This window comes from Rhizobium arsenicireducens (assembly GCF_964021225.1).
In genome coordinates, this window is the sequence record NZ_CAXHYK020000001.1 from 2,186,907 (window position 1) to 2,241,081 (window position 54,175).

A 54,175-nucleotide genomic window follows, 5' to 3' on the forward strand; every position below is an offset into this window, starting at 1 on the left:
GCAGCTACAGGATTGTCGGGCGCACGCCCGCCGCACGGCTCTGGACGCTCTATGCCGCCAACCGCAGCGGCCGGCCGCTTGTGGCGCGCGAGGGCCAGCCGTCGGCGCATCATTCGCAAGCCATCCTGCGCAACCGCGACGGTTCGTTCGAGATCACCGTTTCGCCGACCGCCAAGCCGATGAACTGGCTGGCGCTGCCCGATACCGGCGCGTTTTCGCTGGTGCTCACCCTGCTCGACACGCCGGCGGCCGGCAGCTCGGGGCTGGTCGGGCTGGAAATGCCGAAGGTGGAAAGCCTGGGGTGCGGCCAATGAACAGGCTGACCTATGCCGTCCTGATCGGCCTGATCGGGGCCGCCATCCTCCACATCGTCATCATTCTCGCCCTGCCGCAGTTTACCGGCAAGGACGCCTACACCCGGGTCAAGGCGACCGGGCAATCGCATCGGTTCCATATCCTGCCCGACTGGTCGAATGAGCGGGCCGATGCGGATGCCCTCACCAACGTCGATCCCTACCTGAAGGTGGCGGTCTGCCATTTCGACATTGCGCGCGCGCCGCTGAGGCTTCTCGCACCATCGGGCCCGAGTTTCTGGTCGATGGCGGTGTTTGATGCCAATTCCAATGAAGTGTTCTCGATGAACGACCGCACCTCGGTCGTCGGCGATCTCGATGCCCTGGTGGCAACGCCTGCCCAGGTGGCGCAGATCCGCAAGGCGCCAGGGGCGGCGCTGACCCAGTCGATCATCGTCGAATATCAGGGCACGACCGGCTATATCGTGCTGCGCACCCTGGTGCCGGCGCAAAGCTTTGGCCCTGAGGCCCGCGCCTTCCTCGACGAAGCGCTCTGCGCGCCACTGGCCGAGGACTGAGGCCGCGCGGCCGAAGTCCGGGCTGCGAGGCCCTGCGAAGGTCGTAATGCCCGTTCAACGGCGGCCGAGGCTGTCCTGTCCCTTGCCGCCCTTCGGACGCGGCAAAGCCGGCAGGCGGGCATCCGCCTTGGCCTGTGTTTCGCGCCGCTCGTAGCGTATGCCGGTGAACAGCAGCACCTCGGCCTTGCCGCCATCGCTGCGCACGGCACGCGCGCCCAGCGAAAGCCGATCCTTGATTCTGATAATTTCCGCCATGCTCGTCTCCTTTGAAAAGAAATCGAGACGGATGAAGATTGACCGATCTCACCCTACCCTTCCTTGAAGGGCCAGCGCAATCCCCGGCTGCCGGACCACATGACACACTGCGGCCGGCGCTGGCCGAAGCCATTCTGCGCCTTTCTCCTGCGCGATCAAAGAGGGTGGTTTTCGCCGGCCCTCCCGGGGCACGCATACGGTACATGCGAGGTGAAACGAATCATTTCCACACTTCCTCGCCAGCTGCCAATTGAGCCTGAGCTTAGTTAACAGGTTGCTAACAAATTGGCTCTAATGTGTGCCAAACGAGTATTGCGTAGGTGTGGGTCTTGTCGTGATCGATCAGTTTCGAGAGCTGGAAAAGCCGGTAAGCGTGAGGAAAAGGGACGTTGTGCTGATGGCGACGGTCACGAGTTTCGAGGCCTTGCACTATCCATCGAAGAACGAGCTGAGGCAATTCGCCGAACTCTTCACGCCGCTGTTCCACGCCTCGACCGAGGAGGCCCGCCGCCAGGCGGTCGCGGCGCTGTCGCAATGCCCGAATGTGCCAAGCGCGGTGGCCTTCTTCATCGCCTCGCAGCCGATCTCGATCGCCGCCCCCTTCCTCGTCTCCTCGCCCTGCCTGACCGACGACCTGCTGATCATGATCGCCCGTACCCAAGGCTCGGCGCACGCCCGCGCCATCGTCCGGCGCGAGCATCTCTCGCCGACCGTGATCGACGCGCTGGTCGGCTTGCGCCACAGCGAGCCGGCCAAGGCCGAGGCGACCGCTGGCGCCCCCGCGGCCGCAGGGCCGGTCGCCGCTGCTGCACCTGCCCCTACTTCTGCCATGCAGCCCCCGGCCGGGCCTGTTTCTCACCAGCCTGCCACGTCCGGCAAGACCGCCAGGACGGCAAAGACGGCAAAGGCCAGCGCACCCGCTGCTGCGCTGTCATCGGAACCGGCACAGACCGCAGATGCCCCGGACCTGAGCGCCGCCGAGCGCGAGGAGCAGCTGCGCGACCAGATCCGCCGGCTCGCCGCCCATATCACCCGCCCGACCGCCGACCGTCTCGGCCTTCGCACCATCACCCCGATCCAGTCGGCGCTTCTCGTGCGCTTTGCCCGCAACCGCGAGGGCGGCGCCTTTGCCACGACGCTCGCCGACATCCTGTCGTCCAGCCGCTGGCTTGCCGAGCGTATCCTGCTCGACCTCTCCGGCCGGCAGCTGGCCACCACGCTTATCGGCGTCGGCATGGAGCCGGCCGAAGCCATGTACGTGCTGGAAAGGCTCTATCCGCATCTCGCCAAGCCGGCGACCGGCGCCACCCGCGCCGAGCAATTGTGGAACGCGCTCGAACCGATCGAATGCGAGGAGCGGATCGAGACCTGGCGCCGCGCCGACGGCTATACCTATGGCCGCCTAAGGAGCGCGAACCCGGCCGAGGCGGCCGATATGTCCGCCGGTCCGGCCACCGCGCGCGCCGCTGCCGCCTTTGCCTCGGCTGCAGACGACCACGGCCGAAAGGTTCTGCGTCAACGCAAGCGCTAATCGGACCGCGTTTTCAAGCCGTCGCCATCGGCAGCAGATCGCCGATCGCGTCGATTTCCAGTTCGACCACCCAGAGATCCGGATCCCATTTGCGCTCGCGCGCCACGATCTCGTCGATCGCCGCGGCATCCGCCCGTTCCAGCCGGACCTCGAACATTCGGCTGTCGCGGTCCTCCTCGATCATCAGCGATTGCGGGGCAGGCCCGTAGAGCGTCTCCGTGCCGTCGCGAAAACGCTGGCGCACGAAGATTGCGCCTGCCTCCTCCACACCCTTTTTCGCCACGGCAGCGAAGCCGCCCGTGGAAAAGACACGACGGACAATGGCGGAGACGAAGAGATCGGAGCGAACACGCATGGGAAAGGGTTTAGGCGAAGCCGGGGGAGAAGGGAATGGGGAGGGGCTACCCGGATTGCTTTCGCGTTGCCGGCAGGGGCTTGGCGCCACCGCCCTTTGCTCACGCGTTCACGACGGCGGCGATGTCCTGAAGCTGGCGCAACAGAACCCTCACCGCTCGAACAATCCCACCAGCTCGGCCATGCCGAGGCTGTGTCGGCGGGCGGCGGCCTCCACGTCTTCGCAGCGTGAAGTGTCGGCAAGGACGAGACGGGGGGTATCGAGGGCATGGAGGCGGAAGTGGTAGTGGTGCAGCCCGTGGCCCTTCGGTGGGCACGGGCCGCCATAGCCTGGCCGGCCAAAACCATTTTCCGCCTGGCTGAGGCCGCCCGGCAGGGTGACGCTCTTCTCCAGGGCTTCCGGCAGGCTGCTGCGGTCGGCGGGTATGTCGTAGACCGCCCAGTGGAAGAAGGTGCCACGCGGCGCGTCCGGGTCGCTGCAAATGAGGGCAAAGCTTCGCGTGCCGTCCGGCGCGCCCTGCCAGTCGAGCGCCGGAGAGATATCCTCGCCGCTGCAGGTATAGCGCAAGGGCACGTCCGACCGATTGTCGAAGGCGGGACTGGTCAGGGTAAACTGCATGTCTTCATCCTCCTCACACGTTCCCCTTGCCTATCGGCCCGGAGTCGTCGAGCCGCACCTCCATTGAGAAAACCGTCCGGGCCCGGATTTGTTTCATGCACGATGGGGGGCTGACCTGTCGTGTCGGCCGCAGCCATCGTCGGACAAAGCCCTCCCTGACGTCACGCCCGCGGCGGGATTGCCAGGACATCGCGCTCGGACATGCGGAGCACTTCCTCGGCGACACTTCCCAGCAGCATCCTGGCCAATCCCTTGCGGGCCTTGGTGCCGACGACGATCAGATCGGCCTCCACTTCCGCCGCCACATCGGCGATGACTTCCGCGGTGGACGGGCCGCCGTTCCTGACCAGCGTCGAGGCCGGATCAAAACCGATCCGTAAAAGGAATTCGTTGAGGGCACGTGCCGCTTGCTTCTCCTGATCGAGCACATAGGCGTCAATGTCCTCGCCATCGACGTTTCCGTGACGCATCAGACCGGCCGCCGGTGCGTCGGGGACGTGCAGGACGGAAACGGCGCCGCTGGCATCCATGCCCAGCGCGCGGATCGCCTCCAGCGCTGCAGCCGATTCCTCCGACAGGTCGACCGCGACAAGGATGCGGCGATAGGGTCCGGCCGGCACGCCATTGGCCATGAGAACCGGCCGACTGCTGGCGCGGATCGTCCGCTCGGCAGTGGTGCCGACGAAAATGTCCTTCAAAGCCTGGCGGCGATGCGGGCCGACGATCACGAGATCGGCCCCGCGGGCCACGGCCGCATCGGCAAGGGCCTCGAAGGGCTCACCCTCGATCACCCCGCCCTCGCAAGCCACGCCATCAACGCTGCGCAGACCGCCGACGATCTCTCGGATCACATCCGCGGCCACCTCGCGTTCGGGCTTCAGTATTCGCTCCGGCTGATCATTGTCGATCACGTGGACCAGATCCACGGCCGCCCCGAACTCGCGGGCCAGCAGCACGGCACGTCGCACGGCCCGATCGGAACGGGATGAGAAGTCCGTGGCGACGAGAATCTTGCTGATGGTCATCGGGCGATTGCTCCTTGTTGTCTATTGCCGATCAAGGTCGGGCATATCTGGAATCAGTGTCTTTCATCCTTGATAAGGGCGCAATAAACTGACGCGGGAATGTTGCCCGGATCGGTCAGGACTCGCAAGAGGCATCGGCAACAGAGTGAGGAGCAGGTGAACGTGACGGAACTAATCGGACAGACGGCGTTCGGCGAGATCGCCATGCTCCTCGTCATCGCGGCCGGGATCGGCTTTGTCGGACTGATGTTGCGCCAGCCGTTGATCGTCAGTTTCATCAGCGTCGGCCTTCTGGTCGGCCCCTCGGCGCTCGATCTGGTGCAGGCCGACGAACAGATCAGCCTGTTGTCGGAACTCGGCATCGCCATCCTGCTCTTCCTCGTCGGCATCAAGCTCGATATCAAGCTCATTCGCTCGCTCGGTGCCGTCTCGCTGATGACCGGCCTCGGCCAGGTCGCCTTCACCTCGATCTTCGGCTACCTGATCGGCCTGGCTCTTGGGCTGGACGCAATCACCAGCCTCTATGTCGCTGTTGCTCTGACCTTCTCCAGCACCATCATCATCGTCAAGCTGCTGAGCGACAAGCGCGAGATCGACTCACTACACGGGCAGATCGCGCTCGGCTTCCTGATCGTGCAGGATGTCGTCGTCGTGATCGCCATGATCGTGCTTTCGGCGCTGGGCATCGGCACGGGCCACGGAGGCGAAGGCAGTTCAGGCAACATATTGACTGTCCTGTTGGCCGGAATAGCGCTCGTCGCTTTCGTCATCCTCTTCGTTCGCTTCGTCGCCGACCGGCTGACCGAGCGGCTGGCCCATGTTCCGGAACTGCTCGTCGTCTTTGCCATCGCCCAGGCCGCCATGTTCGCCGCAATCGGCGACATGGTCGGGCTGGGCAAGGAGGTCGGCGGGCTGCTCGCCGGCGTTTCACTCGCGTCCACCCCCTATCGCGAGACGATCGCCGCCCGGCTCGCACCGCTGCGCGATTTCCTGCTGCTGTTCTTCTTCATTGCGCTCGGCACCACGCTCGAACTCAACCTGCTCGGCGCCCACCTGACCAGCGCCATCGTCCTCTCGTTCTTCGTGCTGATCGGCAACCCGCTGATCGTGCTGGCGATCATGGGGGCCATGGGATACCGCAAGCGCACCGGTTTCCTGGCCGGCCTGACGGTGGCGCAGATCAGCGAATTCTCCCTGATCTTCATCGCCATGGGGGTATCGCTTGGCCATGTCGATGCCAGTGCGCTCGGGCTTGTCACATTGGTCGGGCTGGTGACGATTGCTGCCTCGACCTACATGATCACCTATTCTCACGCGCTTTACGCCGTGCTTGAGCCTCTGCTCGGCGTTTTCGAACGCACCGGCACGCCGCGCGAGCCGAGCGGCCAGCAAGCCGGCCACCAAGGAGAGCAATTCGACGTGGTGATGATCGGTCTTGGACGCTTCGGCACGGCGATCGGCCTCAGGCTCCATGAGCGGGGCGAACGGGTGCTGGGCATCGACTTCAATCCCGAAGCCGTGCGGCGCTGGCGAAACCTCGGCCTCAATGCCGATTTCGGCGATGCGAATGACGCCGAATACATCAACGGGCTGCCGCTCGCCGGGGTCCGCTGGGTCGTCTCCACCATTCCCGCCCAACCGACCGGGCTCAGCCACGAGGAGCCGCGCGAGACGCTGGTGCAAGCGATCCGCCTGTCCGGCTATCAGGGGCCGATCGCCCTTACATCCCACAGCGGGAGAGAGACCGAGGACCTTCTGGCGACCGGGGCCGAACTCGTGCTGGAGCCGTTCCAGGACGGTGCTGACCGGGCCGTTGAACTGCTCGCGGGCAGCAAGCGCCTGTCACACACATCCATTCCGCCGATCGCCTCGGAGATCCTGGAGCAATCCTAGAGCGCTTCCTGCCGGGCAAACCGCCTCATTCGCGGCCGAGCGCATATGTGACGCCAGCGCAGAGGAATGTTGCGCGATGCGGTTGATGCCGTCCGGTCATCACGCCGCCACAGAGAGACATCCGCATCGCTTGCTGTGGACGACCAAAGCCGAAGACGGTACCCTTCAAGCCTTACCACGCCGGCCGGCGGGCGGAATGCGCGCCTGGCCCGAAGTGCGAACCGGCCGCTCGGTCCGCTCGAATCCAACGAGAAGGAGTGCCGACATGGTACAGCAAACACCGCTCACTGCCGAAGACGTCCGACGCCTGTGCGGAGATATTTCCGACTGGAAGGTCGCCGAAATTCTCAGCTCCGGCGGCGATCTGGCAGCGCTCGAACTGGCCAAGGTCTGGTCGATGGGCGACGACGAGACGACCCCGGCCCGCCATCTTTCCCCGGAAAGCCCGGCGGCGCGCATTCTCGATGTTCTGACGGCTGACGAGGAAGAAGAGGAATAGGCATCCGGCGGCGGCCCGCTTTACGCGAACGGCGACCGGCATGACTGGTGGAGCGGCTGGGCTATCCGCTTTTATTCCGGCTCAGCTGCGTCCGGCGTTCAGCCATTGATGCCACTCGCCCTCGCCGCCATGGAAGACGTTGAGGTCGATCTTTTCCTTGACACCCTGCGACAGGCCAGAGCCGGAGTATTGCCAGAACAGCCATTTGCGGCCCGGATAGACCTTGGACGGGTGTGCGGCGACGGAACGCAGCCAGAAGGGATAGTCGAGGAAGTGGCCGCGCAGGTTGTCCTTGTAGAAGTCGGGTGCGGTGTAGATGACCGGGCGCTTGCCGTAATGGCGCTCCAGCCTGTCCATGAAGACCTGCATCTTCTCGCGGGCCTGTTCTGCCGAGAGACGGAATTGGCAGCTCGATTCGCCGTTGTATTCGACGTCGATCACCGGCGGCAGGGCGTCCGGATCACGCGGCACGTTGCGGATGAACCAGTCGGCCTGATGGCTGGCGGCGCGGCACCAGTAGAAGAAATGATAGGCACCGCGCTTGATGCCGGCTTCCTTGGCGCGCGCCCAGTTGGTCTTGAACATCGGGTCGAGATGGTCGCCGCCGTCGGTCGCCTTGATATAGGCGAAGTTGGCCCCTTGCGTCCTGAGCTTCGGCCAGTCGATCTGCCCCTGCCAGCGCGACACGTCGACGCCGTGCACGGCATATTTCTGCGGCGAGACCTTGCCGAAATTGATCGGCTTGGCGTCGCGGAACTGTTGACTGTAGATCTTCGAGCGGGTCCGCTGTCCCTTGCCCATCGGCGGCTCAGGCCTGAAGAGCGCGGCGATCGGCCTTTCCGAAGGAACCGGCATACCAACCGTCATGGCACTCGTGGCGAAGGCCTGCGGCTGGGGGACATTGCCGGCCCAGGCAAGTTCATGGGTCTCGCCTTCGGCGGAGGCGGCGGTCGGGGCTTCAGCGATCGCGGCAGCCGGGATCGACGCCGCGCCGATATCGGCTGCCGGCACCAGACGGGAGGTCTTCGCCACTGCGCCGGTCGTTTCCCGCGAGGGCACGGCAGAAAGCACGCTTTCCGTGTCGGCGCCGGAAATGCAGCCTGACAGGGTCAGGCAGGCGAGGAAGATCGCTGGAACAACAGAAAAACGCATCAGGAACCCATACGCACAACAAAGGGAAGACTGACCGCCGCACTAACCCGAGGGCGGCCGGCACGATTTGCTAACGGATGTTTACCGGAAAAGACTTAATTCAATCTTTACGGATTAGGTTCTGCTGACAAAGCCAGGGCCAGCTGCGACGGCGCGGCAAGAGGCGCGGCGCACATGTCTTTTGGCGCGACAGGGCGCGGCTTTGCAGCCATGGGAATACGAACGGTGGCGCCGGGGCTAGACCCGGATCGCCAGTCTGAGCCCGCCCCAATGGCGGCCAGAGACGATGATCGGCGCGGAAATATCCTTCATCACGACGAAATTGCCGCCGCCCATGTCGCGTCGGTAGGTCTGGACGAGGAAGGGCGCGGTGGACTGACCTGCGGAAAGGCCGACACGATCGGCGAATATGCGGCGGTTGCGGCAATTGGCGGTGTTCCACACCGGGTCGCCGGGTCGCTGGGGTGCGGAGAACTTCCTGTTATGGGTGGGCAGGTAGCCGTTGGTATCGACCGCGGCACAGAAGCCGATACGGTCGGAGAGGTTGAGCACCGGCTCGAGGATCGGCGGGAGCACCTGGTCGGTGAATTCGGTAAAGGCCGCCATCATCTGCACCGGATCGCTGCCGGCAATCGGGCGGTAGTTGCGGTCGAACAGAGCGGAAAGACCGATCCGGCCGCTGTCGACGCCGCGCTGGAAAGTGGCAGAGATCTGCGCGGCGACATCGCAGGCCGCATTGATCCACGGGCTGTCATGGGTCTCGATGCCGGCCGACGCGGTGAGCTGGATCAACGTCTCGGACAGGGCGACGACACGATCGACGCGGGTCGCGGCATTTTGCAGAGCGGTATCGGACTCCAGCACCTCCCCTGCCATGACGCTAAGCGTGCCGACGAATTCGGCGCATTGGCGGTCGACGGTATCGGTGGTCTTGGCCATCACCGTCGAGCCGTCGAGGATGCGGGTGATCACCTGCTCCATGGAGCCGAAGGAATTGTTCATCGCCTGGGAGGTCTCGCGCACGTCGAGCGCACTTTCGCTGGCGCCGCGGCCAGCCTCGGACAGGCGGGTGATCTTGCCGCGGATTTCGTTCAAGGTCTGCTGGATCGAACCGGTCGCCTGCGAGGTCTGCAGGGAGAGTGCGCGGATTTCGGAGGCAACCACGGCAAAACCCTTGCCAGCCTCGCCGGCGCGAGCTGCCTCGATTGCGGCATTGAGCGCCAGAAGATTGGTCTGGCGGGCGATCGAGCCGATCTCTTCGGCAACCTTGTCGACATTGCCAAGCGAAATCGAAAAGGAGCCGATCTCGGTCGAGATCTCCTGCGAAGCGGCGACCATCAGGTCGATCTTGTCGACCGCGCCGGAAAGCCGCGTGGCGGATTCACCCAGCATGCGGCGGGCCTCGACGGCTGTCTCGTCGGTGGCGCGCAACGACGAGGCGACCGACTTGTTGGTCTCGGCAATGGAAAGCGCTGTGCGGGTCACGTCATCGAAGGTCGCGGCATGGCGTTTCGACATTGCCGCGACATCCTGGATCGCGCCGGCGATATCGACGAGGTCGATGCCCAGCGTCGAGGCTTCGTCGGCGAGCTTCGACACGATCCGGCGGAGCGTTTCGGCGTCTGCCTCCCGAGCCGGTTCTTCGGCTGGCGGCGTCTCGATGAATTCTTCATCTGGCAAAGCCAGGTTAGCGAGTGCAGTCATTGCAGGTCCTCCCCCGAGAATGCGCAATTGTGACGCGGTTCGGTTAAGGATTTGCAAATGCTCGTATATGAGGATTAAGGATACGGCCCGCTGCCGGCGTGCAGGGGAAGGCGAACCTAAAGCGCGCCGATGTCGCGCAGCTTCTTCAGCACGGCCTGGCTCGGCTCGCCGGTCTCCGGCAAGCGGTAGTGGCGCTCGAAGCGGCGGATGGCGGCACGCGTCTGTGCGCCGGCCACGCCGTCGACGCTGACATCGGAATAGGCGATGTTGGCGAGCCCGCGCTGAATTTCCATGACGAGGGCGGCATCGGCGGCCGAGCCGCCGAGCGAGACGGGCAAGGCTGCGGGTGGTGCCTTGGCCGGCGGGGCAGTCGCCACGGCCTTCGAGGCGTTGCGGATGGCTGCGGCAACCGGATCTTCCGCCGCGGCGGACGCGCTCAGGTCCTCGACCGGGCGGCTCTTCGGCACGGCGGCGGTCGCGGCACTGTCGACCTTCAACGCCGCCAGCAGTTCCGGGCTGACCAGGCCGCTTGCCTCGATGCCGATCGATTTCTGGAATACGGCGACCGCCGCTTCGGTGCGCGGGCCGATCACGCCGTCGGCTTCACCATCATAGAGCCCCAGACGGGCTAGCTCCGTTTGAACGGCGACGATGAGGCCGCTATTGTCGGACACGGCTGTGGACGGCGTTGCCGATGTCGCAACAGCGGCTGCCGGGGTGGCCGCGGCCTCGTCCTGCGGCAGGTTGGCGGAGGCACCATCGATCGGATCGTCGGCACCTGCGCGTTCGATCTTGAAGGTCGTCACCTTGGCCGGATCCGGCTCGAGCTGCGCATGGCGGGTGACGCCGGCCAGCGCGTTGAAATCGCTGACATCGCGGGTCGAGAAAATCGGCGACGGATGGTGGCCCGGCTGGTACCAGAGCGCGTTGGCGGCGATGAAGCCGAAGGCAACGGCGAAGGCGGAAAACCCGCCCACCGTCCGCGGATAGCGGCCGACGAGGCGTGCCAGGGCGCCAACGCCATCAAGAAGTCGGCCGGCCACGCGCGGGGCCGGCTTCCTCTCAGGCGAATTTCGCTTTCGCTTCACCATGTGCAGTCTCTCTCTCGCTTTCCATCGCGGCCGGCATTCCCGCGGGCCTGAGCCGCGGCGGGAACTCGACCGTGTTGTGTCCGTCGCCCGCCTCGATGAGGGCTCCGGAACCGTCGGCCGGCATGCGGACCGTGACGACGGTGCCCACGCCCGGCATGCTTTCCATCTGGAAAGTGCCGCCGTGCAGCGCGGTCAGTCCCTTGACCAGCGACAGGCCGAGGCCCGACCCCTCGTAGGCGCGGTTCAGGTCGCTGTGGACCTGGGTGAAGGGCTGGCCGATCAGCGCCATCTTTTCCGGCGCAATGCCGATGCCGGTGTCGGAGACGACGATAATCAGGTCGTCGTCCTCGCGGCTGGCATCGATGATGACGGCGCCGCCCGCTTCGGTGAACTTGATGGCATTGCCGACGAGATTGATCAAGACCTGTCTGACGGCGCGCCCGTCGGCGACGACTTCGCCGAGGCCGCGCGCGACACGGCTGCTGAGCCTGACGCCCTTGCTTTCGGCCTGCAGCGACAGCATCCGCTCGCATTCGGCGACGGCATCGCCGATCATGAAATGCTCGAGCATGAGTTCGTAGCGGCCGGCCTCGATCTTCGACATATCGAGCATGGCGTTGACGACGGAGAGCAGATGGGCGCCGGACTGGCGGATCAGCTGGACATATTCGCGCTGGCGGTCGTTCTCGAGCTTGCCGAAATACTCACCCGCGAGGATGTCGGAGAAACCGAGAATGGCGTTGAGCGGCGTGCGCAGCTCGTGGCTGACGGCGGCGAGGAAGCGGGATTTCGCCTCATGGGCGGCGACAGCCTCGTCTTCCTTCAGCGAAACGGAATCGCGGATCGACATTTCACCGGCGATGTCGAGCAGCTGGGCATAGACGTCGGTGAGTTGCCCCTCCGGGCCGCGCGCAGCCGTCATGTCCATGCGCACGTTCATGAACTGGGTCTGGTCGATGCCGATCAACGGCCGGTCGAGACGCAGGTCGATGACGACGGCATCTGCCCCCTGGCGCAATTCGTCCAGCGCCTGGACGAAGGCGATGCGGTCCGCGACATGCACCTGCTCGGCGAAACGGCGGCCCAAGGGGGCGCGCAGGAAGGAAAGGAACATGTCGCGCTCGCGGCCGCCGGCTTCGCGGACATTGCCGGCACCGTCGAGACGGAGCATGAGGCCGGGGCAGAAGTCGAAGGGCGATCGATCCTCGGCGTCCACGCTGATCGTCGGGCCGTCCGGCGCGCCGGCGCGACGGAATGCAACGAGGGCCACGGCGCAGACGAGGAAGAGCGAGACGACGACGGCAAAGCCGAGCGGCAGCGCGAGGGCCGGACCGTAATGGAAGGAAAGCCAGACCGGAACTGCCGCAAGCATGACGGCAAATGCGGCGGCGAGGCGGCGCAGCGCCACGATCTCGCGCGGATCGGCTGCTTCGCCGCTCGCATGCGAGACCAGGCACTTGCCGGCCATGCGATCGAGAATCGCCTTCGCTCTGTCAGCCATGTTACGCAATACTTGCACGCAAAAAATCCGCGAAACGGTTTCGTTTTCGATGCCCTGAGTTTAGGCCCTCCGCGCTTAAGGAAAAGATAAGGGGGGCCTCCCCGGAAACCCTGCGAACACCTCGGAAGCCCCATTTCGGGACAGTTCCGGGAAGCTTTCGACAACGTGGTTAACGGGGCGTAAGCGACGGATTTGTCAGTGTTTTCCGGAATACGTTAAGAATTGTGTCCGGCCCGGCCGGCGAGAAGCGGTGGATTGCCGGGCGACCGCCACAATTATGCTTAACAGCGACCGATAAAGTTTGAACGAATTGCCGGACGAACGGTCGCGATCTCGCCATTCGTTCAAATTTTAGACAAATCCGAGCGGGTTTTGCAAAGCGATCTTTGCACCGCGCCGATAGCTTGCCCTCACAAGTTCGGGGGATAACCCGACGGGCCCCGACAAGTTCGGGCAAGATGGGATTGGTGAAGACGATGTGGTTTCTGATCAAGGGAGCTTTCTGGTGCTCGATGACGCTGGTGGTGCTGTCGTTCTTCAGCAGCCAGCCCGCGGAAGAGACCGCCGGTGGACCGCGCCTTGAAATGGGCGATGCAATCGCAGCGGTGACGGACGCCTATCAATATCTCTCCGCCATCTGCACGGAAAAGCCGGACGTCTGCGAAAAGGGTGCCGAAACCTTCCAGGCGCTCGGCAAACGGGCCCGTGAAGGCGCTTTGGTCGCCTATCAGCTTCTCGACAGCCAGTTCGCCAATGATGGTGAAAAGGCGGTGGCCGAGGACAAGCCCGTTCGTGCCGAGCTGATTGCCGATATGGCCTCCGCCGAGGCTCAGGCCGCAACCGATGTCGTCACCACCGGGACGATCGTGCCGGCGCCGAAGCCGCGGACCGGCAACGGCCCCAAGCCCTATACCCCGCCGAAGCTCTAGAGCTCCCGGCCCCGGCGCGCAAACGCCCGGTACCGTTCCACCCAAGAATTGCCAGGGCCACCGAGGGCCCTCGCCGCCCCGCTTGCATCCTTGTCGATCATCCGCCTTTGCGCCCCCGGGCTCTGTTGTCTGCCTGCCTGTCCCACAGGAAACTTCGGCTCCATCGCCGGGCCGCGAGGACTCCTTGTCCTCGCGGCTTTTTCTTTTTTCTTCCGCTTTTCGCTGGTGGCAAAGGTTCAAATGGCGGGCGGGATCGCCTATAGGGGGAGCCATCGCAGCAACCGGAATCTAACCCCACATGACCACGCTCGAGCAGATGACCGAGGACTTCGCCTTCCTGGACGACTGGGAGGACCGGATGCGCTACGTCATGGAACTGGGTAAGGCGCTGCCGGACCTGCCCGAGGCGGAGAGGACAGCCGAAAACAAGGTCAAGGGCTGCGCCAGCCAGGTCTGGCTTTCGACCCATGCCCATGAGGGCAAGGACCCGGTGATCGATTTTACCGGCGATTCGGACGCCCATATCGTCCGCGGGCTGGTGGCGATCGTGCTGGCCGCCTATTCCGGCAAGCATGCCTCGGAAATCGTCGCCTTCGACGCGATCGAGCTGTTTTCCCGGCTCGGGCTGATTGAACACCTCTCGGCCCAGCGCGCCAACGGCCTGCGCTCGATGATCCAGCGCATCCGCGAGCAGGCCGCACGCCATCTCGTCTAGATCAAGGCCCGCGGTTGGCGGCGCTGAGGCAACGGATCTGACCGGAGCGCCCGATCTCTCACCCGCTACTCACCCGATTTCCGGGCGAAAATCCTCGGCGCCCCAATGATGCCGGCGGCGGCTGGCGCTTGGCGGCGGTGGGGCATAGTGGCGGGCGAGTGCCAGCAGCGCGGTGCGCAGCATCAGCTTGGCGGAGCGGGCCGGCCATTGCCGCTCGCGCTCCACCGTCTCCAGTCCCTTCATGAAACAGCAGACGTCGAGCGCCACGCCGGAAAGCTCCGGCCCCATGGCCTCGATCGCCGCGTTGACCCGGACACGCGCACCAAGTGCCGAATCGGCGATCTCGACCGAGGCCGGCGCGCTGCCACGCACGCGGCTGGCGAGGCGCGGCTCCCAGGAGGCGGTGATGCGCGGCTGTAGACCGGCACGCTCGAAATCGGCGGAAAGGCGCTCGCCCGCGGCGATCGCCTCCTCGGCAAAATAGGTGGCGCCCGTGCGGTCCTTCAGCCGGGCAAGGCCGGAAAGCGGCGATTCCGCCAGATTGCGCCTTACCAGACGGCTTTTTCCCGCCTCGACCAGCGTCTCCTCGGCCACGTCGCGGTGCTGTTCGAGAAAGGCCTCGTCGCCGGCTTCCGCCATGGCACGGCGCAAATAGGTCGCCGTTCCCTCCCCAGCCCTGAGATGCAGTCCGTCGCGGACAATCAGGCCGCCCGCCACCGCAGCGCGCAGCAGACCTGGTGGCACGTCGGCGATCCGTGTGCCCGCGCCGGTGACGGACAGCCGACCGCCCTCGCCTTGCGCCAGCGAGAGCGGCCCGCGCAGCACAAGCCGCAGCAGGCGCAGCAACAGACGCCTTTCCGCGGGCGTGCGGCACGGCGCCATCATGCTGGCCTCCCTGTGACCATGCAGACCGTCTCGGCCAGGCGCTCGATGGTACTGACGAAGCTATCGAAGCCGGGATCGTCGCGCCGGTCCTCGACCACATGGCAGGCATGGCTGACGGTGGTACGGTCCAGCCTCAAGGCCTCGGCAATCTCGCCATAGGACATGGAGAGCGCGACATGGCAGACATAGATGGCGATCTGGCGGACATGGCAATTTGCGCGCCGGCGGGCGCGCCGGACCTGGGCCCGATCGCCGACGGCGCCCAGGAGTTCGGCGGTGAGCTGGCGCACGACCAGGCAGACGATGCGGCGATCGGCCAGGGCGGCGCGGGCGGCAGCCTGCGCCATCGCCTGGCCCGCGGCCCCGGATTGAGAAGGGATGACTGTCTCGAGCGGCATATGATTACTCCCGATGAATAGGAATTAATTCATACACCCTATTTGGAGAGCGGGGATGTTGGAAGGGGCGTTTTTTCGTCAGATTGTCGGTATTCTTTTGTCTTTTTGGCTCCGCCCCAACATTCCGATGGGATTTCTTTCCTCACACCCCACAACAAAAAACCGGACCGCGAGGCCCGGTTTCGTCCTCATGCCTGTACTCGCGCGTCGATGCCGCGCGTCAGGGCCTGATCACTTGGCGCGCTTGCGACGCTGGCCGAGACCCATTTCCTTGGCGAGGCGCGAGCGTGCTTCGGCATAAGCCGGCGCGACCATCGGATAATCCATCGGCAGGTCCCACTTGTCGCGGTATTCTTCCGGGCCGAGACTGTGGTGCGTCATCAGGTGGCGCTTCAGCGACTTGAAGGAGCCGCCGCATTCCAGGCAGATGATCTGGTCGTCCTGGACGGACTTGCGCACGGCAATGGCCGGCTTCTGCTTTTCGACCACGGAGACGACCGGAACCGGCGACGACGTATTGCTCAAGGCCGAATGAACATCGGAGATGAGGTTGGCGAGGTCCCCGACGGGCACCACATGATGGCTCACATAGGCTGCGACGATGTCTGCGGTCAGTTCCACCAGCAGATCATGGCCCGCGCCATGGGCGTTTTCTGTCATATCTAGACTCCTGTTCAACTGTGCTTGCCAGGCGCCGGCTGAACGGCCGGCACCACTCGTTGAAGCCAGGGAACAAAGGCCACAAGCGCAAGCCTTGTCGTCGCCGACGTGGAATCCACCCCTAGATCCCGGAATAGCGCTCTGGAATTTGTTCCGACAGATCCTGTATTCTTGCCTTCGCTGGACTTAACTTCCGGAAGATCAAGCAGTTGCGAATACAACTTGTGTTCGGGAAGCGGCGCACGCGAGAACCAAGTCTTCAGGATCAGTGCTCTAGCTACTCGATAGCACCAAACTGTCAAAATTCCACATAATATTTTTCCCCAAATATGGGGAGGTGATTGGGATTTTGCTAAGCCGCATTAGGGAGTTGACTTGCCGAATTTGCGAAACGCAATGAAATGCGCGCAAAATGAGGCAAAAGAGCAGGACATTACTTGCCTTTAGCGGCAGAGCTCTTCTGGCCCTCCCTGCCCTTCATCTCATCGCAAATGGAGATCGGCGCAAGCCGATAGCCCACCTCATGCGCCGCCTTGGCGAGCAGATGCGAGGCGACTGGCGCGGTCAACACCAGGAAGAAAAAGCCCGTGATGGCGCGCGCAAAGGTCGCCAGATCGCCCGAATGCAGGCCGACCACGAGCAGGAGCAGGGCCGAACCGACCGTACCGGCCTTGGAGGCGGCGTGCACACGGGAATACAGGTCGGGCAGACGATTGATGCCGATCGCAGCGACCAGCGCAAAGAGCGCGCCGATGATGATCAGGAGCGCGGTGAACAGGGCTATGGCGTAAGCGATCATTTGTTTCCCTCTCCCTTGGCCGAACCACCGGGCTTCTTGCCGCCACGCGGCTTCGCATTGACCGGAACCGCACCCACGGCGGCCGGCCTCAACGACTTGCCGCCCTTGCCCTTCGCCTTTTGCCCGCCCACGGCCGGACCGCCCTCTGGAGGCTGTTCGCCAACCATGCCGCGCGCCAGGATGAAGCGGGCAAAGCCCACAGTCGCCAGGAAGCCGACCAGGCCGAGCGAAATGGCGATGTCGATATAGAGCGTGTAGCCCGTGCGGATCGCGATCACGGCGATGAAGCCGATGGCGATGCCGACCAGCATGTCGAGCGCGATCACGCGGTCCGGCAGGGTCGGCCCCTTGATCACGCGATAGACGGTGAGGAAGAAGGCCACGCCGAGAACGGCGACGACGAAATTGGAGGTCAGTTGGATGATATCTTCAGGCGAGATCATGGAAGGCCTCCCGGATCTTGCGCTCGAATCCTTCGGCGATATCGCGGCGCGTGGCGTCGGGATCGGAGCAGTCGAGCGCGTGGACGTAGAGCGTGCTCTTGTCATCGGAGACGTCGACCGACAGCGTGCCTGGGGTGAGCGTAATGAGGTTCGCCAGCAGCATGATTTCGAAATCACGGGTGACGGTCAGCGGATAGGCGAAGATGCCGGGCTTGATGTCGAGCCTCGGGCTGACGACCAGGATGGCGACCTTCCACGCCGCTTTTGCCAGTTCGACCAGAAACAGCCCAATCAATGAGGCGACCCTTATCGAGCGGGTGACGTAGCCGGTGCCATTGATCTGGTCGCGGATCAAGCCGAGCGCCAGGGTTGAAAGCAGGAAGCCGAAGACCAGGTTGTGCAGCGTGGCGCTGCCGGTAACGGCCGCCCAGACCACGGCCATCAGCAGGTTAATGGCATAGATGATCATGGCTGACCTCCCGACGGAAAGACGGACTCGAGATAGGCGGCGGGATTGGCAAGCCCGCTCGCCGCCTGCTGGCTCAGATCGATCAGCGGCTCGGGAAAGAGGCCGAACCAGACGACCAGAGCCGAAAGGGCAAGGATCGGCAGCATGGCGGAGGACGTCGCACGCGGGACGTGGGCCGGCACGGCCGCGTCAGCGGGCTCGCCCGAAGCTTCGACGAGTGCGGGGCGCCAATAGGCCAGCAGGAAGACGCGACCGAAGGCAATGGTGGTGATGAAGCCGGACAGCAGGATCGCCCCCGCCAGCCACCAGGCGCCGATGTCGAGCGTGGCCTTGACCAGCATGGCTTTCGGCCAGAAGCCGGAGAACGGCGGTAGTCCGGCGCCGGCAAAGAACAGCGCCAGCGACAGGCCGGCGAAAGCCGGTGCCGCCGCCCAGAGGCCGGACAGCCTGTCGAGCCGGTAGGAGCCGCCGCGGCGCGCCGCCTCCCCCGCCACAAGGTAGAGCGCGGTCATCAGCACGATCGAATGCAGCGCATAGAAGATCGCTGCGGACAGGCCCGCCGTTCCGGCGATCGCCGCACCGGCCAGCATGTAACCGATGCCGGAGACCACGACGAAGCCGAGGAAACGGCGGATGTCGGACTGGGCGAGCGCCCCCATGGCGCCGAGCACCATGGTGAGTGCCCCGGCAATGGCGATGACGAGGCTGAGCGCCTCCCGCTCAACGGGCAGCAGCATGACCATGACGCGTAGCAGCGCATAGACGCCGACCTTGGTCAGGAGCCCGGCGAACAGCGCGGAAACGACGATGCGCGGCGTGTGATAGGAGGCCGGCAGCCAGAAGTTGAGCGGAAAGGCCGCAGCCTTCATGCCGAAGGCGAAGACGAAAAGCCCGCCAAGCGTCATCAGCGGCGCGGTCTCGCGCAGCGACCCCGCCTTCCTTGCGATGTCGGCCATGTTGAGCGTGCCGAAGATCGCATAGAGATAGCCGACGGCGATCAGGAACAGCGTGGTGGCAATCAGGTTCAGGACCGCATACTTCAGCGCGCCATCTATCTGTTCGCGCTCGGATCCGAGGATCAACAGACCGAAGGACGAGATCAGCAGGACCTCGAACCAGACATAGAGGTTGAAGACGTCGCCGGTGAGGAAGGCGCCCGAGACGCCCGCCATCAGCACCATGAGGAAGGGATAGAAGCCGTAGCGCCGGCCGCTCGTGTTGATGTCGCCGAGCGCGTAGACACTGCCGGCGAGCGCCACCAGCGCCGCCGTGAGAGCGAGCAGTGCGCCAACGATGTCGACGGTAAAGGCAATGCCGAAGGGCGGCAGCCAGCGGCCCATCGTCATCGTCACGGGGCCATGCGTCACCACATGCGCAAGCAGCAGAATGTCGACGAGCACCATCAGGGCGAGGCCCGGAATGGCGATCCATGGATGGAGCCGCGTTGACTGTCGAATCATCATCAGCACGGCGCCGAAGCCGAGGCCGATCGCGACCGGCATGATGGGCAGCCATTCGGCACCGGTAGTCGGCGCCATGACCATGGCAAGCGAGAGGTCTACGGGAGTAGCGGCCATTAACGGGATACCCCCTCTGGCTGGCCAGCAGCGGAGCGACGAAGCACTTCAGTAACAACCATCATCATGCACTCAATATCCCATCGGCGGCAGCGGCTCGCCCTTCGGTTCGGCCACGCGCATTTCGTCGGTGTCGTCGGTTCCAAGGTCCTGGTAGGAGCGATAGGTCAGCACCAGGAGGAAGCAGAAGAAGGAAAAGGATATGACGATCGCGGTGAGGATCAGGGCCTGGGGCAGCGGATTGGCGGATCCGGCCGCCAGGACGTCGGCGTCGAGGCCGATGATCGGCGGCGCTTCGCGGGTCAGCCGGCCGGCGGTAAACAGCAGCAGATTGACCGAATTGCCGAGAATCGCGACGCCGAGCATGACGCGAACGATATGCTTGGACATCATCAGATAGAGGGCGGCGGCGAAGAAGATGCCGACGAGGCCGGAAAACAGGACTTCCATCAGTCGATTTCCCTTTCTTCGAGCGCGAGCGCGATCGAGGTGATGGCGCCGACCACGACCAGGTAGACGCCGACGTCGAAGGACATGACCGTGGAGAGCGGGACCTCGACGCCGAGCAGTTGCGGGTAGATCCACAGTCCGGTCATGAACGGCACGCCAAGGAGTGCTGAGAGAAGTCCGGACAGGGTCGCCAGCAGAAGGCCGGCGCCAGCAACCGAAAGCGGGTGGAACCACAAGGCCCGGCGCACCGCCGAAACACCGAAGGCGATGCCGTAGATGGCGAAGGCGGAGGCCGCGATCAGCCCGCCGATGAAGCCGCCGCCCGGCTCGTTATGGCCGCGCAGCAGGACGAAAATCGAAAACAGCAGCATGAGCGCGGTCAGGAAGGGGGCGACTGTGCGGAAGATCAGCGTGTTCATCTGCGCAGTTCCTTCTCGGCTTTCTTGGTCTCAGGCTTGGCGCCGCTCGTCTGGGCGGGTGCGACCCGCGGCACGCGGATGCGGATCAGCGCCAGAATTGCCAGGCCGGTGATCATCACCACCGCGATCTCGCCCAAGGTGTCCGTGCCACGGAAGTCGACGATGATGACATTCACCACGTTGGCGCCGTGGGCGATGGCCTTGGAGTAGGTGTTGAAGAAATCCGAGAGCGCCGTGTCGAAGGTTGCCTGGGTCGATTTCAACAGCATGAGGGCAAGACCCAGGCCGGCGGCAATGGCAATCGCGCCGTCCCCCAGAACCTGAGCCCAGGTGCGATGATCGGAAGGCGAAAGACGCAAGCGGGTCATGACCAACGCCAGGATGACGACCGAGAGCGTTTCGACCATGAACTGGGTAAACGACAGGTCCGGGGCGCCGAACAGGAGGAAGAGCACGGCGACGGCAAAGCCCTGGATGCCCAGCGAGACGATTGCCGTCAGCCGGTCCTTGGCCGTGAGAACGGCAAAAAGACCGATGATGGCGATGGCAAAGAAGGCAAGTTCGTAGAACCGCACGTCTTCGGGCCAGGTCGGCATGGCCGGCAGCTCGCCATGGACGAAGGGCGGAACGAGCAGCACAATGGCCAGAAGCAGGAAGGTCACCGTGATATAGACCTCGAGCCGGCCGTTCTGCACGATTTGCGTCACTCGGAAGGAGATCCGCACCAGGCCGGCGACGAAGTGGTCGAAGCCGCGATCCGGTCCTGGGCCAAGCGCGTCGAGCAGCCGCGAGACCCCAGCGCGGGCGCGTGTCAGGCCGAGATAGATCAGGATGCCGAGCACCACGGTCAGGATCGACAGGGCGAGCGGCAGGCCGATATGCGGCGCGAGGCTGATCGTCACGGTCTCGACCTGTCCGGCAACCGCGCTTGCCATCGGCGACGAGACATAGGCGTGGGCCAGCGGCGAGAAGAGAGCGGCAAAAAGCCCGATGAGCGACAGGGTCAGCGGTCCGAGCCAGAGCAGCACCGGGCCCTCATGGGCATGCTTCGGCGTGTCGACCTTCGCGCCGAGGAAGGGTTTCAGGGCGACGGCAAAGGCGATGACGAACATCAGCGCATTGCCGGCAATGGCAACCGCGGTGAAGACGATCGAGCGCGCATCCGGTCCGGCAAGTGCTGCGTAGATCTCCTCCTTGGCGAGGAAGCCGAAGAAGGGCGGCAGGCCGGCCATGGAGATCGCCGCGAAGAGCGCGGCGAAGAAGGTGATCGGCATGGCGGCGCGCAAGCCGCCGAGCTTCGTCACGTCGCGGGTTCCTGCCTCATGGTCGATGATGCCGGCGACCATGAACAGCGCGCCCTTGAACAGCGAATGGGCGACCAGATAAAGGACCGCCGCCTCGATCGCGTAAGGCGAGCCGAAGCCGGTCAGCATGACCAGAAGCCCGAGCGAGGCGACCGTCGTATAGGCCAGCATCAGCTTGAGGTCGGTCTGGCGGATGGCGAGCACGGCGCCGACCAGGAGCGTGATGCCGCCGAAGAAGGGCAGAAGGATCTCCCAGGCAGGCGTATCGCCCATCACCGGATTGAGCCGCATCAAGAGATAGACGCCAGCCTTCACCATGGTGGCGGAATGCAGATAGGCCGAGACCGGTGTCGGCGCTTCCATGGCGTTGGGCAGCCAGAAGTGGAAGGGGAACTGCGCCGATTTGGTAAAGGCGCCGCCCAGCACCAGGAAGAGCGCAGCCGCATAGAACGGGCTTTCGCGCAACAGGTCGCCGGAATGCAGCAGCAGCGACAATTGGGTCACGCCGGTGATGTTCCAGATGAAGATCAGGCCGGCGAGCAGCAGGAGCCCGCCTCCCCCGGTTACGACCAGGGCCTGAAGGGCCGCGCGGCGCGAAGCCTCGCGCTTGTGGTCGAAGCCGATCAACAGGAAGGAGGTGATCGAGGTCAGTTCCCAGAAGACGAAGAGCATCAGGAAACTGTCGGACACCACGACGCCGAGCATGGAGCCCATGAACAACAGCATGAAGGAGAAGAATCGGCCCTGCTGCGCATGGCCTTTCATGTAGCCGCCAGCATAAAGCACGATCAGCGCGCCGATGCCGGTGATCAGGAGCGCGAAGGTGAGCGACAGGCCGTCGAGGAACCAGGAGAAGGACAGATTGAGGCTCGGCACCCAGGCATAACCGCCGGTCACGACCTCGCCAGCAGAGATCGCGGGCAGGAAGCCGGCGAAATGGGCAAAGGCGAACGCCGGGATCAGCGCAAGGACCCAGGCGGCATTGGCGCCGAGACGGGCGGTGAGATAAGGGGCAGCAAGCGCGCCGGCAAAGGGCAGGAGCATGGCCATCAATGTCACAGCGGCGACGTCTTCAAACATTCCGTATCCTTGTGAGCGCAGTTCGCGCCGCCCCGGCAATGGGGCGGAAATCAGGCATGGTGTTAGGACAAAGCTCGGCCCGTCTCAAGGAAAAATCGAAAAAAGCCTGTTCACATCGACGTTTGTCAACGCCTGGGGGTTTTTCGACGGACCATGGCCCCCTTAACGGTGGCCCTTCCCGGCGACGGAAATCGCCCTGCCGTCGCGTGGCAAATTGAAAGCCGGGAATTGATGCGGCAATCGGCGCAAGCCTGTTTCACCGCATCGAGAAGAGCTCCTGATTGAAGCGCTTCTTGACATCGAGACCTTCGCCCGCGAAATCGCGCTTGAGCGCGTCGGCAAAACCCGTGGGACCGCAGAACCAGAAGCTTGCCTCTCGCCATTCGGGCACCTCGGCACGGATGCGCTTGCCGGTGAGCAAGCCATCGCGGGCATCAACGAGGATGTGCAGGCGCACGTTGGCGGCCGCGGCATCGGCGCTCAGCCGCGCAAACGCGTCCTCGTCGAGTTCCGCGGAGGAATGGAAGAGGTCGATCGCCTGCTGGCCGCGCCGATCAGGCACCACCTCCGCAAGGTATTTCATCCGGGCGATGAAGGGGGTGATGCCGATGCCTCCACCGATCCAGATCTGGCGCGGACAATCGTCGTCGAAGGTGAAGCGGCCATAAGGCCCCTCGACCTTGACCTGCTGGCCGACGCTGAGCGTGTCGGGGAGACGGCTCGTATAGTCCCCCAGCGCCTTGGTGATGAAGGTGACATGGCTGTCGGCGGGGCTCCAAGCGGAGGCGATGGTGAACGGGTGCGCGCCCTCGCCCTTGTCGGAGGTGACAAAAGCGAACTGACCGGGCAGGTGGCCTTGCCAACCGGGCTCCATTTTCATGTCGATCTCGAGCGCCCGGACGCCGGGATATTTCGTGAGCGAGATGACGTTGCCCATGGCCTGCCGGCTGATGCCCACACGTCGCAAGAGGACGATGACCGCAGCGACCGTGCCGGAAATGAGGAGCACGGCCAGCACGATGCCGACCGGCTGGGTCCAGTAGCTGAATTGCGCCAGCACTACGGCATGGAAGACCAGCACAAGATAGGTGACGGCCAGAATCCGGTGGGTCTTGAAGAACCACCAGTAGGAAAAGCGCGGGATGAGCGCCAGGACGATCAGCACGATGGAGATATAGAACGCCCATTCGCCCAGACCCTCGGCGGGATCGCGCAGGCCGATCAGGAATTGCTGGACGGGATTTTCGATTTCCGGCCTCGCTCCGCGCTCGGGCCGCGCGATGAGGCCGAGGTCAATCGCCCATCGCGGCGCCTCGAACCAGAGCCAATGGGCAACCGAGAGCACCAGCGCTGAAATTCCAAGCCATTTGTGCAGGCGGTACATCTTGTCGAGGCCGCCCAGCCAGGTTTCCGGCCAGCCGGGCCTCAACGCCAGGACCATCGCGATGCTCATGGCGCCGATGGCCAGCACGCCGCTGTACTGGATCATGGCGGCGCGCAGGGCGAAGACATTTTCCGACTGGAACACGCCCGGCTCGGCGGCCAGCCAGAGCAGGCTCAACAGGACCAATGCGCCCCACAAGGCAAGCTTGATATTCCGCATGACACGTTTCCCCTTTTGACGAGAGGTCGGCTTCCAAGGACAAAAACAACTGCCCTCGTCTTTTCCGACCCCTTCGCTGACGACGGATGAGTCCGCACAGAATTCCTTATACAGACAAACCATCTCCGCGACGAGGGACGGCGCACGGCGTAATTGCCGCGGAGCGATTGCGACCCTATCTATGAACGCAAGACAAGGGAGCTTCACCAATGAGCGAAATGACAAAGCCGAAGATCGAGAAGACCGATGCCGAATGGCGTGAGCAGTTGACGCCGGAGCAATACCGCATCCTGCGCGAGCACGGCACCGAGCGGCCGTTTACCGGCCCCTATTGGGACAATTTCGAGAAGGGCCTCTACCGCTGCGCCGCCTGCGAAACGCCGCTGTTCTATTCCGACACCAAGTTCGATGCGGGCTGCGGCTGGCCGAGCTATTTCGAGCCGGTGACGCCGGGCGCCGTGACTGAGCATCGCGACGCCTCGCTCGGCATGGTCAGGACCGAAATCCGCTGCGCCAATTGCGGCGGCCATCTCGGCCACGTCTTTCCCGACGGACCCAAGCCGACCGGCCTGCGCTACTGCATCAACGGTCATTCGATGGTGTTTGAGACGGTGGAGTGAGGGCTGGCCCTCGCGGAAGAGCGACTGCGAGGTCTTGCCGGGACACCGCCCTCTGCCTGCCAGGCAGAGGGGTGGTTGCCGAAACGAGCGGTCCGACGACACCATCAATGCCGTTGACCGGCATGCGACACCGGCGACCTTTGCCGTCCATCAGCACTTTCTCAATCTCCTTGCGGCTAAAGTCCGGACAAACACAATCAGGAGACATCCATGAACACTGTCGTTGATTTCAAGAGGCCGCAGAAGCCGCCGGAGCCGAAAAAGCCCAATCCGGGACAGAAGACGCTCCTGGTCGTGCTCGGGGTGATCGCCGCGTTTGGCGTCGCCTGGGCCTATTTCCAGTTCATCGGCAACTGAGGCCGGAGGCCTTGGCAAAGCGCGGCAATGGCGCAGGCCGTGTGCTGAGCTAGACTGCCCATCCATCGTCGGGAGAGATCGTCTTGCCCTTCAGTCGCGCAGACTTCTTCGCCGTCTTCGTGCGATACAACGAGGCTCTCTGGCCGACGCAGGTCCTCGCCTATGCAGCCGCGTTCCTATGTCTATTGCTCCTCCTGCGACGCGGCCGGTTTACCGATCCGGGCATACTTGGCGTGCTTGCAGCAATGTGGGCGGTCAATGGCATCGCCTATCACGGGCTGTTCTTCTCAGTGATCAACCCCGCAGCCTTGCTGTTCGCCGCAGTCTTCGTGGCGGAGGCTGTTTTCTTCGCGGTTTTCGCGGTGCGGGGAGCGGAGGTCAATTTCGCCATGCGAAGAGACAGCCGTACGGCCGCAGGCCTGCTGCTCATCGTCTTTGCGATCCTCGCATATCCGCTCTTGGGAATGGCTGCGGGACACATCTATCCGGCGATGCCGATGCTCGGCATTGCGCCCTGCCCGACGACGATCTTCACCATCGGCATTCTGCTGCTCGGGCGCTGGTCGGCGGTGCGCTGGTTGCTGGTCATCCCGCTCGTCTGGTCAGCGATCGGCGGGACCGCCGCCTTCATGCTCGGCGTGCCGCAGGATTACGGGCTTTTCGCCGCGGGGGCAGTCGCCATCGTCTTTGCCCTTGGGCGCATGTGCAATCTGCCTTTTGCCCGGCATGGGGAAGAGCCAGGGACCTGATCCCTCGCTCCTGCTCCACATCACTGGTGGCCATGCAAGTGATGCAGGTCGCGATAGTGCGGATGCCTGTGGCGCAGGGGTGCGTGGCGGTGCCAATGCGGCTGCCAAGCCTCGGGACAATTTGCGGCTACCGCCATGCACAGCGGCCTGGCACATCCTTTCGCCGTCAGGCCGCGACGGGCCTCCCCCCTCAAACGTCTTTGCATTGTGAGCGAAGTCGTTGCGGCAACTGTACAAACATCTTTTGTCCCTGTACTTAATAGAGTTGGAGGCAAATCTATTCCTCCAGGCCGTGCCATCATCGATCCAAGCCTTGGCCTGACGTGCAAATGTACAGGCCATCGTGAACAGCAACGGAGATCAACTGCATGTCGCTCGGAACAATTCTCATCATCATCCTCATCATTGCCCTGCTGGGTGGCTTTAGCGGTCGCTTCGGCGGCTATGGCTATGGCTTCGGTCATGGCGGCGTCGGCGTGCTCGGCGTCGTGCTCATCATTCTTCTGATCCTGGTGCTTACCGGCCGGCTCTGATTCCAACCCAGTCCTGCGCTCGAACAGGTCACCGCGAGGCGGGGCACGGTTCGGGCGCAGGAGTCATTCCCCTGCTTGATGGGGGCGGGGAGTATCGTGACCATATTTTCGGTTCGCCACATCACGGACTATCGGTACAAGCGACCCGTGAAGCTCGGCGAGCACCGGCTGATGTTCCGGCCGCGCGACAGTTTCGACCAGACGCTACTGAACGTCAGCCTCGTTGTCGAACCAGCCTACGAGCAGATCCGCTGGATCCACGATCCCTTTGGCAATTGCGTCGCGCTCGTCAGCTTTTCCCAGGAAGCCCGCAGCCTGCGGTTCGAGAGCAACATCCGGCTCGACCACACGCCACATGCTGCGCTCGACTTTCCGATTGATCAGGCCGCGATCGACTATCCGTTTGCCTATGACGCCGAGGAATTGCCGGATCTCGCGCCGACCATGGCCCGACATTTCGCCGACCCGGCCGATCTGTTGGGCGCCTTTGCCCGCCAATTCGTGCACAGCCGCCAGCCGACCCGCACCAGCAGTTTGCTGATGGGGCTGTGCTACATGATCCACGACAGTTTCGCCTATGTGCGCCGCTCCGAGCATGGGGTGCAGGCACCCTTGGAGACGCTTGAGCTCAAGACCGGAACATGCCGGGATTTCGCACTTCTGATGATGGAGGCCGCCCGTGCGCTGGGTTTGGCCGCCCGCTTCGTTACCGGCTATATCTACGTTCCGAGCCGCGACGGGTCGACAACGCTCGGCGGGGGGTCGACCCATGCCTGGTGCCAGATCTATATTCCCGGCGCCGGCTGGGTGGAGTTCGATCCGACCAACGGCATTGTCGGCAATCGCGACCTGATCCGGGTGGGCGTGGCGCGCGATCCGCGCCAGGCTGTTCCGCTATCGGGCAGCTATGACGGGCGGGCCTCCGATTTCAAGTCGCTGACCGTGCAGGTCAACGTGACCTCCGATGGCGACGAGGCTGCGCCGCCCTGACCGTCGGCGCGGAACTCCAGGCCCGTTCTTGCGTTTAATCGATGCCGCCGCTCCGGCGATCCTACCCTCCCCCCAAAAGGATCCGAGAATGAAGATACGTGCCGGCTTCCAGATTGGCTACGAATGCGAGCGGGATACCGCGATGCTGCTCGTGCTCAACATCCACCCGTCGCGCCGGGCAGACCTGCTCAGCGAGCAGGTGCTGAGCTTCGATCGGCCGATCGAGGCGCGCGACTATATCGACGGCTTCGGCAATGCCTGCAGCCGGATCACCGCGCCGGCCGGCATCACCACGATTTCGACCGAGTTCGAGATCTACGACAACGGCCAGCCCGACGTGCTGCCCGTGGGCGCCTTCCAGCACGACATCAAGGACCTGCCGAACGACGTGCTGGTCTTCCTGCTCGGCAGCCGCTACTGCGACACCGACCGGATGGCCGATTTCGCCTGGGCGACCTTTTCCGACACGCCGCTCGGCTGGCCGCGGGTGCAGGCGATCCTCACCTTCGCCCACAACCATATCAAGTTCGACTACATGAAGGCGGATGCGACGCGCTCCGCCCATGACGGTTTCATCGCCCGAACCGGGGTGTGCCGCGACTTTGCCCATCTGGCGATCACGCTGTGTCGCTGCATGAATATTCCGGCGCGCTATTGCACCGGCTATCTCGGCGATATCGGCGTGCCGCCCGACGGCAATCCGATGGATTTCAGTGCCTGGATGGAGGTCTATCTTGGCGGCCACTGGCACACGGTCGATGCCCGCCACAACAGACCGCGCATCGGCCGCATCCTGATGGCGACGGGCCGCGACGCCACAGACGTGGCGCTGTCGACCGCCTTCGGCCCGGCGCGGCTCGCCCGCTTCGAGGTGGTGACGGAAGAGATCCCGACAGCCTGAGGCAATGCGGCTCGAAACAATGCCAGGAAGGTCGGCAGGCCCTCAGCCTGCCGGCTCGTCTGTCAGCGCGGCCGCACGTTGCGCCGCCCTAAAGGCGGTCGGGCTCGACCCCGTCACCCGCAAGAACTCCCGGTTGAAATTCGACTTGGTCATGAAGCCGGCCTCGAACACGATGCGGGTCACCGGCATGTCAGTTTCCGCCAGCAGCCGACAGGCCTCGGCCACCCGGAAATTGTTGACATATTGCGAGACGCTCATGCCGTGCACGCGGTTGACCGCCTGCGAGACGGTCCGCGCCGGCAGGCCCATGCGCCGCGCCAGCTTGCCGAGGTTGAGGCCGGTATCGCCATAGAGCCGGCGCTCGGCCATCAGCCGGTCGAGGCTTGCCGCCACCGCCTCGTGCTCGCCGGACAAAGCCTGCGGCAGGCGTGAGGCCGACGCGTCGACCGATGCACGCACGTTCTCGTCGCCAACCTCTTCCTTTTCCCCGACCTCATCCCCTTCCCCATCGCCCTCCTCGGCGCCGGCCACCACGGCGGCAATGCCGAGCAGCAGCAGGATGACGGTGGTCGCGGCCGAGACCATCAGCGCCGAATGGCGTCCCTCGCCCCACAGCAGATCGAGGCTGATGGCAATATCGGTGAAGGCCGAGGCGACGAGGGCGAGCGCCGCGAGCAGCAGCGAGCGATGGGACCGCAGCGTGCCGTCGAGGCGCGCGGCGACCAGGCCGTCCGGCCCCAGCCGGGCAAGCCAGAGCAGCCGCAATCCATAGGCGAGGAACTCAACGATGATCAGAAGATCGATCGGATCACGCCAGACAAAATGCAGGACGACGAGGGCGGCGGTCGGCAGAAGATGCGGCCAGTCGGCCAACGAGAGCCCGGCGCCCTCTTCGCGGGCGAGGTCGCGAAAGGCGAGATAGGTGAGCGGCGGGATGGCGGTCGCCAGCAGCGACAGAAGCGGCAGGACCGCCGTCATGCCATAGCCCCAGCGCAGGCCTACCAGCGTGGTTTGCGCCGCATAGAGCGCGATCAGCAGGACGAACAGGTGGTTGCGCACCAGGCTCTCGCGGCCCTGGAGCAACAACCGCAGCAGGAAGGCGACGAGAAACAGCGAGACGGCGAAGGACAGCGGAATGAAGATCATGTGCGGATATTTTTGGCCAGGGGGCGGTGAGAGCTTTGCGCCACCATGACCGCAAGCGCGTTCGAGGTCGACCTGAAACGCGTTCAAGGTCGCGGGTTACCGCGTGCCGGTGTTGGATTGCGCCATCGTCATCCTTCACCTGGAGCATCCCCCATGAAGACCCGCAGTATCCTTCTTTCCATCGCCGGCACCATTCTGACGCTCGGCGTGCTCGACGCCGCCGTCGCCTTCGTCGCCACCCGCGACAGCGTGGCGGGGCCGCTCGATTTGAGCCAAGTCGCCAAGATCCGGGTCGAAGGGGCGGCGAGCGACATCGTCATCACCGCCCAGGCGGACGCACCGCTGGTGGCGGAACTGAAGGGCGAGCGGCGCGGTTGGGGTGCGGTGTGGCATTCCGGATGGTTCTCCGGCGGCTGCCCGGCACAGGGCAGCATGCGCATCGACGGCGACACGCTCATCGTCGACGTCGGCAAGGCGCAGCGCTTCTTCGACTGGTCGGACTGCATGATGGAACTCTCCGCCAATCTGAAGCCCGAGGCCGCCGTCGTCATCGACCAGAAGGCGGCGCGCGCCCGGCTCACCGGCGACTTCTCGGTGGTCGACATCCGCAGCGATGCGGGCGACTTTTCCTTCGAGGGCCATGCGACGGACGTCTCGATCTCGGGCGCGGCCCTTCGCGCCCGACTGGTCTATGACCGGGTGATGCAGAACGAGACCATCGCCATCGCCGGCCAGATGCTCGACGCATCCCTCAAGTTCCTCGTGCCCACGCCGGTCAGTTATCTGGTCGAGGCGGTCGCCTCCTATGTCGACAGCGCGCTGCCCAACACGCCGGGGGCAAAACCGGCGATCACCATTCGCGGCGAGATGGTCCGCACGCGGATCGAGTGAGGGCGAGACCGCAGACAAAGCAGGCCGCCGGCGAAACCGCGGGGCAATGCGCTGTGGATTTTTCCGCGGCGTCGGCTAGACTGAAAATGCAACCGGGAGCAGCAAGCCCGACATGTGTCAGAGGACCGAGGTACCTTGCCACAGGACAAGATGATTTCGAACGGCGCGATCCAGATCGCAGCCCAGGGCTTCGGTTCGCCCGGGAACGAACCCGTCGTGCTGGTCATGGGGGCGACCGCCTCCATGCTCTGGTGGCCCGAGGCGCTGTGCGCGATGCTGGCCGAGGCGGGCCATTACGTCATCCGCTACGACAACCGCGATACCGGGCGCTCGACAACCGGCCAGCCAGGCGACGTCGCCTACAGCGTCGAGGACATGGCGGGTGATCTCTTCGCCGTGATGGATGGATTTGGGCTGCCGACCGCGCATGTCGCGGGCATGTCGCTCGGCGGCTTGATCGGCCAGGTGGCGGCACTCCAGCGCCCGCAACGGGTCAGATCGCTGACGCTGATCGGCAGCGAACCGCTGGGCGGCGCGGATGAACCGCTGCCGGAAATCAGCACGCGCTTCCTGGAACACTTCGCCCGGTTCGCCAATCTCGACTGGTCCGACCGGGACGCCGTTTGCGACCTCCTGCTGGAGAGCGCCCGGCTGTGCGCGGGCAGCGGTCACGCCTTCGACAAGGCTGCGGCGCGGGTCAGGATCGAAGCGGAAATCGACCGTGCCGCAGACATCAGAAGCGCCTTCAACCACGGCATGGTCAGCACGAGGGAGAACTGGGACGGCCGGATTCTTGACATCGCCTGCCCGGTTCTCGTCATCCATGGCGACGAGGATCCGATCCTCCCGCTGCCGAACGGAGAGGCCATCGCCCGGCTGGTGCCGGGGGCGAAGCTTAGCATCCTCGAGGGAAGCGGCCATGAGTTGCACACGCGCGATTTCGAGCAAATCGTCTGCGAGATGACCCGCTTCATCGTGGGCCAGAGAGGCGATTGACATGCACGGCCGCCATCGGACGCGCGCCGCCCGGACGGATGAGCCGGTCTCCGCCGCGGAGGCTGCGGAGTTCATCGTCCACAACCTCGCCCTTGCCCCGGCGCCCGCGCTGCCGGAGATCCGTCTCGGTCGCGCCTATCTGCCGCATGGGCAATTGCGGCTGATCGCACAATATCCCGTCCCGGACTTCGCCGATGCGGGCGCTGCCACACGGAAGCCCGGTTTGGTCTGTTCATTCGAAGGCCAAGCTGGCGAGAAACGGACGGATCAGCCTTTCTTGAGGCAGCCCGACTGAAGCGCCAATCCACCCGCGAAAACAGGAGAACGGAACATGAGTTACACGATCAACAGGACCTTCGAGGCCACGGATTTCGACAGCGTGGTGGAAAAGACCCGCGCGGCGCTTGCCGCCAACGGTTTCGGCGTGTTGACCGAGATCGACGTCAAGGCGACGCTGAAGAAGAAGATCGACCAGGATATCGAGGACTACCTGATCCTCGGCGCCTGCAATCCGAAGATGGCGCATCAGGCGATCGGCATCGAGCCGAAGGTGGGCGCCATGCTGCCCTGCAATGTCATCGTGCGCAGGACCGGCGCCCATTCCGTCATGGTCAGCGCCATCGACCCCCAGGCCTCGATGGAAGCGATCCCGAACGATCAGCTGAAATCGGTGGCTGGCCAGGTTGGCGACATGCTGCGGAAGGCTGTGGCGGCGATCTGAACGAAAGCCAGGCGGCGCAGACCCCTTGGGGTTGGCGCCGCTCCGTCAGACCCTGAGTTCCATCATCGCCAGATCCAGCCAGCGGCCGAATTTCGTGCCGACCTCCTGGTGGATGCCGACGAGCCGGAAGCCGAGGCGTTCGTGCAGCGCGATCGACGACTGGTTTTCCGCCTCGATGGCGGCGATCATGACATGGACCCTGCCTTCCCGCGCACGCTCGATCAGCGCCTGCATCAGGAGCTTGCCGATGCCCGCACCCCGGCAGTCCTTGTCGACGTAGACCGAATGCTCGACCGTGTGGCGATAGCCGTCGAAGGCGCGCCAGTCGCCGTAAGAAGCGTAGCCCGCGACCTTGCCGTGCCGCTCGGCGACCAGCACCGGAAAGCCCTTTGCACGGCGCAGTTCCATCCAGGCGCGGCGGTTGTCGACGTCGATCAGCACCTCGTTCCAGATCGCCGTGGTGTGCTCGACGGCATGATTGTAGATGTCGCGGATCGCTTCGAGATCGGCCTCGGCGGCGTCGCGGATGGTGATGGCGTCTGTCATGGATCGGGTCCCGGCCTCGTTTCGGACCGCCTGCTTAGACCCTGGCCGGGGACGATGTAAAGCGGCGGCACCGTATCGCGATCCGGCAGCTCTGCCCTGTTTTCGCCGTTCGTCAGTGGCCGATTGCGGTGACCACGGCCGAATAATGCACGGCGGCGGCGGTGACGACGAAGCCGTGCCAGATGGCGTTCTGGAAGCGCAGGCGTTCCCAAACGTGGAAGATCACGCCGGCCGAATAGATGCAGCCGCCGATGATGATCAGAAGCAGGGTGATGCTCGGCAGGGTCTGCGAGATCGGCCCGAGCGCCATGGCGCCGCTCCAGCCCATGGCGAGATAGAGCAGGATGGCGAGCCGGTCGTAGCGGCCGGGATAGCGGCACTTGAGCGTGATGCCGACGATTGCGGTTGCCCAAATGCCGACGAGCAGCGAGAGGATCACCCAGTCATGCGCGCCCTTGACCAGGAAAGGCGTGTAGGTGGCGGCGATCAGCACGAAGATCGCCGAATGGTCGAAGCGGCGCAGGATCCACTTGGTGCGCGAATGCGGCCACATGTTGTAGGTGAACGAGACGGCCAGCGCGAGAACGAGGCCGAGGCCGTAGATCCAGGCGGCGGCCATTTCGGCATAGCTCGTCCAGACCGTGGCATAGAAGATCAATGCCGTGGCGCCAATCAGCGCGAAGACCACGCCGATGCCGTGGACGATGCCATCGGCCACCAGCTCGTGGAAATCGTAAGGTCGCCCGAAGCGGAACTGGTCGGTCATGTCGGTCGAAAACCCTTGAGATTAGATCGTGCCAAAGATCGTGCATATCATGTGCAAATTTCCGGTTACCTTCAAGGGCCGGGATGGCGATTGTAGGGCGGAAAAGAGCTCAAGTGCACTCGTCTTGCGCGGTTGTCTTGCACGCTGGGCGGCCATCGCCTAGCATCGCGCCATGCCGACCGTGGCAGTTGCCCTTAAGGAATGTTCCGATGCGTTTTACCGTTCTCGCGACCTTTTCGGCGCTGATCGCCTATATCTGGTTCCTGCTGAAGGTCGCCCGCGCCCGCCAGCAATTCGGCGTGGAAGCGCCGAAGACCACCGGCAATGCCGATTTCGAGCGGATCTTTCGCGTGCAGCAGAACACGGTTGAACAACTGGTGCTGTTCCTCCCCTCGCTCTGGCTGTTTGGATATTATGTCTCCGACGCGATCGCCGGCATACTCGGCCTGTGCTGGACGGCATCCCGCGTGCTCTACGCCTCGGAATATTACGCCGACGCCAAGAAACGCGGACCGGGGGCGGCGCTGACGTTTCTCATCGGCATCGTGCTGCTGGTGGGGGGCACGATCGGGGCGTTGTTGAAGATGGGGTGATTGGGCTGCCTGCAGGCCCGGACATTTCGGCGGCACCCGGCCATCTGCGGGTTTTTTCGTAGCGCGAGAGATATTTGTGCTAACTTGTCTCGAAGACGGGTTCTGCTGCTACACCGATCTTGCGTCCATGCCGGGGATGGCTTTCGCACCGCGAGCCTCCGGCCGAAAGGACAGCCAATGACAATCATGACACCTCTCCACCCCGAAGCCTCGCTCAGCCTGGCGCTTGCGGTCATTGCATCCTCCAGTGCGCCGGTGGTGCTGCTGGACGGCAATCTCTGCGTGATCGCCACCAGCGTCTCCTTCTCTAACGCCTTCCTGATCGCACCCGAAGCGGCGGTGGCGCGGCCGTTCGCGCAGATCGGCGATGGCGCCTGGAACGTCCCGCAGCTTTCGGTCTTGCTCGAGGCGACTGCGGCGGGCATGGCGGATGTCCACGGCTACGAGATGGATCTGAAGCGCCCTGGCCAGGATACCCGGCGCCTGGTGCTCTCCGCGCAGAAGCTCGACTATGCCGATAGCGGCGAAGTGCGGCTGCTGCTGACGGTCGCCGATGTGACCGACGCGCGGATCGCCGAGAAGGTGAAGGACGATCTGCTGCGCGACAAGGCGAACCTGCTGCAGGAAGTTCAACATCGGGTGGCCAACAGCCTGCAGATCATCGCCAGCATTCTCATGCAGAGTGCGCGCAAGGTTCAGTCCGAAGAAACCCGCACGCAACTGAAATCCGCCCACAGCCGGGTGATGTCCGTCGCCGCCGTGCAGCAGCAGCTTTCGGCGTCCAGCGCCGGCGATGTCGCGCTGCGCAGCTATTTCGAGCAGCTGTGCAAGAGCCTCGGGGCATCGATGATCTACGATCCCGACCAGCTGTCGATCGTCGTCAACGTCGACAAGACCGTCACCAAGGCGAACATCTCGGTCAGCCTTGGTCTAGTCGTGACCGAACTCGTCATCAATGCACTCAAGCACGCCTTCCCGGACCAGCGCCAGGGCAAGATCACCGTCGACTACTACGCCGAAGGCAAGGACTGGACGCTCGCGGTCAGCGACGACGGGGTGGGAATGCCGACGCATGCCGATGGCGCAAAACCCGGCCTCGGCACAGGTATCGTCGAGGCGCTCAGCAACCAACTGGCGGCCGACATCACCGTTGCGGACGCCAATTCCGGAACCAGGGTTTCGATTTCGCACCGCGACGATGCCGTCCCCGCCGACCAGCCGGAAGCGGTGTGACCTCCCGCCGCGGGCTCAGCCGGAACAATCGCAGAAACTCCCGGATCAATCGGAGCGTCGGCGAGTTATCCGTGTTCTGGCCAAGAAATCACGCAGGCGCACGTGGGCACAGGTTCTGCATCGGCAAAATCCAGGAATGCAGCCTGACCTCAAGAAAAGAATGCAATTTTCATGGACAATGACCCTATCGCAGTTCTGGTCGTCGAAGACGAGGTCCTCATCCGGATGAGTATTGTCGCGGAACTGGAAGATGCCGGTTTCGAGGTGTTCGAGGCTTCCAATGCCGCGGAGGCGATCGAGGTTCTCATTGCCAACACCCGGATCCGGCTGATGTTCACCGACATCGACATGCCCGGCGGCGTCGACGGCCTGAAACTGGCGGCATCGGTTCGCGACCGCTGGCCGCCGATCAAGATCATCGTGACCTCGGGGCATCGCAGCGTCGACGTCGATGCTCTGCCGGTCGAAGCACGCTTCATGGCCAAGCCCTACGATCTGGATTCCGTCATCCTCTCCATTCGCGAAATGACGATGAACTGAAGCGATCGAACGTGATCGAACCGCCAGCCTTCTTTCCCTGTGCTGGACGGCGACTTGCGCGCCCTACATCTCGAAATAAGATGCCGACGCCAAGCAACGCGGGCCGGGAGCCGCGCTGACGTTTCTGATCGGCATCGTGCTGCTGGTGGGAGGTACGATCGGGGCGTTGTTGAAGATGGGGTGAGTGCTTAGAAACTAGTTGGCATCTCTTCGAGCGACCCATTGCGTATGTTCGCGGGAGAATGCCAGTTCAGCTTCATTCACAAAATCAGAAAACGCTCCCTCCGTCTCGATGGAGTCGGAGTTGCTTTTGATTATGCCGATCTCGTGCGCGGTCAGGTTGTAGCTCGCCATGAGCTCGCCATGCCGCTTCATTTGCAGCCAGCCGAGAACCGAAGTTGCAAGTACGATCATCGGATCAAACGCTTTTGTCGCCCATACAAATCCCAGCTGATCTGCGTTCAGGCTGATCGCCGCACCCAAGTAGATCAGAATTGTCACGACAATCCAGATGTTCAGAGCGCGCTTGTTTGCAGCTGATTTCTTTGCATACCAAGTCTTTTGATCGTTAATTCGATTCTCGACATAATAAGCGAGTCGCTCGTTTAATGGCAGAGCGCGAACAGAAAGCATCGTCTCTGTGACCTGCTCTGCTCCATTGGCTGTTAGGTTCTTTGCAAGGCTCTGGTTTGTTTTTAGAATATCATGAAGGAGATTTCGAAAGTTGGCCTTTGGCTCAGCAATCTTATCTGCATCGCCAAACGGATGCGCTCGCATACAGAAACGCCATGTCGAAGTCTTCACCGACTCGGCAAGGGCGCGGCAACGATACCAATCCTCGTCAAGCCTCTTTACGATCTTGAATACGAAGAGCCCCGCCAACACGAGCAGCAGGATCGAGATCGCAGGTCGGTTGTAGCCACTCAACCCCATCGTGGACATCAGGACACTCATGCATAGAAGCAAGAAATATTCGGACCTGATCGTCCAAAGAAAGTTACGCTGCGCAGCGGCAGAACCGAGGCTTGCGCTGTCATATAGCGCCGGATACTGGAGTTCTGGGGCCGTCACGATAGTGCCCTAATACCTGCGACAATCGAGTCAGCGTTCCAGTTTACAACTTGCGTTGAAGCCGCGACCACCGCCGTTGGCATCACTCGCGCGGATCTCGGGCGAACTCCCAAAATAGGTTTCCCAATACTCTTCGCGAAATCCATCTCGAATTGGATCCAGTCGCTGTGGTTCGTCCACATGCCGCCGATGATGATCACGCAGTTGACCGGTCGGATCTGATTCCGCAGTTGCTCTTTCATTTCCGCGTTCGCCATCAGCCCGAATGCTTTCGCTTCAGGTACTGAGTAGTTGGTGTAGTCGAAATAAGGTCGGTTGTTCAGCAGCGTCACCATGGCGAGGTAGCGCTCGCTGTAGGACCAAGAATGACTGATGAAAAGGCGTTTTGACATGTAATATCCACCTCGTTATCTCATCGATAATGTTGGATACCATGTAGCACACCGAGAGAAAACTGCCGATTTCCTCTTGTGTACGGTAAAATATTCGATACGCATAAAACGATCCTCCCACGCTCGCGCCCACCTTTGGCTCAATCCAGGAAGTAACGACTGAATTGCCAGTGCTGCGTCGCGTCGCAATATTCCTTGAGAATGACTGCCTGGGGTCACAAGCAAGATATTTATTGGCGACCGCCTCGCGTGGATTCGCCATTGCCCACCTTACGGACGCTAATATGCATCTGCTAAACCGCGATGGCGCCAAATCAAACGCCTTCGGCACCCGCCTATCCCTCATCCCCCTGCCGGCACGTCTGCCGGCCCTTCGCTTGGGCTCAGGGCGTTCGTCATTCAAAACGATCACTGGATGGTTTCGTCAGCTGCGCCGAGCATTCCTCACGCCCGTGAGCGGGGAGAAAGGAAGAGCGGCTACGCCTTGCGATACCGCCGCGCCTGATAGACCACGCTGCCGCCCGTCAGTGCCTTGTAGAGCACCGAGCCCTTGGAGCCGGAGAATTCGGTCATGAAGCGGCGCAGCAGGAAGGCCTTGCCGATGCGGGCCTGTTTGCGGTCTTCGGCGGCGTTGAGCGCGGCGACGACGTTTTCAGAGATGTTGCGCTTGTCGATCAGTTCGAGGCCGGGGGCTGCGAGTTCACCGTCGAGGGCGGCCAGCTGGCTCTTCGGGCGCATGTCGGCGAAGGTGAAGATGCCGCCGGGTTTGAGCACCCGGGCGACCTCGCGGGCGAAGGCCGGCACGTCGCCGTAGCAGTGCGAGGATTCGATGTTGACGACCACGTCGAAGGCGGCGTCGGGAAAAGGCAGGTTCTCGGCGTCGCCCTGCACGAAGGACAGCGCCGGCGTATCGGCATTGAGCTTTTGCGCCCGGCGCACGGTTTCCGGCGAATAGTCGAGGCCGATCACCGAGGCGGGCGCGTAATAGCGGGCGATGTAGCGCGAGCCGCCGCCGCGGCCGGAGCCGACCTCCAGCACGCGGGCGCCCTCAATGGCTAGCCCCTCCAGCGCCTGATGATAGAGGCCGATGAAGGCGCGCTCGGCCTCGTCCTCGGGTTTCAGCGCAAAGGGCGCGCCGCTCGGCACATAGCCGTAGTTCATGAAGCGCCAGTCCTTGTCGCCCCAGAAGCGCGACAGCATGTTGTAGATGCGGCGCCAGACCCATTTCTGGATGCGCGGAAACTTGCCAAGCGTGGCGACGTCGAGGACGCTGGAAAACAGGCGGCTGGTCATCGGGGCTCTTTCACTCGGCGGCGGGGGCGGCCGTCTGGGCGGATTTGGCCGCCTCGAGGGCCATGAATTCATCGTAGAGCCAGGCGCGGCCCTTGTGGATCAGCGCGTGATCGTCCTTGTTCACCGGATTGAAGCCCGGCAGGTAATATTTCAGCACCAGCGGCGCGCATTTGCGCCAGTAGCCGGGATTGCCGAACAGCACCCAGACCAGACGCGCCCAGAAGCGCGGGCCGGTCTTGACCCCATCCGTCTTGGCAAAGAGCATCAGGTTGCTGAGCACGATTTTCAGGAAGGTCCAGGCGACCGCGTTGAACGCCATGGTGCGCAGCATGTAGCGCTTGAAGGCGGAATAATTCCTGGTTGCCGCATCGAAGACATCGAGGGCTACGGCCTTGTGCTCCAGTTCCTCCAGCGCATGCCACATCCACAGCCGGCGATAGGCGGGCGCGGCATCGTCGAGGAATTGCGGATGGCGCAGCGTCACGCTCGACAGTGTCGCGGTCAGGTGTTCGATGGCGCAGGTGACGGCAAGGCGGAAGACCGGGATCTTGTCGGAGCGCAGCGTCTTGATCACCGGCGCTTCCATCGCCTCGACGTCGTAGCCGAGCCTGGCGAGCGCGCGGTTGTAGTCCTCATGCTCGCGGGTGTGGAAGGCCTCCTGCACCGAATAGCCGTTGATCTCGGCGGCGAGGTGCTTGTCCTTCAGCTTCGGCGCGTAATATTTCAGCGAGCGGATGAAATAGCGCTCGCCTTCCGGCAGGAAGATGGACAGACCGTCGATCAGGGCCGTCTTGTGGAAGTCGCCGCCGAGCCAGTGGCGCGTCGGGTTCTCCAGGATACCGAAACGGATGTCGCGGGGAATGATGTCCTCGTCGTCGGAACCGGGGGCTGCATCCTTCCACCGCGCCGTCTGGCCGGCCGTTTCTGCAATCGCCATGTCACGCACTCCGTCTTTTGCCGCATTGCCATTGCGGCGTCTTCAGCATTTGCAATGTTACCGGACGAGGAGGCAGAGCGCGAGCATTAATCGGCGCGTGCAGGTTCACCGCGACCTGACGGCGGCGCGAAAAAGCCCTCTGCCCGCGCGCGGACAGAGGGCCTGTTCAAGAGCCTGTTCAACGGGGCGTCCGATCAGAGACCGGTCGCGCATTCCTGGCAGAGCGGGGCGTAGGGCACGGCCGCGAGGCGCTCCTCGGAGATCGGCTCGCCGCATTTGGCGCAGATGCCGAAGGTGCCCTTGGTGATGCGGTCGAGGGCTGCGTCGATCGCCTTCAGTTCCTTCTCGCCGACCTGGCCGAATTCCTCCAGCACTTCGTCGTTCTCCGCCTGGATCGCCTGCTCCTCGCTGTCGGGATCGCGCGGCTTGCCGAGATCGGTGTCGATCTTGTGCAGCCGGGCAAAAATCTCGCGCTGGCGATCCCTGAGGATCTTCTCGTATTTTTCCGTGTTCATCCGGGATGCTTCCTCGTTCTTTTGTTAGTTGCCTGGCAGTGTGGTCCACCCCGCCTCAGCGGTCAACGAGAACCGAGCACTTGGCGTGGCGCACGACGCGGTCGGCGGTCGCGCCGATCAGGTAATTTCCGAGGTCCGGGAGATGCGAGGCGACGAGAATGAGGTCGGCGCCGTGCTCGTTGGCGGCGGCGAGGATCTCGCGGGCCGGCGCGCCGGTGCGCAACTCGATGCGGGCGGCGATCCCGGTCTTTTCCTTGAGTTCGACCAGCTTGGCCTTGGCGTCCTTGATCGCGTCCTCGACGACATTGACCGGCAATTCGATGGTAATGTAGCCCGGCATGTCCTCGATCACCGTCATCAGGATGATCTCGCCGCCGGCATCGAGCAATTGTGCCGCCTTGCGCAGGATCTTCTCGCCCTTGTCGAGCGCGCCGCAATCGACCGGAACCACGATTTTCTTGTACATATTCGTCTCCTTGTAGCGCGGCCGTTCAGACCCGCCTCCCTCTCTAGTGTTCTTACAATCGGTCCTTAGCGGACGCCCTGCATTGATCAAGATCAATTTTGGCATGCGCGATTGTCAACACATGCCGAACGATAAATCTTCGAAACCCGATCTTTCGTGAACGATCGAGACAGGCCATATTTACTCCAGACACAGCAAACCACAAGGACCGAAGATGACCCGGATCAAGCGCCGAACGATGCTCGCGCTCGCAGCCGCATTCTCCGCCGGGACGACCCCGGCCCGGTCCGCCACAGGAGCCAATGCCATGACCGCCACAGGCAATCCAGACACGCAACAGAGCTTTGCGCTGACCCGGCCGATTCATGTCGGCACCGCCCATCTCGCCGTCTCCGACATCGACCAGGTGCGGCAGTTCTACGAGACCATGCTCGGCCTGACAGTGATTGAACAGGGCATGAGCGGCGTGGTGCTGGGTGCGGGCGCGCGTCCGCTTCTGACACTCACCACCCGCGCCGACGTGCGCCGCGCGCCGCGCAATGCCGCCGGCCTGTTCCACACGGCCTTCCTGATGCCCGATCGCAACGAGCTGGGCCACTGGCTGGCCCATGCCGTGGCGCAGGGCGTAAAGCTGGACGGCGCCTCCGACCATCTGGTTTCCGAGGCGATCTATCTGAGCGATCCGGAAGGCAACGGCATCGAGGTCTACCGCGACCGCGCGCCGGACGAATGGGATTTCCACGCCGACGGCACGGTGGAAATGGCAACGCTGGCGCTCGACCTGCAGGGGCTCTACGACAGCGCGCCGAAGACCGCCTGGGGCGGCATGAGCGACAAGGCGGCGATCGGCCACATGCATCTGCAGGTGGGCAATATCCCGGAGGCCGACCGCTTCTACGAAGGTGTGCTTGGTCTCAAGAAGATGGCGACCTATCCGGGCGCAAGCTTCTTCGGCGCCGGCACCTATCACCACCACATCGCCGCCAATATCTGGAACAGCCGTGGGGCAGTCGCGCGCGAAGGGGCGATGTCGGGCCTGTCCGACTATTCGCTGACCTTCAACGACCAGACGGCGCTCGACACGGCGCTGTCCACGCTGGAGAGCCTGGAGATCCCTGTGGACCGCACGGCGGAAGGCCATGCGCTGAAGGACCCCTGGGGCATCGGGCTTACGCTCAAGGCGGCGTGAGGGCGGCCGAGGCCAATACATATTCGCTGGGCGGGCAGCCGACCCGCCGGCTGAAGGCTGTACTGAAGGCGCTCGCCGACTTGTAGCCGACCGCCTCGGCGATTTCGTCCAGCGAACCGCCGCGGCGTATCAGGGCATCCTTGGCCAGCGCCATGCGCCAGTTCAGAAGATATTCGACCGGCGCGACACCCACCGCCTCGCAGAAACGCCGGGCGAAGACCGAACGCGACATGCCGACGCGCCGGGCCAGTTCGCCCACAGTCCAGCCACGGGCGACGTCCGCGTGGATGTGCCCGAGCGCCTGGGCGAGTTGTGGATGCGCCAGGCCTCCGAGCAGGCCGACCGGTGGCGAAAAGGCCGCTGCCTCGCGCCGCAGGATCTCGATCAGCATGACCTCGATGAGGCGACAGAGGATCGCATCGCGGCCCGGCCTGTTCTCGGCCGCCTCCTCCCGGACGATGGCGACGAGCGTATGGAGGCGAGAGGCCGCCTGCTCGGTCGAGCGCACGCAGACGAAGCGCGGAAGCAGGCCGGTGAGCAGGTCGGCATTGGCCGGATCGCAGTGAATGAGGCCGCCCAGTATGCGGGTCTGCGGGGCGAGGTCACGATCGCCGACACGCACTTCGCCATCCACCCAATGGGCCGCCTTGAAGGCATCGTCCGACAATTCCGTCTTCTCCCCCGGCGCGCTGACGAACGAGTCTCCGAACGGCCGCGCCGAGAGGATGTAGTCGCCCGCGCTCAGTTCGAGCGGTGCCCCTTCATCCGCCTGGAACCAGCAGCGGCCTTCGGTGACGAGGTAGAACGTCGGGCCGGGCTGCTGCGGCACGCGCACACCCCAACTGCCGGTGCCGGCCATGCTGCCAAGAAGCACGGTTGCCGGACGCAGCAGGCCTATGACATCGGTCAGCGCATCCATCGGGACGATCCATAATGAAATTCGGACTTTGAATTATAGAAAAGAGCATTCAGGCACGCTAGTCAAGCCTGGCAACCAAAAAGGAGCCAAGCACATGACCAAGACCATTCTCATTACCGGCTGCTCGTCAGGCCTCGGAAAGATGACTGCCCGACACTTCGCCGCAAACGGCTGGAACGTGATCGCCACCATGCGCAAGCCGGACGGCACGCTGGCGAGTGAATATCCCGAACGGATACTGGAAGCCGCCCTCGACGTCGTCGACACTGCCAGCATCGCCGCGGCGATCGCGGCCGGCGTCGACCGCTTCGGCGGGCTCGACGCCGTCGTCAACAATGCCGGCATCACCATGATATCGGTCTTCGAGGCGACGCCGGCCGAAGCCATCCGCCGCATCTTCGAGACCAATGTCTTCGGCACGATGAACGTAATCCAATCGGCCCTGCCGCACCTGCGCCGGCGCGGCGGCGGCACGATCGTCAATGTCAGTTCGGGCGTGGGCATTGCCGCCGTGCCGCTGCTGTCGATCTATGTCGCCTCGAAACAGGCCGTGGAAGGTCTGACGGAATCGCTGTCCTACGAGCTGGAATCGCAGAATGTCCGCGTCAAGCTGATCGAACCCGGCGCGATGCTGGCCACCAACTTCGTCGGCACCGGCATGGCGGCATCGCAGGCGGCGCCGGTACCGGCCGGCTACCAGGCCTATTTCGACCACGCCCTGCAGTCGATGGTCGACTATCCCTTTCCCTCGACGGCGGAGCAGTCGGTGGTCGAGGCGATCCATACCGCAGCGAACGATGGCTCCCAGCGCTTGCGCTACGTGGTGGGTCCGGATGTGGAAGAATATGCACGCCTCAGATGGTCGACCTCGGAAGAGCATTATCTGGCCGGAATGCACGCACTCACGGGCCAGACAGCCTGGCGCGCAAAGGTCTGATGATTGTCCGATCACTGCAATGACGCGCCGGTGATACGACCCCGGATGTTGATGAATTGGTGGCTGTGCCGTGGCAACGGCGCGGCCCTTATTCTGGGGGCCTGCCGCCCGTTGCGAAGCCGGACGCATCGCCGCTGCCATCCCCGATGGAACACTCCGCCCACTTCCGCGTTGTGGCGCAGATGTATCGGGGATTTTCGAAATGAATGGCAGGGCGAAGGGGTCGGAAACACGCCGGGAGGCGATGGAGAACGCCGCCTGGGCCACCGAACGGGCGCGCCGCAAGACACCCCACCGCATCAAGGTGCGCAAGACCGCGCTTGATCTTACGCTGATCTGGGCCGTGATCGGGATCTTCCTCATCCTCGCCGTCGCCGCGGTCTATCTTGCGTCCAGCGTGCTGATGCCGATCACGCTCGCCATCGTCATCGGCCTGATCCTCGGGGTCGCGGCCGACCGCCTCGGTGCGCTCGGGATTCCGCCGATGGCGACGGCGGTGATTCTCACCTCGCTTTTCGCCCTGCTCCTGTTCTTCATCGCCAATACGCTGGCGGCACCGCTTGCCGAACTGGCGGGCGCAGCCCCCGGCATGATCGAGCACACCATCGCGCGGGTGCTGCCCTATCTTGAGCGCTTCGAATGGCTGAACATCAGCGCCGCCACCTTCCGTTCCGGCCCGCTGACCCCGGACGCGCTGATCGAGAACATGGGCACCGTGCTTTCGACACTGGCGAACCGCGTGACGCCGGCCCTGGTGCAAGGCATGATCTTCTTTGGCGCGCTTGTCTTCTTCCTCGGCAGCCGCCTGGCGCTCAGGCGCGCGCTGATCATCGCGTTCAACGATCGCGCCCGGCGGCTTTCGGCGATTCGCATCCTGAATTCGATCGAGCAGGCGCTCGGTTTCTATTTCGCCACCGCCACGCTCCTCTACGCCGCGACGGGTGTGATAATGACGCTGATCGCCTGGATCGGCGGCCTGCCCATGCCCGCGCTGTGGGGCCTGTTTGCCTTCCTGTCGAGCTTCGTTCCCTATCTCGGCATCGCCGTAATGACGCTTTCTCTGGCGATCGCCGGTTTGCTGATCCATGATGGACTGCTCTTGGCGCTTGCACCCGCGATCGGCTTTTTCACCGTGCATTCGATCATTGAAAACCTGGTCACGCCGGCGGTCATGGGGCGCCGGCTGGAGATCAACCCCTTCATGATCTTCGTCGCGATCATCTTCTGGACCTGGATGTGGGGCGCAATCGGCGCGGTGCTGGCGGTGCCGCTGTCGCTGATCGCCCTGACCATCGCCAGCGAATTGCTTCCGCAGAGCCGCGTGCGGCCGAACCTGCCCGGCTGAAATCGGCACAGCAATCGCGGCTCTGATCCGCCCATGTGAAGGCAGATAATAATTTTGGCGGACTTGACGTAAATCAAATTATATCTACGAAACTTCGTACATACTACTTCTCATATATTTTACAGCAAATGGGAGGTTGCTTCATGGCGCATGTCGTCGTTCTCGGTGCCGGTCTCGGCGGCACCATCATGGCCTACGAACTCAGAGATAGCCTGTCGTCCAGCGACAAGGTGAGCATCATCAACAAGGGCTCGAAATATTCCTTCGTGCCGTCCAATCCCTGGGTGGCCGTCGGCTGGCGCGACCGGGACAGCATCGAGGTCGACCTGGAGCCGGCCTGCAAGAAGCGCAATATCGGGCTCTACCCGCAGGGCGCCAAACGGCTGCATGCCGCCGAAAGCCGCATCGAACTGACTGACGGTACGTCCGTCGACTACGACTATCTCGTGATCGCCACCGGCCCGGAACTCGCCTTCGACGAAATCCCCGGCTTCGGCCCGGAAGCCAACACCCAGTCGGTCTGCCACATCGACCATGCGCTCTCGGCCAAGACCGCTTTCGAAAAGCTGGTCGCCAATCCCGGCCCGGTGGTCATCGGCGCGGTCCAGGGTGCATCCTGCTACGGTCCGGCCTATGAATTCGCCTTCATACTGGAAAAGGCGCTGCGCGACGCCAAGGTGCGCGACAGGGTGCCGATGACCTTCGTCACTTCGGAACCGTATATCGGCCATCTCGGCCTCGACGGCGTCGGCGACACCAAGGGCCTGCTGGAAAGCGCGATGCGTTCCAAGCATATCAAGTGGATCTGCAATTCCAAGGTCCAGAAATTCGAGGCCGACAAGGTGACGGTCGAGGAGGTCAACGAGGACGGCTCGACCAAGACCATCCATGAGGTGCCGTCAACCTACACGATGATGCTGCCTGCCTTCCGCGGCGTGGAAGCGGTGCGCGATATCGAGGGGCTGACCAATCCGCGGGGCTTCATCCTGGTCGACAAGCACCAGCAGAACGGCCAGTACCCGAACATCTTCGCCGTCGGCGTCTGCATCGCCATTGCTCCGACCGGCAAGACGCCGGTTCCTGTGGGCGTGCCGAAGACCGGCTTCATGATCGAGAGCATGGTGACGGCGACCGCCAAGAACATTACCCGCCTCGTCAACGGCGAAAAACCCAATGCCCAGGGCACCTGGAATGCGGTCTGCCTCGCCGACTTCGGCGACGGGGGCATCGCCTTCGTGGCCCAGCCGCAGATTCCGCCGCGCAACGTCAACTGGGCGTCCGAGGGCAAGTGGGTGCATGCGGCCAAGATCGGCTTCGAGAAATACTTCCTGCACAAGATCAAGAGCGGCCATTCCGAGCCCTTCTACGAGAAGCTGGCGCTGCAGGTTCTCGGCATCGACAAGCTGAAGGCCGTCAAATTCGACGACTGACCGTTCCGCTGGCGCATGTCTCTCTGCCGGGAGACATGATGCGGTGCGAAGATGCCGGCCGGCGGACACGTTCCGGCGATCGGCTCAGACTGCCTGATGCGCGTCGTCTGCGGCTCCACCGGCGAGACGTTCGCTCGCCTCGGCTGCACTCATCGGCTTGCCGAACAGATAACCCTGCACATAACGGATGCCCGCCGAACGCACGGTTCGCAGTTCCTCTTCCGTCTCGACCCCCTCCGCCAGGCATTCCACGCCGATATTGGCCGAGAGATCGGCGATCGCCCTTAATATGGTGTGACCAATGGCATCGTCCTCCGCAAGACGGGTGACGAAGCAGCGATCGGTCTTGATCCGGTGCAGCGGGAAACGGTGGATATAGGCAAAGCTCGAATAACCCGAACCGAAATCATCGAGCGCGATCCGGCAGCCCATGCCGGCAAGCACGACGAGCGAATCCCGCGCCCGCTCGAAGTCGGTCATCACCACCGTCTCGGTGATCTCGAAGGCCAGCCGCTCTGGGTCGATGCCGCTGTCGCGGACGATGCGGCAAATATTGCCGATCGAGCGGTTCGACACGAGGTCGAGCGCCGAGAGGTTGAAGGAAAGCGAAACCTCGGCGGGCCAGGTCACAGCGGCGGCGAGCGCCTTCTCGAGCAGGATCCCCGTAACGCGCTCCATTAACCCGGTGCGTTCTGCTGCCGCAATGAACAGGTCCGGGCTCACCTTGCCAAGCGTGCAACTGTCCCAGCGCGCTAACGCCTCAAAGCCCGATACGCGCTGCCGCATGAGGTCGAATTGCGGCTGGAAGACGACGGAGAGTTCCTTGACGAGATCGCTGCCGCGCAGCGTCTGCTCGATCCGTCCAAAATCGTTCATTTCCGCCTCGTGGCGCTCGGAGAAGACAACCACGTCGCCGCGGGTCGCGCGCTTGGCCTGGTAGAGGGCATGATCGGCCCGCTCGTAGATCTGCCGTACCGTGTCACCGTTGGCAGGGTAGCGGGCGAAGCCGACAGATCCGGAGATCGAGATAGGGATGTCGGCAATGACGAAAGGTCGTCGCAACGTGTCGCAGATCGATGAGCCGAGATGGATCAACCCGTCCTCGGAGAGCGGCAGTTTGGCAGCTATCGCGAACTCATCGCCTCCGAGCCGCGCGACCAGACAGTCAGGTGGACAAACACGGCGGATTCGGCGGCCGACCTCGACCAGCAGGTCGTCGCCCACTGCGTGGCCATAGAGATCGTTGACCGGCTTGAAACCGTCGAGATCGACAATGCCAACCTGAACGCTGGCGCTCGGCACTGGATCGCCGCCAATCCACTGTTCGAGGGTGGCGAAAAAATTGCGGCGATTGGGCAGGCCGGTCAGCGCGTCGAAATCGGCCTGCAACTCGGCACGTTCCCGCAGCCGCTCCGCGAGCAGGCGCGAACAGACCGCTTTCGAGATCGCGCCGCGCATCAAGATGGCGAGCCCGATCGCACTGAAAGCCCCGGCAAGACTGACGAAGGAAAAGTAGAAGAAGGGCTCCCTGCCGAGGAGATAAGCGAGCACCAGCATGGTGGTCAGTGTCATCACGCTGACACCCGCCACCACGCGCATACTGATCCCGACCGTCGAGGCCAGCATCATCAACAACAGGAAATAGATCAGGTTCGACGGGTGAAAATCGACATAGAGCACGGCGCAGGTGTTCAGATAGATCAGCATCAGCACGCTCACGCCGATCAACTCGAGCCGGGCGAAGCTCGCCTCCTCCAGCCGCAGCGACCAGCGAAGATAGAGCGCAGCCGCAGCCGTCGATGCCGACAATGAAGCCAGCAGGGCTGCGTCCGCAGGCGATCGAAGCAAGACATGCGGGATGCTGATAACCAGATAGAAGACGATGACGGGGACGAGGAAGCCGCGGATGATCGGCTGGAACGCGCGCGCCATGCCCTCGCGCATCGCGTCGGGCGAAGGCTCGACGGCATCGCTGTGAGATCCGAGGATCGCTTCCGCCGCCAGGTGGCGGCCATGGGGCACGAGGGTCATAGGCGATCCGCAAGGTGTCAGGAAAATCGAAAGCACCGTGTCCTGAACCAGCCCTCATGCCACGCGGGATCACAACCGGATCCATTCAGACCTGCAAGATGTAGCAGGCATCCGTTAAGGGATCATTGACGCATCAGCGAAGCCTGTTTGAGTATCCTCGAACAGATCCCGCACGGCGACATCACGCCAGGAGGCGGCCTCTGGGCCTTGATGGAGGGCAGATCCCGCTTGCCGGGCGCCTTTTTGAACAGGTCATTGGGCACGTCTTTGACAGGCTGCCTGGGGTCCACACAAGCAACCGTTGGGAGTTCGTCGGTGCAGCCGCAGCACGGCTTACTCCCCTCTAACCGCTCGCCTCGATACCCACAAATTCATAGTGGGGGAGCCCAGATCATATCTTGACAAGTTTGTTCATGTTTGCAATTTGAGCGCATAAATTATGACTTATACAGTCCACTTTTGCGAAAGGCTTCCGATGTCCCCTCGTCGTCTTCCCCTCAGCCTGGCAGCCGTCATCGGCCTTTCCAGTGCAGCGCTCGCCGATCCGATTACGCTGACGGACCAGGCGGGGCGCACCGTCACGCTGCCGAAGGCGGCCGAGCGCATCGCCTCGATCCCGATCCCGATGGCCTCGACCATCATCGCCATGGACGGCGGCACCTCGAGGCTGGTCGGCATGAACCCGACCGCCAAGAGCGCGATCGTCGAGGGCGTGCTGGGCAGGATCTTCCCGGAAGCCAAGGACATTCCCTCCGACATCACCGCGCCGAACTTCATCCCGAATGTCGAGGAACTGGCGGCGACCAATCCGGAACTGGTCATCCAGTGGGCCGACTACGGCGCCGACCTCGTCGACCCGATCAGCAATGCGGGGCTGAACGTCGCGCTTATTTCCTACGGCACCGAAGAGAAGACCCGCGACTACCAGGAAATGGTCGCAACCGCGATGGGCAAGCCCGAGCGAGCGGCCGCGATCAACGGCTGGCGCGACACGGTCGTCCAGGAGATGACGGAGAAGGCCAAGGCCATTGCTGCCGACAAGCGCCCAAAGGTGCTCTATCTCGGCCGCGCGCTCGAGAACCTGACCGCCTCCGGCAACAAGGGCAATTACAGCGCCTGGCAGATTGAGCTGGTCGGCGGGGTGAATGCCTCGGACTCGGTCGAGGGCAACGGCACGACGATCAGCCCCGAGCAGATCGCCGAATGGAACCCGGACGTCATCCTGCTCAACAGCTTCGAAGCCAAGCTCGGTATCGACCGGATCTACAACGATCCGATCCTGTCGCTGACCAAAGCCGCGCAGGAGAAAAAGGTCTACAAGATGCCGCTCGGCGGCTATCGCTGGGATCCGCCAAGCCAGGAAAGCCCGCTGACCTGGATGTGGCTCGCCAATCTGCTGCATCCCGACGTCTTCCATTACGACCTGCGGGCCGAGATGAAAAAGGCCTACAAGGCGCTCTACAACTACGACCTCGGCGATGACGACATCGACGGCATCCTGTGGACGCAGATGCAGGGCGACGCCACCCACTACGCCCAGTTCAAGGCCAAGTGATGAGTGCGGTGGTGACGGAACCGGTCCGGCGCGGTATCCCGGTCATGCGGATCGGCGTGTTCGGCGCCCTCCTCATCGCCCTTTTCGCCTCGATGCTGTTTGCCATCGGCGCCGGCCGCTATTCCGTCAGCGTGCCGCGCATCATCGACATCCTGATGGCCGGGGCCATGAACCCCGGCCTCGCACCGGCCCAGATGGACGAGCGCATCGTGCTTCTGGTGCGCCTGCCGCGCGTGCTGCTCGCGGCGCTTTCCGGCGCAGCGCTCGCCGTCGGCGGGGCAGCTCTCCAGGGCGTGTTCCGCAATCCACTGGTCTCGCCGCAGGTGCTCGGCATCAGCCAGGGCGCGGCCTTCGGCGGCGCGATGGCGCTGCTGTTCGGCTATTCCGGCGTGGTGCTGCTGGGGCTTGCCTTCGTCTTCGGCCTGTCGGCGCTGATCCTCGTCGGCACGCTTGCCCGTATCAACGGCCGCACCGAAGTCATCACCGTCATCCTCTCGGGCATGGTGATCGGCGCGCTGTTCGGGGCCCTGGTCTCGATCATCCAGTTCATCGCCGATCCCAACACCTCGCTACCCGCCATCGTCTACTGGCTGATGGGCTCCTTTGCCACCGCCACCTGGGCGAGGCTCGGGCTTGCCGTTCCCGGCATGGCGATCGGGCTCATCATCGTCTTTGCGCTGCGCTACCGGCTGAACCTTCTGGCGCTCGAGGACTCGGAAGCCCGCTCGCTCGGCGTCAATCCCGACCGCGAACGCTGGTACATCTTCATCGCCATTTCGCTGATGACCGGAACCTCGGTCGCGGTCGCCGGCATCGTCGGCTGGATCGGCCTCGTCGTGCCGCACGCCGCGCGGATTCTCGTCGGCGAGGACCACCGGGCGCTGATCCCCGCTTCGGCGATCATCGGCGCCGCCTATCTCACCTTCATCGACACGCTGTCGCGCACGCTGACTTCGGCGGAAATCCCGCTCGGCGTGCTGACCGCACTGATCGGCGCGCCGGTCTTCGCCGTGCTGCTGCGCAAGCATTTCAAGGAGGCGAACCGCCCATGATCGGCCTCGACAAGGCATCCGTCGCGTTTGGTCCGCGCACGCTGTTCAAGGACATCAGCTTTTCCGTGCCGGTCGGCCGCTCGATGGCGATCCTCGGACCGAACGGCCGGGGCAAGACCACGCTTTTGCGGGCGCTGCTCGGCTTCCAACCGCTCGCCTCGGGCAAGCGCCATGCGCCGAAGGTCGCCGGCTATGTGCCGCAGCATGGCGCGTCGCAGGCCAAGCTCTCCGGCCTCGACGTCGTCGTCATGGGGCGCGCGGTGCGGCTCGGCCTGTTCGGCCAGCCCTCTGCCGACGACCGGGAGGCGGCCGAAGCTGCCCTGGTGCAGGTCGGCGCCTGCTCGCTTGCCACCCTGCGCTATGACCGCATGTCGGGCGGCCAGCGGCAGATGGTGCTGATCGCCCGGGCGCTCGCCACCGGCTCCCCTGTGCTGGTGTTCGATGAGCCCACCTCGGCGCTCGACCTCGGCAACCAGGCGAAGACGCTCGAACTGCTGGATACGCTGAGGCTCCGGCGCGACTTCGCCATCATCTTCACCACCCATGACCCCAACCACGCGCTGGCGGCCTCCGACGATGTTCTTCTGATGATGCCGGGCGGCGGGGAGATCCACGGCCCGGTTGCGCAGATGATCGAGCCGGACAAGCTCTCCGAACTCTACGGCGTGCCGATGCGCTGGGTCGAGGTCAACGGTCCCACGGGCGAGACACGACGGGCGATCCTGCCCGCTTTTTCCGGAACAGAGGCAGCATGAGTACGATCTATCTGAAATCCGCCTATGGCAAGCCCTCGCCGGGCATCATCGAGGCCGTGGCGCGCGGCGAGGCCGTCATCGTCGAACAGAACGACCTGACGCGGGAGATCCTGTCGGCCCACACGGGCCTGATCACCGGCCAGCAGCTCGACCAGGACGCCATGCTCGCGCTCAAGCCGGCGCTCAAGGCCTTTCTCGATCGCGGAGGCCGGTGGTTCTTCAACGGCCACATGGTGCGCCCGCTCGTCGACGGCATGGCGCAATACCGGCCGATCGCAGAGCCGAAGCGGGCCGACTTCGACCTTGCCGCGGTCAATCCGCACCCGATCTATGATGGCATCGACCTGAAGAAGCTGGAGACCAACAAGGGTGTCGCCGGCTTCTACGGCCGCGGCTGCAATCCGCTGCCCGAAGGCGCCGTTGCCGTCAACGGGCTAGGCGCCGCCAAGGTCCCGGTCGACTGGGTCTGGGCACGGCCGAGGGGCGGGCGCATCTTCTCCCATTCCGGCAACGACCTCGCCGGCATGGGCCTCGAATGGGGGCTGGCGCCAGAGCTGTCCGCGCGTATCCTCGCCTGGGCGAACGGCGGCCTGTGCTTCGATCCCTGGCCGGCAAACCCGGCCAGGCCGGAGGAAATGCTGCCGCTTTCGGAGCCGGATGCGTATGGCGGCCATCGCACCTCGACCCGCTCCGGCCGGCGCATCGTCGCCCCCTCGTCGGGCACCTATTACAATATCCGCGGCCTGGAAGGTCCGCTCTACACGCAGGCCTTCGACGTGATCTGCACGCCGGAACAGCTCGGCGACGTGCTGCGGCCGGATGACATTCTCTGGGTGCCCTGCCGCACCCCCGCGCAGCGGATGATCGCGCAGAAGGACGTCGTCGCCCGCCATCTCGAGTTCGGCGGGACTGTCGTTGCGCTCGGCGAGAGCCGGTCGGACCTCTGGTTGCCGGCCGTGGAATTCACCGAGACACCGACGAACTGGTGGTGGTGGCTCGAACCGTCGGCCGATCTCGGCGTCCGGGTGACCGAGGCGGCCGCCTCGCATCCGTTGATGCAGGGCATCGGCGACAAGGATGCGACATGGCATCTGCATGGCTGGTTCGTTCCGCCGGAAGGCGCGACCATTCTTGCCCACGACGGCGAAGGCCGGCCGATCCTCTACGAGGACAAGGTCTCGACGCCCGGCACGATGATCCTCTCCTCGCTCGATCCGATGTTCCATCACGGCTCGCATTTCATGCCGGCGACGACGCGCTTCCTCGACCGGTTCGTTCCCAACCTGAGGGCCTATGCCCATGTCTAACGAGATCACCGTCCTCGACAACGGACACCCGATCAGCTTCACCTTCGACAGCATCAACGCCTATCACGGCGGCGGTTTCCCCGGCGGCGTGGCGCATGCGCTGAAGGCCATGCAGGCGGCCTTTCCGCTTTTGTCGGATACGCCGCTCGAGCGGCGCGAGGTGACGATCCTCACCGCCTTTTCCGGCCACGGCGGCCGAGACGCGCTGGAAATGGTCACGCGCGCGCTGACAGACGGCAGGCTCACCGTCGACAGATCGATCGGCGGACATGACGTGATCTCCGAACCGCCTGGGCCTTACGTCTTCCGCTTCAGCTATCGCGGCAAGACGGTCGAGGCGGTGATCAAGCCCGGCCATGTGCGCGCCGAATTCGTCACCCTCGGCGCCAAGGCCGACAAGACGCCGGAGGAAATCGCCCGCCACGAAGAGCTGAAAGCCGAAATGGCCAACCGCCTGCTGCCGCTCGCCGGGGGCGAAGTCTATGCAGTTAGGGTGATCTGAGGGTGGACCTTTCCGCCCGCTCGCGGCAGAGAGGTCCCCCGAGCTCCGGCCGCGCCTTGAAATTGATGCCCATTTGAGCTACATCCTTCTCAATAAAAGAAGGATGCTCACAATGGCAGCAAATGCTTATATCCGGGCGCGGATCGATTCCGCATTGAAGGACGATGCGACCGAAGTGCTCGACAGTCTCGGACTGACGGTTTCCGATGTGATGCGCATGATGCTGACGAGGATCGCCCGCGAAAAGGCTCTCCCGATTGAATTGACCCGACCGAATGCGGAGACTGTCGCCGCGATTGAGGAAGCGCGCGCCATCAAGGCAGCGCGGCGGAACCGCTTTGCGACGGCCGAAGAACTGATCGGTTCAATCGAGGCTGGAAACGGTGCGCCATAAGCAAGGCAAGAGCAAACCGGCTTCATCGAAGCCGGCTTCGCTTCCTCGCTGCTCGGACCATACGAAGCAATTCGTCAGAGACTGGAAAAGTCTCAACGATTCCGGGCGATACGACATGGTCAGATTGAAGGAGGTCATGGGCCTTCTCGTTGCGAATGATGCACCTCTTCCGGCGGAATGGAAGGATCACCAGTTGACCGGGGAGTGGGGAGATCACCGCGAGTGCCACATTGGCGGCGATTTCCTCTTGATCTACACGCTGGACGAAAAGCAAAAT

61 protein-coding genes (2 of these 61 only partly in view) are annotated in these 54,175 nt (G+C 63.6%); 31 read left to right on the forward strand and 30 right to left on the reverse strand.

Annotation, left to right across the window (positions count from 1 at the left end; all coding sequences use genetic code 11):
* Positions 1-314: the 3' portion of a DUF1214 domain-containing protein gene (locus tag ACWPVA_RS10835; RefSeq protein ID WP_454287693.1), read on the forward strand. 271 nt of this gene lie to the left of the window's left edge; only the last 314 of its 585 coding nucleotides appear in the window; its start codon lies off the left edge, out of view; its stop codon occupies positions 312-314.
* Entirely contained in the window at positions 311-871 is a 561-nt protein-coding gene (locus ACWPVA_RS10840; protein ID WP_454287694.1) for a DUF1254 domain-containing protein, read from the forward strand. Before ACWPVA_RS10835 ends, ACWPVA_RS10840 begins: the two co-directional genes overlap by 4 nt.
* Before the next feature lie 54 nt (positions 872-925).
* Here ACWPVA_RS10840 and ACWPVA_RS10845 read toward each other — a convergent pair whose 3' ends face one another.
* Positions 926-1,126 carry a hypothetical protein gene (locus tag ACWPVA_RS10845; RefSeq protein WP_454287695.1) on the reverse strand — a complete coding sequence of 67 codons (201 nt, stop codon included), beginning with the start codon at positions 1,124-1,126 and terminating at the stop codon, positions 926-928.
* Positions 1,127-1,460: 334 nt separating this feature from the next.
* Here ACWPVA_RS10845 and ACWPVA_RS10850 point away from each other — a divergent pair, with 334 nt between their 5' ends.
* Complete coding sequence (locus tag ACWPVA_RS10850; RefSeq protein ID WP_454287696.1) at positions 1,461-2,657, forward strand: DUF2336 domain-containing protein; 1,197 nt, start codon at positions 1,461-1,463, stop codon at positions 2,655-2,657.
* A gap of 13 nt (positions 2,658-2,670) precedes the next feature.
* Here ACWPVA_RS10850 and ACWPVA_RS10855 read toward each other — a convergent pair whose 3' ends face one another.
* From ACWPVA_RS10855 to ACWPVA_RS10865, 3 genes are all read right to left on the reverse strand, one after another.
* The gene (locus ACWPVA_RS10855; RefSeq protein WP_454287697.1) at positions 2,671-3,012 is read right to left on the reverse strand and encodes a DUF1491 family protein; all 342 of its coding nucleotides are present in this window, start codon (positions 3,010-3,012) and stop codon (positions 2,671-2,673) included.
* A gap of 150 nt (positions 3,013-3,162) precedes the next feature.
* The gene (locus ACWPVA_RS10860) at positions 3,163-3,630 is read right to left on the reverse strand and encodes a YbhB/YbcL family Raf kinase inhibitor-like protein (protein ID WP_454287698.1); all 468 of its coding nucleotides are present in this window, start codon (positions 3,628-3,630) and stop codon (positions 3,163-3,165) included.
* A gap of 161 nt (positions 3,631-3,791) precedes the next feature.
* Entirely contained in the window at positions 3,792-4,655 is an 864-nt protein-coding gene (locus ACWPVA_RS10865) for a universal stress protein (protein WP_454287699.1), read from the reverse strand.
* 162 nt (positions 4,656-4,817) lie between these two features.
* Here ACWPVA_RS10865 and ACWPVA_RS10870 point away from each other — a divergent pair, with 162 nt between their 5' ends.
* Positions 4,818-6,548: a cation:proton antiporter gene (locus ACWPVA_RS10870; protein WP_454287700.1), complete on the forward strand. Its 1,731-nt coding sequence runs from the start codon at positions 4,818-4,820 to the stop codon at positions 6,546-6,548.
* A 265-nt stretch (positions 6,549-6,813) separates the two neighbouring features.
* Complete coding sequence (locus tag ACWPVA_RS10875) at positions 6,814-7,047, forward strand: hypothetical protein (RefSeq protein ID WP_454287701.1); 234 nt, start codon at positions 6,814-6,816, stop codon at positions 7,045-7,047.
* 81 nt (positions 7,048-7,128) lie between these two features.
* Here ACWPVA_RS10875 and ACWPVA_RS10880 read toward each other — a convergent pair whose 3' ends face one another.
* The 4 genes from ACWPVA_RS10880 to ACWPVA_RS10895 all read right to left on the reverse strand — a co-directional run bounded on the left by ACWPVA_RS10880 (position 7,129) and on the right by ACWPVA_RS10895 (position 12,495).
* Positions 7,129-8,199 (reverse strand): glycoside hydrolase family 25 protein, encoded by a 1,071-nt coding sequence (locus ACWPVA_RS10880; protein ID WP_454287702.1) that lies wholly within the window; start codon positions 8,197-8,199, stop codon positions 7,129-7,131.
* A 237-nt stretch (positions 8,200-8,436) separates the two neighbouring features.
* Positions 8,437-9,903, reverse strand: coding sequence for a methyl-accepting chemotaxis protein (locus tag ACWPVA_RS10885; RefSeq protein ID WP_454287703.1), 1,467 nt, complete (start codon positions 9,901-9,903; stop codon positions 8,437-8,439).
* Between the two features lie 116 nt (positions 9,904-10,019).
* Entirely contained in the window at positions 10,020-10,994 is a 975-nt protein-coding gene (locus ACWPVA_RS10890; protein WP_454287704.1) for a peptidoglycan-binding domain-containing protein, read from the reverse strand.
* On the reverse strand, positions 10,966-12,495 hold the full coding sequence (locus ACWPVA_RS10895) for a sensor histidine kinase (RefSeq protein ID WP_454287705.1): 1,530 nt from the start codon (positions 12,493-12,495) through the stop codon (positions 10,966-10,968). Before ACWPVA_RS10895 ends, ACWPVA_RS10890 begins: the two co-directional genes overlap by 29 nt.
* A 476-nt stretch (positions 12,496-12,971) precedes the next feature.
* Here ACWPVA_RS10895 and ACWPVA_RS10900 point away from each other — a divergent pair, with 476 nt between their 5' ends.
* Both ACWPVA_RS10900 and ACWPVA_RS10905 read left to right on the forward strand, forming a co-directional pair.
* Positions 12,972-13,424, forward strand: coding sequence for a DUF5330 domain-containing protein (locus ACWPVA_RS10900; RefSeq protein WP_454289572.1), 453 nt, complete (start codon positions 12,972-12,974; stop codon positions 13,422-13,424).
* A 298-nt stretch (positions 13,425-13,722) separates the two neighbouring features.
* Positions 13,723-14,139, forward strand: coding sequence for a SufE family protein (locus tag ACWPVA_RS10905; protein WP_454287706.1), 417 nt, complete (start codon positions 13,723-13,725; stop codon positions 14,137-14,139).
* A gap of 69 nt (positions 14,140-14,208) precedes the next feature.
* On the opposite strand, the gene ACWPVA_RS10910 is transcribed toward ACWPVA_RS10905, so the two are convergent.
* The 11 genes from ACWPVA_RS10910 to ACWPVA_RS10960 all read right to left on the reverse strand — a co-directional run bounded on the left by ACWPVA_RS10910 (position 14,209) and on the right by ACWPVA_RS10960 (position 24,226).
* A complete protein-coding gene (locus ACWPVA_RS10910; RefSeq protein WP_454287707.1) occupies positions 14,209-15,024 on the reverse strand; it encodes a DUF6456 domain-containing protein in 816 nt (271 codons plus the stop codon).
* Positions 15,021-15,422 carry a helix-turn-helix domain-containing protein gene (locus tag ACWPVA_RS10915; protein ID WP_454287708.1) on the reverse strand — a complete coding sequence of 134 codons (402 nt, stop codon included), beginning with the start codon at positions 15,420-15,422 and terminating at the stop codon, positions 15,021-15,023. Before ACWPVA_RS10915 ends, ACWPVA_RS10910 begins: the two co-directional genes overlap by 4 nt.
* A 231-nt stretch (positions 15,423-15,653) precedes the next feature.
* On the reverse strand, positions 15,654-16,082 hold the full coding sequence (locus ACWPVA_RS10920) for a MucR family transcriptional regulator (RefSeq protein WP_454287709.1): 429 nt from the start codon (positions 16,080-16,082) through the stop codon (positions 15,654-15,656).
* A gap of 433 nt (positions 16,083-16,515) precedes the next feature.
* A complete protein-coding gene (gene mnhG, locus ACWPVA_RS10925) occupies positions 16,516-16,881 on the reverse strand; it encodes a monovalent cation/H(+) antiporter subunit G (protein ID WP_454287710.1) in 366 nt (121 codons plus the stop codon).
* Positions 16,878-17,324 (reverse strand): cation:proton antiporter, encoded by a 447-nt coding sequence (locus ACWPVA_RS10930; RefSeq protein WP_454287711.1) that lies wholly within the window; start codon positions 17,322-17,324, stop codon positions 16,878-16,880. The genes mnhG and ACWPVA_RS10930 overlap by 4 nt, the downstream gene beginning before the upstream one ends.
* Positions 17,311-17,793, reverse strand: coding sequence for a Na+/H+ antiporter subunit E (locus ACWPVA_RS10935; protein WP_454287712.1), 483 nt, complete (start codon positions 17,791-17,793; stop codon positions 17,311-17,313). The genes ACWPVA_RS10930 and ACWPVA_RS10935 overlap by 14 nt, the downstream gene beginning before the upstream one ends.
* Positions 17,790-19,370 (reverse strand): Na+/H+ antiporter subunit D, encoded by a 1,581-nt coding sequence (locus ACWPVA_RS10940; RefSeq protein WP_454287713.1) that lies wholly within the window; start codon positions 19,368-19,370, stop codon positions 17,790-17,792. Before ACWPVA_RS10940 ends, ACWPVA_RS10935 begins: the two co-directional genes overlap by 4 nt.
* Before the next feature lie 72 nt (positions 19,371-19,442).
* A complete protein-coding gene (locus ACWPVA_RS10945; protein WP_454287714.1) occupies positions 19,443-19,820 on the reverse strand; it encodes a Na+/H+ antiporter subunit C in 378 nt (125 codons plus the stop codon).
* Positions 19,820-20,239, reverse strand: a complete 420-nt coding sequence (locus tag ACWPVA_RS10950; RefSeq protein ID WP_454287715.1) for a Na+/H+ antiporter subunit B — start codon at positions 20,237-20,239, stop codon at positions 19,820-19,822. The genes ACWPVA_RS10945 and ACWPVA_RS10950 overlap by 1 nt, the downstream gene beginning before the upstream one ends.
* Positions 20,236-22,623, reverse strand: a complete 2,388-nt coding sequence (locus tag ACWPVA_RS10955; RefSeq protein WP_454287716.1) for a putative monovalent cation/H+ antiporter subunit A — start codon at positions 22,621-22,623, stop codon at positions 20,236-20,238. Before ACWPVA_RS10955 ends, ACWPVA_RS10950 begins: the two co-directional genes overlap by 4 nt.
* 256 nt (positions 22,624-22,879) lie before the next feature.
* The gene (locus ACWPVA_RS10960) at positions 22,880-24,226 is read right to left on the reverse strand and encodes a ferredoxin reductase family protein (RefSeq protein ID WP_454287717.1); all 1,347 of its coding nucleotides are present in this window, start codon (positions 24,224-24,226) and stop codon (positions 22,880-22,882) included.
* A 209-nt stretch (positions 24,227-24,435) separates the two neighbouring features.
* Here ACWPVA_RS10960 and msrB point away from each other — a divergent pair, with 209 nt between their 5' ends.
* From msrB to ACWPVA_RS10990, 6 genes are all read left to right on the forward strand, one after another.
* A complete protein-coding gene (gene msrB / locus ACWPVA_RS10965; protein WP_454287718.1) occupies positions 24,436-24,846 on the forward strand; it encodes a peptide-methionine (R)-S-oxide reductase MsrB in 411 nt (136 codons plus the stop codon).
* 210 nt (positions 24,847-25,056) lie between these two features.
* Complete coding sequence (locus ACWPVA_RS10970; protein ID WP_454287719.1) at positions 25,057-25,203, forward strand: hypothetical protein; 147 nt, start codon at positions 25,057-25,059, stop codon at positions 25,201-25,203.
* Between the two features lie 83 nt (positions 25,204-25,286).
* On the forward strand, positions 25,287-25,952 hold the full coding sequence (locus ACWPVA_RS10975) for a DUF6064 family protein (protein ID WP_454287720.1): 666 nt from the start codon (positions 25,287-25,289) through the stop codon (positions 25,950-25,952).
* Between the two features lie 368 nt (positions 25,953-26,320).
* Positions 26,321-26,485 carry a DUF3309 family protein gene (locus ACWPVA_RS10980; protein ID WP_454287721.1) on the forward strand — a complete coding sequence of 55 codons (165 nt, stop codon included), beginning with the start codon at positions 26,321-26,323 and terminating at the stop codon, positions 26,483-26,485.
* A gap of 96 nt (positions 26,486-26,581) precedes the next feature.
* Positions 26,582-27,475, forward strand: coding sequence for a transglutaminase family protein (locus ACWPVA_RS10985; protein WP_454287722.1), 894 nt, complete (start codon positions 26,582-26,584; stop codon positions 27,473-27,475).
* Between the two features lie 88 nt (positions 27,476-27,563).
* Positions 27,564-28,376: a transglutaminase-like domain-containing protein gene (locus ACWPVA_RS10990; protein ID WP_454287723.1), complete on the forward strand. Its 813-nt coding sequence runs from the start codon at positions 27,564-27,566 to the stop codon at positions 28,374-28,376.
* Positions 28,377-28,418: 42 nt separating this feature from the next.
* Here ACWPVA_RS10990 and ACWPVA_RS10995 read toward each other — a convergent pair whose 3' ends face one another.
* Positions 28,419-29,522: a helix-turn-helix domain-containing protein gene (locus ACWPVA_RS10995; protein WP_454287724.1), complete on the reverse strand. Its 1,104-nt coding sequence runs from the start codon at positions 29,520-29,522 to the stop codon at positions 28,419-28,421.
* Positions 29,523-29,675: 153 nt separating this feature from the next.
* Here ACWPVA_RS10995 and ACWPVA_RS11000 point away from each other — a divergent pair, with 153 nt between their 5' ends.
* The 4 genes from ACWPVA_RS11000 to ACWPVA_RS11015 all read left to right on the forward strand — a co-directional run bounded on the left by ACWPVA_RS11000 (position 29,676) and on the right by ACWPVA_RS11015 (position 32,130).
* Positions 29,676-30,413 (forward strand): hypothetical protein, encoded by a 738-nt coding sequence (locus ACWPVA_RS11000; RefSeq protein ID WP_454287725.1) that lies wholly within the window; start codon positions 29,676-29,678, stop codon positions 30,411-30,413.
* Between the two features lie 135 nt (positions 30,414-30,548).
* Positions 30,549-31,409, forward strand: a complete 861-nt coding sequence (locus ACWPVA_RS11005; protein WP_454287726.1) for an alpha/beta fold hydrolase — start codon at positions 30,549-30,551, stop codon at positions 31,407-31,409.
* A gap of 1 nt (position 31,410) precedes the next feature.
* On the forward strand, positions 31,411-31,704 hold the full coding sequence (locus ACWPVA_RS11010; RefSeq protein ID WP_454287727.1) for a hypothetical protein: 294 nt from the start codon (positions 31,411-31,413) through the stop codon (positions 31,702-31,704).
* A 36-nt stretch (positions 31,705-31,740) separates the two neighbouring features.
* Positions 31,741-32,130: a DUF302 domain-containing protein gene (locus ACWPVA_RS11015; protein WP_454287728.1), complete on the forward strand. Its 390-nt coding sequence runs from the start codon at positions 31,741-31,743 to the stop codon at positions 32,128-32,130.
* Between the two features lie 45 nt (positions 32,131-32,175).
* On the opposite strand, the gene ACWPVA_RS11020 is transcribed toward ACWPVA_RS11015, so the two are convergent.
* Both ACWPVA_RS11020 and trhA read right to left on the reverse strand, forming a co-directional pair.
* Positions 32,176-32,676, reverse strand: a complete 501-nt coding sequence (locus ACWPVA_RS11020) for an N-acetyltransferase family protein (protein ID WP_454287729.1) — start codon at positions 32,674-32,676, stop codon at positions 32,176-32,178.
* A 112-nt stretch (positions 32,677-32,788) separates the two neighbouring features.
* Positions 32,789-33,442, reverse strand: a complete 654-nt coding sequence (gene trhA / locus ACWPVA_RS11025; RefSeq protein WP_454287730.1) for a PAQR family membrane homeostasis protein TrhA — start codon at positions 33,440-33,442, stop codon at positions 32,789-32,791.
* Positions 33,443-33,651: 209 nt separating this feature from the next.
* On the opposite strand from trhA, the gene ACWPVA_RS11030 reads away from it, so the two are divergent.
* The 3 genes from ACWPVA_RS11030 to ACWPVA_RS11040 all read left to right on the forward strand — a co-directional run bounded on the left by ACWPVA_RS11030 (position 33,652) and on the right by ACWPVA_RS11040 (position 35,808).
* A complete protein-coding gene (locus tag ACWPVA_RS11030; RefSeq protein WP_454287731.1) occupies positions 33,652-34,035 on the forward strand; it encodes an MAPEG family protein in 384 nt (127 codons plus the stop codon).
* Between the two features lie 177 nt (positions 34,036-34,212).
* The gene (locus ACWPVA_RS11035; RefSeq protein ID WP_454287732.1) at positions 34,213-35,268 is read left to right on the forward strand and encodes a sensor histidine kinase; all 1,056 of its coding nucleotides are present in this window, start codon (positions 34,213-34,215) and stop codon (positions 35,266-35,268) included.
* Positions 35,269-35,439: 171 nt separating this feature from the next.
* Positions 35,440-35,808 (forward strand): response regulator, encoded by a 369-nt coding sequence (locus tag ACWPVA_RS11040; RefSeq protein ID WP_454287733.1) that lies wholly within the window; start codon positions 35,440-35,442, stop codon positions 35,806-35,808.
* 195 nt (positions 35,809-36,003) lie between these two features.
* Here ACWPVA_RS11040 and ACWPVA_RS11045 read toward each other — a convergent pair whose 3' ends face one another.
* The 6 genes from ACWPVA_RS11045 to ACWPVA_RS11070 all read right to left on the reverse strand — a co-directional run bounded on the left by ACWPVA_RS11045 (position 36,004) and on the right by ACWPVA_RS11070 (position 40,482).
* Positions 36,004-36,879 (reverse strand): DUF4231 domain-containing protein, encoded by an 876-nt coding sequence (locus tag ACWPVA_RS11045; RefSeq protein WP_454287734.1) that lies wholly within the window; start codon positions 36,877-36,879, stop codon positions 36,004-36,006.
* Entirely contained in the window at positions 36,876-37,271 is a 396-nt protein-coding gene (locus ACWPVA_RS11050; protein WP_454287735.1) for a TIR domain-containing protein, read from the reverse strand. Before ACWPVA_RS11050 ends, ACWPVA_RS11045 begins: the two co-directional genes overlap by 4 nt.
* Before the next feature lie 477 nt (positions 37,272-37,748).
* Entirely contained in the window at positions 37,749-38,564 is an 816-nt protein-coding gene (locus ACWPVA_RS11055) for a class I SAM-dependent methyltransferase (RefSeq protein ID WP_454287736.1), read from the reverse strand.
* A gap of 10 nt (positions 38,565-38,574) precedes the next feature.
* Positions 38,575-39,501, reverse strand: coding sequence for a metal-dependent hydrolase (locus ACWPVA_RS11060; protein WP_454287737.1), 927 nt, complete (start codon positions 39,499-39,501; stop codon positions 38,575-38,577).
* Between the two features lie 194 nt (positions 39,502-39,695).
* A complete protein-coding gene (locus ACWPVA_RS11065; RefSeq protein ID WP_454287738.1) occupies positions 39,696-40,016 on the reverse strand; it encodes a TraR/DksA family transcriptional regulator in 321 nt (106 codons plus the stop codon).
* Positions 40,017-40,071: 55 nt separating this feature from the next.
* Positions 40,072-40,482: a universal stress protein gene (locus ACWPVA_RS11070; protein ID WP_454287739.1), complete on the reverse strand. Its 411-nt coding sequence runs from the start codon at positions 40,480-40,482 to the stop codon at positions 40,072-40,074.
* A gap of 223 nt (positions 40,483-40,705) precedes the next feature.
* Between ACWPVA_RS11070 and ACWPVA_RS11075 the strand changes: the two genes are divergently transcribed.
* Entirely contained in the window at positions 40,706-41,671 is a 966-nt protein-coding gene (locus ACWPVA_RS11075; RefSeq protein WP_454289573.1) for a VOC family protein, read from the forward strand.
* Here the strand turns inward: ACWPVA_RS11075 and ACWPVA_RS11080 are convergent.
* The gene (locus ACWPVA_RS11080) at positions 41,658-42,590 is read right to left on the reverse strand and encodes an AraC family transcriptional regulator (protein WP_454287740.1); all 933 of its coding nucleotides are present in this window, start codon (positions 42,588-42,590) and stop codon (positions 41,658-41,660) included. The two genes, ACWPVA_RS11075 and ACWPVA_RS11080, sit on opposite strands and share 14 nt — an antisense overlap.
* A gap of 94 nt (positions 42,591-42,684) precedes the next feature.
* Here ACWPVA_RS11080 and ACWPVA_RS11085 point away from each other — a divergent pair, with 94 nt between their 5' ends.
* The 3 genes from ACWPVA_RS11085 to ACWPVA_RS11095 all read left to right on the forward strand — a co-directional run bounded on the left by ACWPVA_RS11085 (position 42,685) and on the right by ACWPVA_RS11095 (position 46,302).
* Positions 42,685-43,527, forward strand: a complete 843-nt coding sequence (locus ACWPVA_RS11085) for an SDR family oxidoreductase (protein WP_454287741.1) — start codon at positions 42,685-42,687, stop codon at positions 43,525-43,527.
* Between the two features lie 202 nt (positions 43,528-43,729).
* Positions 43,730-44,872 (forward strand): AI-2E family transporter, encoded by a 1,143-nt coding sequence (locus tag ACWPVA_RS11090; protein ID WP_454287742.1) that lies wholly within the window; start codon positions 43,730-43,732, stop codon positions 44,870-44,872.
* 143 nt (positions 44,873-45,015) lie between these two features.
* Positions 45,016-46,302: an NAD(P)/FAD-dependent oxidoreductase gene (locus tag ACWPVA_RS11095; RefSeq protein ID WP_454287743.1), complete on the forward strand. Its 1,287-nt coding sequence runs from the start codon at positions 45,016-45,018 to the stop codon at positions 46,300-46,302.
* 84 nt (positions 46,303-46,386) lie between these two features.
* Here the strand turns inward: ACWPVA_RS11095 and ACWPVA_RS11100 are convergent, their stop codons facing one another.
* Positions 46,387-48,333, reverse strand: coding sequence for a putative bifunctional diguanylate cyclase/phosphodiesterase (locus ACWPVA_RS11100; protein ID WP_454287744.1), 1,947 nt, complete (start codon positions 48,331-48,333; stop codon positions 46,387-46,389).
* 475 nt (positions 48,334-48,808) lie between these two features.
* On the opposite strand from ACWPVA_RS11100, the gene ACWPVA_RS11105 reads away from it, so the two are divergent.
* From ACWPVA_RS11105 to ACWPVA_RS11135, 7 genes are all read left to right on the forward strand, one after another.
* Positions 48,809-49,888: an ABC transporter substrate-binding protein gene (locus ACWPVA_RS11105; RefSeq protein ID WP_454287745.1), complete on the forward strand. Its 1,080-nt coding sequence runs from the start codon at positions 48,809-48,811 to the stop codon at positions 49,886-49,888.
* A complete protein-coding gene (locus tag ACWPVA_RS11110; RefSeq protein WP_454287746.1) occupies positions 49,888-50,940 on the forward strand; it encodes a FecCD family ABC transporter permease in 1,053 nt (350 codons plus the stop codon). Before ACWPVA_RS11105 ends, ACWPVA_RS11110 begins: the two co-directional genes overlap by 1 nt.
* Positions 50,937-51,695, forward strand: coding sequence for an ABC transporter ATP-binding protein (locus ACWPVA_RS11115; protein ID WP_454287747.1), 759 nt, complete (start codon positions 50,937-50,939; stop codon positions 51,693-51,695). The genes ACWPVA_RS11110 and ACWPVA_RS11115 overlap by 4 nt, the downstream gene beginning before the upstream one ends.
* A complete protein-coding gene (locus ACWPVA_RS11120; RefSeq protein ID WP_454287748.1) occupies positions 51,692-53,002 on the forward strand; it encodes a hypothetical protein in 1,311 nt (436 codons plus the stop codon). The genes ACWPVA_RS11115 and ACWPVA_RS11120 overlap by 4 nt, the downstream gene beginning before the upstream one ends.
* On the forward strand, positions 52,995-53,504 hold the full coding sequence (locus ACWPVA_RS11125) for a hypothetical protein (protein ID WP_454287749.1): 510 nt from the start codon (positions 52,995-52,997) through the stop codon (positions 53,502-53,504). Before ACWPVA_RS11120 ends, ACWPVA_RS11125 begins: the two co-directional genes overlap by 8 nt.
* Before the next feature lie 112 nt (positions 53,505-53,616).
* Positions 53,617-53,898, forward strand: a complete 282-nt coding sequence (locus ACWPVA_RS11130; RefSeq protein ID WP_454287750.1) for a type II toxin-antitoxin system RelB/DinJ family antitoxin — start codon at positions 53,617-53,619, stop codon at positions 53,896-53,898.
* A protein-coding gene (locus ACWPVA_RS11135) for a type II toxin-antitoxin system YafQ family toxin (protein WP_454287751.1) crosses the window boundary here: on the forward strand, positions 53,888-54,175 show its 5' portion. The gene runs 48 nt beyond the window's last position; the window shows 288 of its 336 coding nt (coding positions 1-288); the start codon lies at positions 53,888-53,890; the stop codon falls past the right edge of the window. The genes ACWPVA_RS11130 and ACWPVA_RS11135 overlap by 11 nt, the downstream gene beginning before the upstream one ends.

Bases quoted from the DNA above. Each gene is read 5' to 3' on its own strand.
- ACWPVA_RS10840 (WP_454287694.1), top strand. From the start codon at position 311: ATGAACAGGCTGACCTATGCCGTCCTGATCGGCCTGATCGGGGCCGCC.
- ACWPVA_RS10845 (WP_454287695.1), bottom strand. From the start codon at position 1,126: ATGGCGGAAATTATCAGAATCAAGGATCGGCTTTCGCTGGGCGCGCGT.
- ACWPVA_RS10855 (WP_454287697.1), bottom strand. From the start codon at position 3,012: ATGCGTGTTCGCTCCGATCTCTTCGTCTCCGCCATTGTCCGTCGTGTC.
- ACWPVA_RS10860 (WP_454287698.1), bottom strand. From the start codon at position 3,630: ATGCAGTTTACCCTGACCAGTCCCGCCTTCGACAATCGGTCGGACGTG.
- ACWPVA_RS10865 (WP_454287699.1), bottom strand. From the start codon at position 4,655: ATGACCATCAGCAAGATTCTCGTCGCCACGGACTTCTCATCCCGTTCC.
- ACWPVA_RS10875 (WP_454287701.1), top strand. From the start codon at position 6,814: ATGGTACAGCAAACACCGCTCACTGCCGAAGACGTCCGACGCCTGTGC.
- ACWPVA_RS10880 (WP_454287702.1), bottom strand. From the start codon at position 8,199: ATGCGTTTTTCTGTTGTTCCAGCGATCTTCCTCGCCTGCCTGACCCTG.
- ACWPVA_RS10885 (WP_454287703.1), bottom strand. From the start codon at position 9,903: ATGACTGCACTCGCTAACCTGGCTTTGCCAGATGAAGAATTCATCGAG.
- ACWPVA_RS10890 (WP_454287704.1), bottom strand. From the start codon at position 10,994: ATGGTGAAGCGAAAGCGAAATTCGCCTGAGAGGAAGCCGGCCCCGCGC.
- ACWPVA_RS10895 (WP_454287705.1), bottom strand. From the start codon at position 12,495: ATGGCTGACAGAGCGAAGGCGATTCTCGATCGCATGGCCGGCAAGTGC.
- ACWPVA_RS10900 (WP_454289572.1), top strand. From the start codon at position 12,972: ATGTGGTTTCTGATCAAGGGAGCTTTCTGGTGCTCGATGACGCTGGTG.
- ACWPVA_RS10905 (WP_454287706.1), top strand. From the start codon at position 13,723: ATGACCACGCTCGAGCAGATGACCGAGGACTTCGCCTTCCTGGACGAC.
- ACWPVA_RS10910 (WP_454287707.1), bottom strand. From the start codon at position 15,024: ATGATGGCGCCGTGCCGCACGCCCGCGGAAAGGCGTCTGTTGCTGCGC.
- ACWPVA_RS10915 (WP_454287708.1), bottom strand. From the start codon at position 15,422: ATGCCGCTCGAGACAGTCATCCCTTCTCAATCCGGGGCCGCGGGCCAG.
- ACWPVA_RS10920 (WP_454287709.1), bottom strand. From the start codon at position 16,082: ATGACAGAAAACGCCCATGGCGCGGGCCATGATCTGCTGGTGGAACTG.
- mnhG (WP_454287710.1), bottom strand. From the start codon at position 16,881: ATGATCGCTTACGCCATAGCCCTGTTCACCGCGCTCCTGATCATCATC.
- ACWPVA_RS10930 (WP_454287711.1), bottom strand. From the start codon at position 17,324: ATGATCTCGCCTGAAGATATCATCCAACTGACCTCCAATTTCGTCGTC.
- ACWPVA_RS10935 (WP_454287712.1), bottom strand. From the start codon at position 17,793: ATGATCATCTATGCCATTAACCTGCTGATGGCCGTGGTCTGGGCGGCC.
- ACWPVA_RS10940 (WP_454287713.1), bottom strand. From the start codon at position 19,370: ATGGCCGCTACTCCCGTAGACCTCTCGCTTGCCATGGTCATGGCGCCG.
- ACWPVA_RS10945 (WP_454287714.1), bottom strand. From the start codon at position 19,820: ATGGAAGTCCTGTTTTCCGGCCTCGTCGGCATCTTCTTCGCCGCCGCC.
- ACWPVA_RS10950 (WP_454287715.1), bottom strand. From the start codon at position 20,239: ATGAACACGCTGATCTTCCGCACAGTCGCCCCCTTCCTGACCGCGCTC.
- ACWPVA_RS10955 (WP_454287716.1), bottom strand. From the start codon at position 22,623: ATGTTTGAAGACGTCGCCGCTGTGACATTGATGGCCATGCTCCTGCCC.
- ACWPVA_RS10960 (WP_454287717.1), bottom strand. From the start codon at position 24,226: ATGCGGAATATCAAGCTTGCCTTGTGGGGCGCATTGGTCCTGTTGAGC.
- msrB (WP_454287718.1), top strand. From the start codon at position 24,436: ATGAGCGAAATGACAAAGCCGAAGATCGAGAAGACCGATGCCGAATGG.
- ACWPVA_RS10970 (WP_454287719.1), top strand. From the start codon at position 25,057: ATGAACACTGTCGTTGATTTCAAGAGGCCGCAGAAGCCGCCGGAGCCG.
- ACWPVA_RS10980 (WP_454287721.1), top strand. From the start codon at position 26,321: ATGTCGCTCGGAACAATTCTCATCATCATCCTCATCATTGCCCTGCTG.
- ACWPVA_RS10990 (WP_454287723.1), top strand. From the start codon at position 27,564: ATGAAGATACGTGCCGGCTTCCAGATTGGCTACGAATGCGAGCGGGAT.
- ACWPVA_RS10995 (WP_454287724.1), bottom strand. From the start codon at position 29,522: ATGATCTTCATTCCGCTGTCCTTCGCCGTCTCGCTGTTTCTCGTCGCC.
- ACWPVA_RS11000 (WP_454287725.1), top strand. From the start codon at position 29,676: ATGAAGACCCGCAGTATCCTTCTTTCCATCGCCGGCACCATTCTGACG.
- ACWPVA_RS11010 (WP_454287727.1), top strand. From the start codon at position 31,411: ATGCACGGCCGCCATCGGACGCGCGCCGCCCGGACGGATGAGCCGGTC.
- ACWPVA_RS11015 (WP_454287728.1), top strand. From the start codon at position 31,741: ATGAGTTACACGATCAACAGGACCTTCGAGGCCACGGATTTCGACAGC.
- ACWPVA_RS11020 (WP_454287729.1), bottom strand. From the start codon at position 32,676: ATGACAGACGCCATCACCATCCGCGACGCCGCCGAGGCCGATCTCGAA.
- trhA (WP_454287730.1), bottom strand. From the start codon at position 33,442: ATGACCGACCAGTTCCGCTTCGGGCGACCTTACGATTTCCACGAGCTG.
- ACWPVA_RS11030 (WP_454287731.1), top strand. From the start codon at position 33,652: ATGCGTTTTACCGTTCTCGCGACCTTTTCGGCGCTGATCGCCTATATC.
- ACWPVA_RS11035 (WP_454287732.1), top strand. From the start codon at position 34,213: ATGACAATCATGACACCTCTCCACCCCGAAGCCTCGCTCAGCCTGGCG.
- ACWPVA_RS11040 (WP_454287733.1), top strand. From the start codon at position 35,440: ATGGACAATGACCCTATCGCAGTTCTGGTCGTCGAAGACGAGGTCCTC.
- ACWPVA_RS11050 (WP_454287735.1), bottom strand. From the start codon at position 37,271: ATGTCAAAACGCCTTTTCATCAGTCATTCTTGGTCCTACAGCGAGCGC.
- ACWPVA_RS11055 (WP_454287736.1), bottom strand. From the start codon at position 38,564: ATGACCAGCCGCCTGTTTTCCAGCGTCCTCGACGTCGCCACGCTTGGC.
- ACWPVA_RS11060 (WP_454287737.1), bottom strand. From the start codon at position 39,501: ATGGCGATTGCAGAAACGGCCGGCCAGACGGCGCGGTGGAAGGATGCA.
- ACWPVA_RS11065 (WP_454287738.1), bottom strand. From the start codon at position 40,016: ATGAACACGGAAAAATACGAGAAGATCCTCAGGGATCGCCAGCGCGAG.
- ACWPVA_RS11070 (WP_454287739.1), bottom strand. From the start codon at position 40,482: ATGTACAAGAAAATCGTGGTTCCGGTCGATTGCGGCGCGCTCGACAAG.
- ACWPVA_RS11080 (WP_454287740.1), bottom strand. From the start codon at position 42,590: ATGGATGCGCTGACCGATGTCATAGGCCTGCTGCGTCCGGCAACCGTG.
- ACWPVA_RS11085 (WP_454287741.1), top strand. From the start codon at position 42,685: ATGACCAAGACCATTCTCATTACCGGCTGCTCGTCAGGCCTCGGAAAG.
- ACWPVA_RS11090 (WP_454287742.1), top strand. From the start codon at position 43,730: ATGAATGGCAGGGCGAAGGGGTCGGAAACACGCCGGGAGGCGATGGAG.
- ACWPVA_RS11095 (WP_454287743.1), top strand. From the start codon at position 45,016: ATGGCGCATGTCGTCGTTCTCGGTGCCGGTCTCGGCGGCACCATCATG.
- ACWPVA_RS11100 (WP_454287744.1), bottom strand. From the start codon at position 48,333: ATGACCCTCGTGCCCCATGGCCGCCACCTGGCGGCGGAAGCGATCCTC.
- ACWPVA_RS11105 (WP_454287745.1), top strand. From the start codon at position 48,809: ATGTCCCCTCGTCGTCTTCCCCTCAGCCTGGCAGCCGTCATCGGCCTT.
- ACWPVA_RS11110 (WP_454287746.1), top strand. From the start codon at position 49,888: ATGAGTGCGGTGGTGACGGAACCGGTCCGGCGCGGTATCCCGGTCATG.
- ACWPVA_RS11115 (WP_454287747.1), top strand. From the start codon at position 50,937: ATGATCGGCCTCGACAAGGCATCCGTCGCGTTTGGTCCGCGCACGCTG.
- ACWPVA_RS11120 (WP_454287748.1), top strand. From the start codon at position 51,692: ATGAGTACGATCTATCTGAAATCCGCCTATGGCAAGCCCTCGCCGGGC.
- ACWPVA_RS11125 (WP_454287749.1), top strand. From the start codon at position 52,995: ATGTCTAACGAGATCACCGTCCTCGACAACGGACACCCGATCAGCTTC.
- ACWPVA_RS11130 (WP_454287750.1), top strand. From the start codon at position 53,617: ATGGCAGCAAATGCTTATATCCGGGCGCGGATCGATTCCGCATTGAAG.